The 55,441-nt window shown below is 65.6% G+C and carries 56 protein-coding genes and 2 tRNA genes (1 of these 58 cut by a window edge); 21 read left to right on the top strand and 37 right to left on the bottom strand.

Annotation, left to right across the window (positions count from 1 at the left end; translation table 11 throughout):
* The 15 genes from moaE to EPD82_RS04475 all read right to left on the bottom strand — a co-directional run.
* On the bottom strand, positions 1 to 435 hold the 5' portion of the coding sequence (moaE, locus tag EPD82_RS04545) for a molybdopterin synthase catalytic subunit MoaE (protein ID WP_141055771.1). The gene continues 3 nt to the left of window position 1, outside the view; only the first 435 of its 438 coding nucleotides appear in the window; it begins with the start codon at positions 433 to 435; its stop codon lies beyond the left edge, outside the window.
* A 4-nt stretch (positions 436 to 439) separates the two neighbouring features.
* Entirely contained in the window at positions 440 to 694 is a 255-nt protein-coding gene (gene moaD / locus EPD82_RS04540; RefSeq protein ID WP_141055768.1) for a molybdopterin converting factor subunit 1, read from the bottom strand.
* A 25-nt stretch (positions 695 to 719) separates the two neighbouring features.
* Complete coding sequence (locus tag EPD82_RS04535; protein WP_141055765.1) at positions 720 to 1,925, bottom strand: molybdopterin molybdotransferase MoeA; 1,206 nt, start codon at positions 1,923 to 1,925, stop codon at positions 720 to 722.
* A 49-nt stretch (positions 1,926 to 1,974) separates the two neighbouring features.
* Positions 1,975 to 3,954, bottom strand: a complete 1,980-nt coding sequence (locus EPD82_RS04530) for a DNA repair helicase YoaA (protein WP_055423668.1) — start codon at positions 3,952 to 3,954, stop codon at positions 1,975 to 1,977.
* 11 nt (positions 3,955 to 3,965) lie between these two features.
* Positions 3,966 to 5,123, bottom strand: a complete 1,158-nt coding sequence (zapE, locus tag EPD82_RS04525) for a cell division protein ZapE (RefSeq protein WP_055423667.1) — start codon at positions 5,121 to 5,123, stop codon at positions 3,966 to 3,968.
* The gene (gene lpdA / locus EPD82_RS04520; RefSeq protein ID WP_055423666.1) at positions 5,123 to 6,544 is read right to left on the bottom strand and encodes a dihydrolipoyl dehydrogenase; all 1,422 of its coding nucleotides are present in this window, start codon (positions 6,542 to 6,544) and stop codon (positions 5,123 to 5,125) included. The genes zapE and lpdA overlap by 1 nt, the downstream gene beginning before the upstream one ends.
* Before the next feature lie 54 nt (positions 6,545 to 6,598).
* Entirely contained in the window at positions 6,599 to 7,801 is a 1,203-nt protein-coding gene (gene odhB / locus EPD82_RS04515; protein WP_055423665.1) for a 2-oxoglutarate dehydrogenase complex dihydrolipoyllysine-residue succinyltransferase, read from the bottom strand.
* Positions 7,802 to 7,829: 28 nt separating this feature from the next.
* A complete protein-coding gene (locus EPD82_RS04510) occupies positions 7,830 to 10,664 on the bottom strand; it encodes a 2-oxoglutarate dehydrogenase E1 component (RefSeq protein ID WP_055423664.1) in 2,835 nt (944 codons plus the stop codon).
* 49 nt (positions 10,665 to 10,713) lie between these two features.
* Positions 10,714 to 12,009 carry a citrate synthase gene (gltA, locus tag EPD82_RS04505; RefSeq protein WP_055423663.1) on the bottom strand — a complete coding sequence of 432 codons (1,296 nt, stop codon included), beginning with the start codon at positions 12,007 to 12,009 and terminating at the stop codon, positions 10,714 to 10,716.
* A complete protein-coding gene (locus tag EPD82_RS04500; RefSeq protein ID WP_072247945.1) occupies positions 12,006 to 12,314 on the bottom strand; it encodes a succinate dehydrogenase assembly factor 2 in 309 nt (102 codons plus the stop codon). The genes gltA and EPD82_RS04500 overlap by 4 nt, the downstream gene beginning before the upstream one ends.
* The gene (locus tag EPD82_RS04495; RefSeq protein ID WP_055423662.1) at positions 12,311 to 13,018 is read right to left on the bottom strand and encodes a succinate dehydrogenase iron-sulfur subunit; all 708 of its coding nucleotides are present in this window, start codon (positions 13,016 to 13,018) and stop codon (positions 12,311 to 12,313) included. The genes EPD82_RS04500 and EPD82_RS04495 overlap by 4 nt, the downstream gene beginning before the upstream one ends.
* 18 nt (positions 13,019 to 13,036) lie before the next feature.
* A complete protein-coding gene (gene sdhA, locus EPD82_RS04490) occupies positions 13,037 to 14,830 on the bottom strand; it encodes a succinate dehydrogenase flavoprotein subunit (protein ID WP_055423661.1) in 1,794 nt (597 codons plus the stop codon).
* Positions 14,831 to 14,832: 2 nt separating this feature from the next.
* Positions 14,833 to 15,180: a succinate dehydrogenase, hydrophobic membrane anchor protein gene (sdhD, locus tag EPD82_RS04485; RefSeq protein ID WP_141055762.1), complete on the bottom strand. Its 348-nt coding sequence runs from the start codon at positions 15,178 to 15,180 to the stop codon at positions 14,833 to 14,835.
* Positions 15,174 to 15,566, bottom strand: a complete 393-nt coding sequence (sdhC, locus tag EPD82_RS04480; RefSeq protein WP_055423659.1) for a succinate dehydrogenase, cytochrome b556 subunit — start codon at positions 15,564 to 15,566, stop codon at positions 15,174 to 15,176. Before sdhC ends, sdhD begins: the two co-directional genes overlap by 7 nt.
* Positions 15,567 to 15,647: 81 nt before the next feature.
* Positions 15,648 to 16,376 carry a GntR family transcriptional regulator gene (locus EPD82_RS04475; protein ID WP_028874471.1) on the bottom strand — a complete coding sequence of 243 codons (729 nt, stop codon included), beginning with the start codon at positions 16,374 to 16,376 and terminating at the stop codon, positions 15,648 to 15,650.
* A 134-nt stretch (positions 16,377 to 16,510) separates the two neighbouring features.
* Between EPD82_RS04475 and EPD82_RS04470 the strand changes: the two genes are divergently transcribed.
* From EPD82_RS04470 to EPD82_RS04460, 3 genes are all read left to right on the top strand, one after another.
* Positions 16,511 to 17,503, top strand: a complete 993-nt coding sequence (locus EPD82_RS04470) for a malate dehydrogenase (protein WP_141055760.1) — start codon at positions 16,511 to 16,513, stop codon at positions 17,501 to 17,503.
* A 94-nt stretch (positions 17,504 to 17,597) separates the two neighbouring features.
* Positions 17,598 to 18,599: an HpcH/HpaI aldolase/citrate lyase family protein gene (locus EPD82_RS04465; protein WP_055423756.1), complete on the top strand. Its 1,002-nt coding sequence runs from the start codon at positions 17,598 to 17,600 to the stop codon at positions 18,597 to 18,599.
* A 50-nt stretch (positions 18,600 to 18,649) separates the two neighbouring features.
* Positions 18,650 to 19,894: a lytic murein transglycosylase gene (locus EPD82_RS04460; RefSeq protein ID WP_141055898.1), complete on the top strand. Its 1,245-nt coding sequence runs from the start codon at positions 18,650 to 18,652 to the stop codon at positions 19,892 to 19,894.
* 172 nt (positions 19,895 to 20,066) lie between these two features.
* On the opposite strand, the gene EPD82_RS04455 is transcribed toward EPD82_RS04460, so the two are convergent.
* From EPD82_RS04455 to EPD82_RS04435, 5 genes are all read right to left on the bottom strand, one after another.
* On the bottom strand, positions 20,067 to 20,270 hold the full coding sequence (locus EPD82_RS04455) for a cold-shock protein (RefSeq protein ID WP_028874475.1): 204 nt from the start codon (positions 20,268 to 20,270) through the stop codon (positions 20,067 to 20,069).
* A gap of 176 nt (positions 20,271 to 20,446) precedes the next feature.
* A complete protein-coding gene (gene crcB / locus EPD82_RS04450) occupies positions 20,447 to 20,842 on the bottom strand; it encodes a fluoride efflux transporter CrcB (RefSeq protein WP_141055895.1) in 396 nt (131 codons plus the stop codon).
* Positions 20,842 to 23,301, bottom strand: coding sequence for a Lon protease family protein (locus tag EPD82_RS04445; RefSeq protein WP_206202187.1), 2,460 nt, complete (start codon positions 23,299 to 23,301; stop codon positions 20,842 to 20,844). The genes crcB and EPD82_RS04445 overlap by 1 nt, the downstream gene beginning before the upstream one ends.
* Positions 23,302 to 23,310: 9 nt before the next feature.
* On the bottom strand, positions 23,311 to 24,618 hold the full coding sequence (locus EPD82_RS04440) for a homoserine dehydrogenase (RefSeq protein ID WP_141055885.1): 1,308 nt from the start codon (positions 24,616 to 24,618) through the stop codon (positions 23,311 to 23,313).
* Positions 24,619 to 24,627: 9 nt separating this feature from the next.
* Complete coding sequence (locus EPD82_RS04435; RefSeq protein WP_276607287.1) at positions 24,628 to 25,974, bottom strand: pyridoxal phosphate-dependent aminotransferase; 1,347 nt, start codon at positions 25,972 to 25,974, stop codon at positions 24,628 to 24,630.
* Positions 25,975 to 26,078: 104 nt separating this feature from the next.
* Here EPD82_RS04435 and EPD82_RS04430 point away from each other — a divergent pair, with 104 nt between their 5' ends.
* From EPD82_RS04430 to EPD82_RS04385, 10 genes are all read left to right on the top strand, one after another.
* Positions 26,079 to 26,447 (top strand): Mth938-like domain-containing protein, encoded by a 369-nt coding sequence (locus EPD82_RS04430; RefSeq protein ID WP_055423844.1) that lies wholly within the window; start codon positions 26,079 to 26,081, stop codon positions 26,445 to 26,447.
* Between the two features lie 17 nt (positions 26,448 to 26,464).
* Entirely contained in the window at positions 26,465 to 26,932 is a 468-nt protein-coding gene (locus EPD82_RS04425) for a peroxiredoxin (protein ID WP_055423843.1), read from the top strand.
* A gap of 21 nt (positions 26,933 to 26,953) precedes the next feature.
* Positions 26,954 to 28,360 carry a PhoH family protein gene (locus EPD82_RS04420; RefSeq protein ID WP_141055756.1) on the top strand — a complete coding sequence of 469 codons (1,407 nt, stop codon included), beginning with the start codon at positions 26,954 to 26,956 and terminating at the stop codon, positions 28,358 to 28,360.
* Positions 28,361 to 28,453: 93 nt separating this feature from the next.
* On the top strand, positions 28,454 to 29,032 hold the full coding sequence (locus EPD82_RS04415) for a GspH/FimT family pseudopilin (protein ID WP_141055753.1): 579 nt from the start codon (positions 28,454 to 28,456) through the stop codon (positions 29,030 to 29,032).
* 11 nt (positions 29,033 to 29,043) lie between these two features.
* Positions 29,044 to 29,565, top strand: a complete 522-nt coding sequence (gene pilV / locus EPD82_RS04410) for a type IV pilus modification protein PilV (RefSeq protein ID WP_141055749.1) — start codon at positions 29,044 to 29,046, stop codon at positions 29,563 to 29,565.
* Positions 29,562 to 30,545, top strand: a complete 984-nt coding sequence (locus tag EPD82_RS04405; RefSeq protein ID WP_141055746.1) for a prepilin-type N-terminal cleavage/methylation domain-containing protein — start codon at positions 29,562 to 29,564, stop codon at positions 30,543 to 30,545. Before pilV ends, EPD82_RS04405 begins: the two co-directional genes overlap by 4 nt.
* A gap of 10 nt (positions 30,546 to 30,555) precedes the next feature.
* Positions 30,556 to 31,119 (top strand): pilus assembly PilX family protein, encoded by a 564-nt coding sequence (locus EPD82_RS04400; RefSeq protein ID WP_055423838.1) that lies wholly within the window; start codon positions 30,556 to 30,558, stop codon positions 31,117 to 31,119.
* Positions 31,120 to 31,139: 20 nt separating this feature from the next.
* Positions 31,140 to 34,424, top strand: coding sequence for a pilus assembly protein (locus tag EPD82_RS04395; protein ID WP_170210785.1), 3,285 nt, complete (start codon positions 31,140 to 31,142; stop codon positions 34,422 to 34,424).
* A gap of 6 nt (positions 34,425 to 34,430) precedes the next feature.
* Positions 34,431 to 34,829: a type IV pilin protein gene (locus tag EPD82_RS12250; protein WP_141055739.1), complete on the top strand. Its 399-nt coding sequence runs from the start codon at positions 34,431 to 34,433 to the stop codon at positions 34,827 to 34,829.
* 96 nt (positions 34,830 to 34,925) lie between these two features.
* Positions 34,926 to 35,417, top strand: coding sequence for a disulfide bond formation protein B (locus EPD82_RS04385; RefSeq protein WP_141055736.1), 492 nt, complete (start codon positions 34,926 to 34,928; stop codon positions 35,415 to 35,417).
* 1 nt (position 35,418) lies between these two features.
* On the opposite strand, the gene EPD82_RS04380 is transcribed toward EPD82_RS04385, so the two are convergent.
* Complete coding sequence (locus tag EPD82_RS04380) at positions 35,419 to 35,739, bottom strand: PilZ domain-containing protein (RefSeq protein WP_141055733.1); 321 nt, start codon at positions 35,737 to 35,739, stop codon at positions 35,419 to 35,421.
* A gap of 113 nt (positions 35,740 to 35,852) precedes the next feature.
* Positions 35,853 to 35,929 (bottom strand) — tRNA-Pro (locus tag EPD82_RS04375).
* A 140-nt stretch (positions 35,930 to 36,069) separates the two neighbouring features.
* On the opposite strand from EPD82_RS04375, the gene EPD82_RS04370 reads away from it, so the two are divergent.
* Positions 36,070 to 36,594 carry a gamma carbonic anhydrase family protein gene (locus tag EPD82_RS04370; protein WP_141055882.1) on the top strand — a complete coding sequence of 175 codons (525 nt, stop codon included), beginning with the start codon at positions 36,070 to 36,072 and terminating at the stop codon, positions 36,592 to 36,594.
* Positions 36,595 to 36,598: 4 nt separating this feature from the next.
* Here the strand turns inward: EPD82_RS04370 and EPD82_RS04365 are convergent, their stop codons facing one another.
* From EPD82_RS04365 to EPD82_RS04330, 8 genes are all read right to left on the bottom strand, one after another.
* Positions 36,599 to 36,886 carry an FtsB family cell division protein gene (locus EPD82_RS04365; protein ID WP_055423832.1) on the bottom strand — a complete coding sequence of 96 codons (288 nt, stop codon included), beginning with the start codon at positions 36,884 to 36,886 and terminating at the stop codon, positions 36,599 to 36,601.
* A gap of 7 nt (positions 36,887 to 36,893) precedes the next feature.
* The gene (eno, locus tag EPD82_RS04360) at positions 36,894 to 38,183 is read right to left on the bottom strand and encodes a phosphopyruvate hydratase (protein WP_141055730.1); all 1,290 of its coding nucleotides are present in this window, start codon (positions 38,181 to 38,183) and stop codon (positions 36,894 to 36,896) included.
* Positions 38,184 to 38,213: 30 nt separating this feature from the next.
* Positions 38,214 to 38,516 (bottom strand): DUF1330 domain-containing protein, encoded by a 303-nt coding sequence (locus tag EPD82_RS04355; protein ID WP_082438416.1) that lies wholly within the window; start codon positions 38,514 to 38,516, stop codon positions 38,214 to 38,216.
* Positions 38,513 to 39,358: a 3-deoxy-8-phosphooctulonate synthase gene (kdsA, locus tag EPD82_RS04350; RefSeq protein WP_055423830.1), complete on the bottom strand. Its 846-nt coding sequence runs from the start codon at positions 39,356 to 39,358 to the stop codon at positions 38,513 to 38,515. The genes EPD82_RS04355 and kdsA overlap by 4 nt, the downstream gene beginning before the upstream one ends.
* Positions 39,355 to 41,028, bottom strand: coding sequence for a CTP synthase (locus EPD82_RS04345; protein WP_141055727.1), 1,674 nt, complete (start codon positions 41,026 to 41,028; stop codon positions 39,355 to 39,357). The genes kdsA and EPD82_RS04345 overlap by 4 nt, the downstream gene beginning before the upstream one ends.
* A gap of 67 nt (positions 41,029 to 41,095) precedes the next feature.
* Positions 41,096 to 41,641, bottom strand: a complete 546-nt coding sequence (locus EPD82_RS04340) for an isochorismatase family protein (protein WP_141055724.1) — start codon at positions 41,639 to 41,641, stop codon at positions 41,096 to 41,098.
* A 10-nt stretch (positions 41,642 to 41,651) separates the two neighbouring features.
* Positions 41,652 to 43,610 carry an acetoacetate--CoA ligase gene (locus EPD82_RS04335; RefSeq protein WP_141055721.1) on the bottom strand — a complete coding sequence of 653 codons (1,959 nt, stop codon included), beginning with the start codon at positions 43,608 to 43,610 and terminating at the stop codon, positions 41,652 to 41,654.
* 66 nt (positions 43,611 to 43,676) lie between these two features.
* A complete protein-coding gene (locus EPD82_RS04330; protein WP_141055718.1) occupies positions 43,677 to 44,105 on the bottom strand; it encodes an acyl-CoA thioesterase in 429 nt (142 codons plus the stop codon).
* 102 nt (positions 44,106 to 44,207) lie between these two features.
* On the opposite strand from EPD82_RS04330, the gene EPD82_RS04325 reads away from it, so the two are divergent.
* Positions 44,208 to 45,851, top strand: a complete 1,644-nt coding sequence (locus EPD82_RS04325; protein ID WP_141055715.1) for an electron transfer flavoprotein-ubiquinone oxidoreductase — start codon at positions 44,208 to 44,210, stop codon at positions 45,849 to 45,851.
* Positions 45,852 to 45,887: 36 nt separating this feature from the next.
* Here the strand turns inward: EPD82_RS04325 and EPD82_RS04320 are convergent, their stop codons facing one another.
* Positions 45,888 to 46,766 carry a carbonic anhydrase gene (locus EPD82_RS04320; protein ID WP_141055712.1) on the bottom strand — a complete coding sequence of 293 codons (879 nt, stop codon included), beginning with the start codon at positions 46,764 to 46,766 and terminating at the stop codon, positions 45,888 to 45,890.
* Between the two features lie 153 nt (positions 46,767 to 46,919).
* Here EPD82_RS04320 and EPD82_RS04315 point away from each other — a divergent pair, with 153 nt between their 5' ends.
* From EPD82_RS04315 to EPD82_RS04305, 3 genes are all read left to right on the top strand, one after another.
* Positions 46,920 to 47,594 carry a phosphatidylserine decarboxylase gene (locus tag EPD82_RS04315; protein WP_141055709.1) on the top strand — a complete coding sequence of 225 codons (675 nt, stop codon included), beginning with the start codon at positions 46,920 to 46,922 and terminating at the stop codon, positions 47,592 to 47,594.
* Positions 47,591 to 48,352, top strand: coding sequence for a CDP-diacylglycerol--serine O-phosphatidyltransferase (gene pssA / locus EPD82_RS04310; RefSeq protein WP_141055706.1), 762 nt, complete (start codon positions 47,591 to 47,593; stop codon positions 48,350 to 48,352). Before EPD82_RS04315 ends, pssA begins: the two co-directional genes overlap by 4 nt.
* A 240-nt stretch (positions 48,353 to 48,592) precedes the next feature.
* Positions 48,593 to 50,128, top strand: coding sequence for a 2-isopropylmalate synthase (locus EPD82_RS04305; RefSeq protein ID WP_141055701.1), 1,536 nt, complete (start codon positions 48,593 to 48,595; stop codon positions 50,126 to 50,128).
* A 3-nt stretch (positions 50,129 to 50,131) separates the two neighbouring features.
* On the opposite strand, the gene EPD82_RS04300 is transcribed toward EPD82_RS04305, so the two are convergent.
* Positions 50,132 to 50,455: a DUF2069 domain-containing protein gene (locus tag EPD82_RS04300; protein WP_206202184.1), complete on the bottom strand. Its 324-nt coding sequence runs from the start codon at positions 50,453 to 50,455 to the stop codon at positions 50,132 to 50,134.
* 83 nt (positions 50,456 to 50,538) lie between these two features.
* Between EPD82_RS04300 and EPD82_RS04295 the strand changes: the two genes are divergently transcribed.
* Positions 50,539 to 51,393, top strand: a complete 855-nt coding sequence (locus tag EPD82_RS04295; protein ID WP_055423818.1) for a YihY family inner membrane protein — start codon at positions 50,539 to 50,541, stop codon at positions 51,391 to 51,393.
* Here EPD82_RS04295 and EPD82_RS04290 read toward each other — a convergent pair.
* Complete coding sequence (locus EPD82_RS04290) at positions 51,360 to 52,700, bottom strand: hypothetical protein (protein ID WP_141055696.1); 1,341 nt, start codon at positions 52,698 to 52,700, stop codon at positions 51,360 to 51,362. The two genes, EPD82_RS04295 and EPD82_RS04290, sit on opposite strands and share 34 nt — an antisense overlap.
* Before the next feature lie 76 nt (positions 52,701 to 52,776).
* On the opposite strand from EPD82_RS04290, the gene EPD82_RS04285 reads away from it, so the two are divergent.
* A tRNA-Leu gene (locus EPD82_RS04285) sits at positions 52,777 to 52,861 on the top strand.
* Between the two features lie 5 nt (positions 52,862 to 52,866).
* Here EPD82_RS04285 and EPD82_RS04280 read toward each other — a convergent pair.
* Positions 52,867 to 53,298, bottom strand: a complete 432-nt coding sequence (locus tag EPD82_RS04280) for a DUF192 domain-containing protein (protein ID WP_141055693.1) — start codon at positions 53,296 to 53,298, stop codon at positions 52,867 to 52,869.
* Positions 53,299 to 53,403: 105 nt separating this feature from the next.
* Between EPD82_RS04280 and trxC the strand changes: the two genes are divergently transcribed.
* Positions 53,404 to 53,838, top strand: coding sequence for a thioredoxin TrxC (gene trxC / locus EPD82_RS04275; protein WP_055423815.1), 435 nt, complete (start codon positions 53,404 to 53,406; stop codon positions 53,836 to 53,838).
* 24 nt (positions 53,839 to 53,862) lie between these two features.
* Here the strand turns inward: trxC and gloA are convergent, their stop codons facing one another.
* Genes gloA through EPD82_RS04260 form a run of 3 tightly spaced genes read right to left on the bottom strand, consistent with a single transcriptional unit; the run spans position 53,863 to position 55,316 of the window.
* Complete coding sequence (gloA, locus tag EPD82_RS04270; RefSeq protein WP_055423814.1) at positions 53,863 to 54,249, bottom strand: lactoylglutathione lyase; 387 nt, start codon at positions 54,247 to 54,249, stop codon at positions 53,863 to 53,865.
* Between the two features lie 33 nt (positions 54,250 to 54,282).
* Complete coding sequence (locus EPD82_RS04265) at positions 54,283 to 55,041, bottom strand: competence/damage-inducible protein A (protein WP_141055690.1); 759 nt, start codon at positions 55,039 to 55,041, stop codon at positions 54,283 to 54,285.
* A complete protein-coding gene (locus tag EPD82_RS04260) occupies positions 55,038 to 55,316 on the bottom strand; it encodes an EI24 domain-containing protein (RefSeq protein ID WP_141055687.1) in 279 nt (92 codons plus the stop codon). The genes EPD82_RS04265 and EPD82_RS04260 overlap by 4 nt, the downstream gene beginning before the upstream one ends.
* Positions 55,317 to 55,441: the final 125 nt, after the last annotated feature.

The raw sequence follows: 55,441 nt of genomic DNA, 5'->3' as shown, positions 1-55,441 counted from the left end.
CCAGCGGCGTGCCCGTTTTTCGTCCGACTCCCTCGCCTCGACCCAACGGGCGACCCCTTCCGTTTCTTCCTTCTTCCAGAAGGGCGCCTCGGTCTTGAGGCGATCGATCAAAAATTCACACGCCGCAAACGCATCTGCGCGATGGCGACTCGCCACGCCCACGAACACGATGCGCTCGCCCGGCATCAATCGCCCCACGCGGTGGATCACCGTCACTGCGATCAAAGACCAACGGCGGCGCGCCTCCTCGACCAGAGCCTCGAGCGACTTCTCGGTCATGCCAGGATAATGCTCCAGAGTCATCGACCGCACTTCGCCGCCGCGCACGGTGCCGACGAAGCTCACCACGGCGCCCACCTCGGGCGAAGCCCCCTGTAGCCGTTCGTCTTCGGCCCCCACGTCGAAGTCTTCGATCTGCACCCGGACGGTCCACATCGTCTCACCCCCCCGTCACTGGTGGGAAAAACGCCACCTCGTCGCCGTCCCGCACCGGTTCGTCCCAGGCGCAGAGCGCCTGGTTGCGGGCACAGCGCAGCGTCTTCCACGTCACGAGCGGCGCCCACGCCTCTCCCCTGGCACCGAGCCAGGCGCGCAGCGCCGCCATCGTCTCGACCCCCGCCGGCAGCGCCACCGATTCCTCGGCGAGCGGCAAGGCATCGCGCAGCGCCGCGAAATAGAGCACTCTCACCGCCATCTCTGCCCCTCCTTCCCTTCGATCCTCATCCCAGCAAACGCGCAAAAGGACGGTAGCGGACCAGGTCCCCTTCGCGGATAGGGGTGGCCGGCGGCACCTCGACCAGGCCGTCGGCCCAGACGAGGGAAGCGAGCATCGCCGATCCCTGATCGGGATGGAGCACCGCCCGACCCCGGGCATCGAGCCGGGCCCGCAGGAATTCCCGCCGTGGATCGGCCTTCAGGCGGGTGAAGCCCGCCTCCACCCACAGGGGCGGATCCAGCACTTCCCGCACCCCTTGCAGGCGCAACAGGAACGGACGGACGAAGAGGACGAAGGTGACGAAAGCGGAGACCGGATTCCCCGGCAGCCCCAGGAAGTGCGCCGCCCCGAGGCGCCCGTAGGCAAGCGGCTTGCCCGGCTTGATCGCCAGTTTCCACAGGTCCAGCCGCCCTTCCTGCCGCACGGCGGCCACGACGTGATCCTCCTCCCCTACGGAGACCCCGCCACTCGTCAGGACGACGTCCGCCCCGTCGGCCGTCCGCCGCAGCGCCGCCCGGGTTTCTTCGAAACGATCCGGCACCACGCCGTAATCCTCGACCAGGCAGCCGAGCTCTTTGAGCAAGGCGCGCAGCAGATAGCGGTTCGAATTGTAGATCTGGCCTGGACCGAGCGGCTGTCCCGGCATCACCAGCTCGTCGCCCGTCGAAAAGAGCGCCACGCGGACGCGGCGGCGCACCGGCAGGGTAGCATACCCCACGGCGGCCGCAAGGCCCAGCGCCTGCGGACTCAGGCGGGTGCCCGCCGTCAGGATCTCGCATCCCAGGGCGATTTCACTGCCCGCCCGCCGCACCGATTCCCACGGATACGGAACGTGGTGGAAGATGACTTCGTCTCCTTCCACCTCCACCCGCTCCTGCATCACGACCGCATCGGCCCCCTCGGGCAAGGGCGCACCGGTGAAGATGCGCGCGGCGCTGCCCGGCTCGAGCGGCACGCCGACCGAGCCCGCCGGAATTCGCTGGCGTACCGGCAGACGCGCGCCAAGGTGCGCGACGTCGGCGCAGCGCACGGCATAGCCATCCATCGCCGCCGTGTCCTGGCGGGGCAAGGCGATCGGAGAATAGAGGGTCTCCGACAAGACGCGCCGCTCCGCCTCCAGCGTCTCGATCAGTTCTTCTTCGAGCACCGGCTCCGCGGCCGTGAGCAAGCGGGACAAGCCCTCTTCGAACGACATCAGGCTTTGCGCCATTTCCTTTTCCTCTCTTGGGGATTCATTGTGCCCCGCCTTCCTGAGGACTTTAGGGCGAAGGGCATTCTCCGCGCGCCTCGCAGGCAAGCGTCGCCAGGAAGGACTCTGCCCGTGCCACTTCGCGCGACCGCGCCATGGGCGGCAGACTGGACCACAGAATCTTACCGTAACCGCGCGTCGCCATGCGCGGATCGCAGATACACAGCACGCCGCGGTCGCGCTCGCTGCGGATGAGCCGTCCCGCACCCTGTTTGAGTTGGATCGTAGCACGCGGCAACTGCAACAAGGCAAAGGGCGACTCCCCCTGCGCTTCGAGCCGGGCCATGCGCGCGGCGAGCACGGGATCGTCTGGCGGGGCGAACGGCAGCTTGTCGATGATGACGAGCGAGAGCGCCTCGCCGGCGACGTCCACTCCTTCCCAGAAACTCTGGCTGCCGACGAGTACGGCCCGCGGCGTGGCGCGAAAGCGCTCGAGCAGGGCATGGCGCGATCCTTCGCCCTGCACCATCACCGTGTACTCTACCCCCAAGCGCGCTCGCAGACCCTCACCCAGGCGCTGCATCGCCTTGAGCGAGGTACAAAGCACGAAAGCCCGCCCTTCGGCGGCACGGATCAGCCGCTCGGCCAATTCCTCCACCGCCGGCAGATGCTGCGGCGAACCCGGCTCCGGCATCCCTTGGGGCACCAGCAGCAAAGCCTGGCGGCGATAGTCGAACGGGCTCGCCCAGATTCCTTCCCGCACCGGCAGTTCCTCGTCGAACAGGCCAAGGTCACGGCGAAAATGCGCGAACGAACCGGCCACTGCGAGCGTCGCCGAAGTCATCACCCAGGCCCGCTCCCCGCCGCCGATGAGCCGGGAAAAAGCCGGCCCCGCTTCGATCGGCGTACGGTGCAGGGTGAGCCGCGTGCCGACCGCCTCCACCCAATGCACGAAGCGCTCCTCCCCTTCGCCCCACTGGGTGAGCAGGCGCTCCAAGGCCTCGGCCCTGGCCGCGAGCCGCGGCAGGTTCTCGCTGCGTTCCTGCTGGCTTGCCAGCGCCTCACGCAAGGCCGCCGCACTCGCCGTCAAGGTCTGCAGGGCCGATTCGAACCCGACGGCCTGCTCCAGCGCCTGCTGCCGCGGCCAGCGCAGCGTCTCGGCCGGCAGGCTCAGCCGCAGGTCCTTCACCGCCTTGTCGAAGGCGTCGATCGCCTCGCGTAGCGGCCGGAAATCCGGCGCCGCCACCAGCGCCTCCACCCGGGCATCGCGCACGAGCTCCAAGCACTGGCTCGACGCCAGGCTCTCACCGAAGAAAACCGCCGCGAGCTCGGGCAGCTGATGCGCCTCGTCGAACACCACCAGGTCCGCCTCGGGCAAGAGACCGCCCACCCCCTCGTCGCGCAGCACCAGATCGGAGAAAAAGAGGTGGTGGTTCACCACCACGCACTCGGCCTCCTGCGCCGCGCGCCGCGCCTTCATGAGGAAGCACTCCTGCCAATGAGGACAGTCCTGACCGAGACAGTTGTCGCGCGAGGACGTGGCGAAGACCCAGGCGAAGGCATCCTCGGGCACTTCGGGACATTCCGCCTTGTCGCCGGACGTCGTGTGCTGGGCGAAGCGCGCGATGCGACGCAAGAGCGCCGCATCTTCGGCGGTGGTGAAGCGGCCGTGGGCAAGATTGCGTTCGAGGTGGTAGTGGCAAACGTAGTTCTGGCGCCCCTTGAGGAGCGCCGTTCGCACCGGAATCTTCAACGCCTCCTTCAGACGCGGCAGGTCACGGTGAAAGAGCTGATCCTGCAAGGTCTTCGTGCCGGTCGACACGATCACCTTGCGCCCGGAGAGCAAGGCCGGCAGCAGATAGGCAAAGGTCTTGCCGGTGCCGGTGCCGGCCTCGGCGAGCAGCACCGCTTTCTCCTCGATGGCGCGGACCACCGCGAGCGCCATCTCGTGCTGCTGCGGCCGATGGACGAAACCGGGAATCGCCGCGGCGAGCCGTCCGCCCGGGCCGAGCTCCTCTTCGATGCGCGCCTCGAGCGTCTCCCCGTCCATTGCCGCTTCCGTCAGCCGGGCCGATGGGCTTCGGCCAGATAATCGCGCGTGCGCATCTCGATCAGGCGGCTCGCGGTACGGGCGAACTCGTGCGCGTTCAAGCCCTCACGGTAGAGCTCCTGCGGTTCGGCTGCGGCGGTGGCGATCAGTTTCACCCGATGATCGTAGAGCACGTCGATGAGCCAGGTGAAGCGCCGCGCCTGCGAGGACTGCGCCGGCCCCATGCGGGGAATGCCGCTCAGGAGCACCGTGTCGTGTTCGCGCGCGATTTCCAGGTAGTCGTTCTGCGAGCGCGGCCCGTCGCACAGCGCCGCGAAGGTGAACCAGATCACGTCTTGGTGCCGGCCGAGATAGGGAATCTCGCGCTCGAAGAGCTCGAGCATGCCTGGCACGGGATCTTGGCCCGTCAGGCGCCGAAAGTCCTCTCGCAATTTCGCCTCGTTCTCCGGCGAAGGCGGCACGAGGTAGAGCTCGACGTTCTCCAGGGTACGCAGGCGGTAGTCGGTGCCGGAATCGACCTCCAGCACGTCGAAGGTGCGTTCGATGAGCGCGATGGTGGGCAGAAAATTCACCCGCATGAGCCCATTGGGATAGAGCCCGTGCGGGGGATAGTTCGAGGTGAGCACGAAGGCCACGCCGCGCGCGAGCAGCGCTTCCAGCAGCCGCCCCAGGATCATGGCATCGGCGATGTCCGAGACGTGGAATTCGTCGAAACACAGCAGCCGCACCTCGGCGGCGATGTCCTCGGCCACCTTCGCCAAGGGATCGGGCACTTCGCGGTGCCGCCGCAGGTCTTCATGCACGCGCTGCATGAAGGCATGGAAATGCACCCGGCGCTTGGCGGCAAAGGGACAAGCGGCAAAGAACACGTCCATCACGAAGCTCTTGCCGCGCCCCACCCCGCCCCAGAGGTAGACGCTGCGCACCGCCGGCTCGGGCGGCGCCGTCTCCTTGGCCGCGAAGACGCGGCGCAGCAAGCCCAGCGGCGAGCGCGACGATCCTTCGGTGCGCGACCGGGCCCCTGCGCCGCGGCACAGGTCCTCGCACAGCCGCTGGAGGCGCTCGACGGCGCGGCGCTGCGCCGGATCAGGACGATAGCCCCGCTCGGCGAGCGCCGCCTCATAGGCCGCGACGATGTCGCCCGCCGCAGCCGCAACCTGCTCGGCCATCAGAAATGCAGAGGCCGGCGATCGACCGCCAGCGCCGCCTCGTGCATCACCTCGGACAGCGTCGGGTGGGCATGGCAGATGCGCGCAATGTCCTCGGCAGCGGCGCCGAACTCCAGCGCTACCACCGCCTCGGCGATGAGCTCGGAGGCGTTCGCCCCGATGATGTGCACGCCCAGGATACGGTCGGTCTTGGCACAGGCGATCATCTTGATGAAACCCTGCGGCGCCCCCATGCCCAACGCCCGACCGTTGGCAAGGAAGGGGATCTTGCCGACGCGATACTCCGCGCCCTCGGCCTTGAGCTGGGCTTCGGTCTTGCCCACCCAGGCGATCTCGGGCGCCGTGTAGATCACCCACGGGATGGCGTCGTAATTCACGTGCCCCGCCTGCCCGGCGATGCGCTCGGCCACCATCACCCCTTCTTCCATCGCCTTGTGCGCGAGCATGGGACCGCGCACCACGTCGCCCACCGCCCAGACGTTGGGCAGGTTGGTGCGGCAGTGCTCATCGACCGCGATCTGGCCGCGCTCATTGACCTGCAACCCGACTTCCTCGGCGCCGAGCCCTTCGGTATTGGGCACACGCCCCACCGAGACGATGACTCGGTCGGCCTCCAGCGTCTGCTCCTTGCCCTCCTGGTCGCGGTAGCGCAAAACCGCCCCGTCACCCTTCAGCTCGGCCCCCTCGATGGTGACGCCGAACTGGAACTTCAAGCCCTGCTTGGTGAAGAGCGACAGTGCCTCCTTGGCCACGTCCGCGTCGGCGGCGGCAAGGAAGTCGGGCAGCGCTTCGAGGATGGTCACTTCCGACCCCAGACGGCGCCACACCGACCCCATCTCGAGCCCGATCACGCCCGCACCGACGATGACGAGCCGCTCGGGCACGACCTGCAGCTCGAGCGCTCCCACGTTGTCGCACACGATGCGGTTGTCTACCGGCAGGTTCGGCAGGTGACGCGCCTTGGAGCCAGTGGCCACGATCACGTGCTTGGCGAGCACCGTCTCCTCGCCCACGCGGATTTGCCAGGATTCCCCCTCGCGGCCGAGAAACCGCCCGTGGCCCGGCAGCAAGCTCACCTTGTTCTTGCGAAAGAGCCCCTTGATCCCCTGGGTGAGCTGGGTGACGATGCCAGCCTTGCGCTGCATCATCGCCGGCACGTCGATCGCGAGCCCCTGGACACGAATGCCTTGACCGGCAAACGTATGCGCCGCCTCTTCATAGAGGTGCGACGTGTGCAGCAGCGCCTTCGACGGAATGCAGCCCACGTTGAGGCAGGTGCCGCCCAGGCGCGGTTCGCCCTTGGGGTCGGCATACGGGTTGGATTCACAACAAGCAGTCTTGAAGCCGAGCTGTGCGGCGCGGATGGCCGCGACGTAACCGCCGGGCCCGCCGCCGATCACCAGTACGTCGAAACTTTGCATCGATCCTTCCTCCTCGTGACGAAAAAGGGGCGGCCCGCGCCGCCCCCGCGGCACTCACACGCCAAAGAGCAGGCGCGCCGGATCTTCCAGAGCCTCTTTGATCGTCACGAGTCCCAGCACCGCCTCGCGCCCGTCGATGATTCGATGGTCGTACGAAAGCGCCAGGTAGTTGATCGGACGGATCACGATCTGGCCGTTCTCGACCACCGGACGGTCTTTGGTGGCGTGGATGCCGAGGATGGCCGATTGCGGCGGGTTGATGATCGGCGTGGAGAGCATGGAGCCGAACACCCCGCCGTTGGAGATGGAGAAGGTACCTCCAGTGAGATCTTCGAGCGACAGACGTCCATCCTTGGCCTTGGCACCGAACTCGGCGATCTTCTGCTCGATCTCGGCCATGGAGAGCTGGTCGGCGTCGCGCAGGATGGGCACCACCAGACCGCGCGGCGAACCCACGGCGATGCCGATGTCGATGTAGCCGTGGTAGATGATGTCGTCGCCATCGACCGAGGCGTTGAGGATGGGAAACTTCTTCAAGGCGGCGCAGGCGGCCTTGACGAAGAAGCTCATGAAGCCAAGGCGCACGCCGTGTTCCTTCTCGAACTTCTCACCGTACTTCTTGCGCAGCTCAATGACCGCGGCCATGTTGACCTCGTTGAAGGTGGTCAGCATGGCGTTTTCGTTCTTCGACTGCAGCAGGCGTTCGGCGATGCGCTTGCGCAGCTTGGTCATGGGCACGCGCTGCTCGGGACGCTCCCCGCTCACGGCGACGGGCGGCACGGCGGGCGCAGCGGCCACGACCGGCTTGGCAGCCGCCGGCTGAGCCGCGAGCGCGTCTTCCTTGGTGATGCGTCCGCCGCGCCCGCTACCGGCGACGCTCTCGGGCGCCACCCCTTTTTCTTCCAGGATCTTGCGCGCGGCAGGGCTCGCCACGGCAGCCGTCGCTGCGGCTTGGGCCGCGGGCTGGGCCGTCGGTGCAGGCGCCGCAGCCGCCGCCGGCTCACCGGCAGACGGTTTGGCCTCGGTATCGATCTGGGCGATCACCTCGCCCGAGGTGACGGGAGCCCCATCCCCCTTGAGGATCTTCACCAGCACCCCATCGGCGGGGGCGGGCGTCTCGAGCACCACTTTGTCGGTCTCGATATCGACGAGGTTCTCGTCGCGACGGACGAATTCCCCTTCCTTCTTGTGCCAGGCCACCAGCGAGGCTTCGGCCACCGATTCGGACAGCTGCGGCACTTTCACTTCGATCAACATATCATTCTCCTGACGGTCTGGTAGGCGCTCAATCGGCCAGGATCGGGCCAAACGCCCCCTCGATCACGGCTTTCTGCTGTGCCACGTGCTTGGCGAGATAGCCCACGGCGGGCGAGGAACTGGCTGGGCGAGACACGAGCAACAGCCGACGACCGCGCCCGAGCTCGTTCTTCAGGTGCTGGCGCGACAGCAGCCAGTACCACACGCCCTGGTTGCGCGGCTCTTCCTGTACCCAGACAAGCTCTTTGGCCTGGGCGAAAGGCTTGAGGGCGGCGTTGAGCGCCTCGGCCGGGAAGGGATAGAGCTGCTCCAACCGGATGATGGCCGTATCGTCGATCCCTTTCTCGCGCCGGTAGGCGAGCAGCTCGTAATAGATCTTGCCCTGGCACAGCAGCACGCGCTTGACCTTCTTCGGCGCGAGCTCTTCGACTTCGCCGATCACGGTCCGATAGCCGCCGCGCAGGAAGTCCTCCATGGGGGAAGCGGCCTCTTTCAGGCGCAGCAGCGACTTGGGCGTGAACACCACCAGGGGCTTGCGCACGCGCCGCAGCATCTGGCGGCGCAGCAGATGGAAGATCTGCGCTGCGTTGGTAGGCACGCACACCTGCCAGTTGCGCTCGGCCGACAGCTGCAGATAACGCTCGATGCGCGCCGAAGAGTGCTCGGGCCCTTGCCCCTCATAGCCGTGCGGCAGCAGCAAGGTGAGCCCGCACAAGCGCCCCCACTTGGCTTCGCCCGAGGCGATGAACTGGTCGATCACCACCTGCGCGCCGTTGGCGAAATCGCCGAACTGTGCCTCCCAGATGGTGAGCTGGTTCGGCTCGGTGATGGCATAGCCGTAGTCGAAGCCCAGCGTCCCTTCTTCCGAGAGGGTGGAATCGTAGACGTAGAACGGCGCCTGCCCTTCCTGGATGTTCTGCAGCGGAACGTAGGTGCCTTCGTCGCGCCGCTCGCGCTTCTGGTCGTGCAGCACCGCGTGGCGGTGGAAGAAGGTACCGCGGCCCACGTCCTCGCCCGAGAGCCGCACGCCGAACCCTTGCGCGACCAAGGAAGCATAAGCGAGATTCTCGCCAAAGCCCCAGTCGGCCGGCATCTCGCCACGCCCCATCGCCCGCCGGTCCTCGATGATCTTCTGCACCCGCGGATGCAGCTCGAAACCTTCGGGGATCGTGGTGAGCCGCTCGGCCAGGCGCCGGTATTCGGCCGCCGGAATGGACGTGTCGCACTCGTCGGTGTATTCCTGCCGGATGAACGGGGTCCAGTCGATGGCGTGCTTGCGCACGACGTTGGCCACTACCGGGTTGTAGAGGAGCTCGCCCCGGTCGAGATGTTCGCGGTATTCCTGGATGTAGCGCTCGGGGTCGTCCGGGGCGATCACGCCGCTCTGCACGAGGTGATCGGCATAGAGTTTGCGCGTACCCGGATGCTGCCGGACACGGCGATACATCAGCGGCTGGGTCACCGCCGGCTCGTCCTGTTCGTTGTGCCCGAGCTTGCGGAAGCACACGATGTCCACCACCACGTCTTTCTTGAACTCCTTGCGGAATTCCATGGCGAGCTGCATCACGAAGGCCACCGCCTCGGGATCGTCGCCATTGACGTGGAAGATGGGCGCCTCCGCCATCTTGAAGATGTCGGTGCAGTAGGTCGAGGAGCGCAGGTCGCGCGGATCGGACGTGGTAAAGCCGATCTGGTTGTTGATGACGATATGCACCGCGCCGCCCACGCCATAGCCGCGCGTCTGGGCAAAGTTGAGCACCTCCTGGTTCACCCCCTGCCCGGCCACCGCCGCGTCGCCGTGGATGATGATCGGCACGACCTGATCCTTGGCTTCCGCCGGGTCGCGGCGCTGCTGGCGGGCGTAGGCCGAGCCGAGCACGACGGGGTTGACGATCTCGAGGTGCGAGGGGTTGAACATGAGCGAGAGGTGCACCGGCCCGCCCGGGGTGAGCACGTCGCTCGAAAAGCCCATGTGGTACTTCACGTCGCCGGCGGTGAGCTCTTCGGCCTTCTTGCCTTCGAATTCGGCAAAGAGCATGGCCGGCGGCTTGCCAAGGACATTGACCAGCACGTTGAGACGCCCGCGGTGCGCCATGCCGATGACGACCTCCTGCGCCCCGTGCCGGCCGGCCACGCGGATCGCCTCGTCGAGCGCAACGATGGCCGACTCGCCCCCTTCGAGCGAGAAGCGTTTCTGGCCTACGTAGCGGGTGTGCAGGTAGCGCTCCAGGGTTTCGGCCGCGGTGAGCCGCTCGAGGATGCGCTTCTGCTGATCGACCGTGAGTCTCGCCTTGCCATGCACCGGCTCGAAGCGCGCCTGCAGCCAGCGTTTCTGCGCCGTGTCGGTGAGGTACATGTACTCGACGCCCACGGTGCGGCAATACGTCTGACGCAGCGCCTCGAGGATCTCGCGCAACGTGGCCGTCTGCTTCTCCAGCCCGCGGAAGGAGCCGACGTTGAACTCGCGGTTGAGGTCGGCTTCCGTGAGCCCGTACGTGGCCGGTTCGAGCTCCTCGACGCGCGGCTTCTCGTGCATCTTCAGGGGGTCGATGTCGGCCACACGGTGCCCGAGGAAGCGGTGCGCGTTGATGAGCTGCAGCACGCCCACCTGGCGCTGGCCATCGTCGGTACCGGCCTTGACGAAACGCACCGGCCCCATCTTGGCCATCTGCTCGAACGCAGCGCGGATCGGGGCGTGCGGCACCTCCTGCTCTGGCCCTGGCCCCTGGCGCAGAGCGTCGAAATAATGCCGCCACTCTTCGGGGACCGAATCCGGATCGGCGAGATAGTGCTCGTAGAGCTCCTCGACGAACGGGGCGTTGGCCCCGAAGAGGACGGTCGTGTCCTGGAATTCCTTGTACATGGGGATTCTCTCTTTCAGGCTCGAGCCTGTATTCCGATCATACGGCGCTTCAGCCCCGAGCTTCCAGCGGCACGACGTCGCGGCGCGGAGCACCGACATAGAGCTGACGCGGACGGCCGATCTTGTATTCGGGATCGGTGATCATCTCTTCCCACTGCGAGAACCAGCCCACGGTGCGCGCGAGCGCGAAGATGCAGGTGAACATCGAGGTCGGGATACCGATGGCACGCTGCACGATGCCGGAGTAGAAGTCCACGTTGGGGTAGAGCTTCTTCTCGACGAAGTATTCGTCTTCCAGCGCGATCTTCTCCAGCGCCATGGCCAGCTTGAAGAGCCGGTCGTTTTCCAGCCCCAGCTCCTGCAGCACCTCGTAGCAGATCTTGCGCATGAGCTTGGCGCGCGGATCGTAGTTCTTGTAGACGCGATGGCCGAAGCCCATGAGCTTGAAGGGATCGTTCTTGTCCTTGGCCCGCTTGATGTACTCGCCCACTCGCGAGACGTCGCCGATCTCCTCGAGCATGCGCAGACAGGCCTCGTTGGCGCCGCCGTGCGCCGGCCCCCACAGGCAGGCGATGCCGGCGGAAATACAGGCGAAGGGGTTCGCGCCGGAGGAACCGGCCAGGCGCACGGTGGAAGTGGAAGCGTTCTGCTCGTGATCGGCGTGCAGCGTGAAGATCACGTCCATGGCGCGCACCAGCACCGGGTTGGGCTCGTACTTCTCGCAGGGCGTGCCAAACATCATGTGCAGGAAGTTCGCGGCGTACGAGAGGTCGTTGCGCGGATACATGAAGGGCTGGCCCACGTTGTACTTGTAAGCCATGGCCACGATGGTGGGCATCTTGGCCACCAGACGGATGAAGGAGATCGTGCGGTGCTCGGCGTCGCCGAAATCGAGCACGTCGTGGTAGAAAGCCGAAAGAGCCCCCACCACCCCGACCATCACCGCCATGGGATGCGCGTCGCGGCGAAAGCCGGTGAAGAAACGGTTCATCTGGTCGTGCAGCATGTTGTGACGCCGCACGCGGTTGTCGAAGTCTTCCAGTTCGGCCTTGGAGGGAAGCTCGCCGTTGCGCAGCAGATAGGCCACCTCGATGAAGGAGCACTGCTCGGCCAGCTGCTCGATGGGATAGCCGCGGTAGAGGAGCTCCCCTTTGTCTCCGTCGATGTAGGTGATGGAAGAGCGGCAGCTCGCGGTGGAGAGAAAACCGGGGTCGTAGGTGAAATGCCCCGTCTCGGCCCCGAGCTTGCGGATGTCGATCACGTCGTTGCCGAGCGTGCCCGAGAGGATGGGATAGTGATATTCCTTGCCGTCGATGACGAGCGTCGCCTTGCGTTCCGTGCTCATGCGTTTTCTCCTTGATTTTCGAGGGATCCCCGTCCCTCTTCACCCATCAGGCGCGTGCGTCGATGCCTTCTCACGCCGCGCAGTTTCTCGACCATCCCGACCCAGCGTGGCGACGGAATGGGTCGGGTACCGTTGACGAGGGCCCAGAGTTCATGGTCTTCCAGTGCCAGCAGCTCTTCCAGAATTGCGAGTTCCTCGTCGTCGAGCCGCTCGAACTCGACCGCCAGGAAATCCTGGAAGATCAGGTCGAGTTCGAGCAGGGCCCGCCGGCAGTGCCAGCGGATCCGTCCCTTGGGGCTCGTCATACCGCACGCGAGACCATCAGCTCCTTGATCTTGCCGATGGCCTTGGTGGGGTTGAGATGCTTGGGACAGACGTCGACGCAGTTCATGATCGTATGGCAGCGGAAGAGCCGATACGGATCGTTGAGATCGTCGAGCCGCTGGCTGGTGGCCGTGTCGCGCGTATCGGCGATGAAACGGTAGGCGTTCAACAACCCGGCCGGGCCGACGAACTTGTCCGGGTTCCACCAGAAGGACGGACAGGAAGTCGAGCAGCACGCGCACAGGATGCACTCATAGACGCCGTTCAGCTCCTCGCGCTCCTCGGGCGTCTGCAGGCGCTCGCGCTCGGGTGGAGGATCGTCGTTGATGAGATACGGCGTGATCGAATGGTACTGCTTGAAGAACTGCGTCATGTCGACGATGAGGTCGCGGATCACCGGCAGGCCCGGCAGCGGCCGCAGCACGATGGGCTGTGTCAGGCTGTCGATGTCGGTGAGGCAGGCCAGACCGTTCTTGCCGTTGATGTTCATCGCATCCGACCCGCACACCCCTTCGCGACAGGAGCGGCGGAACGACAGCGAATCATCCTTGGCCTTGAGGCGCACCAGCGCCTGCAGCAGCTTTTTGTCGGTCGGCTCGAGCTCGACCGAAATGTCTTGCATGTAGGGTTTCTGATCCTTGTCGGGATCGTAGCGATAGATGCGGAACTGCACCACTCGGGTCATGGTCGGTTCTCCCGCCGGTCAGTACGTGCGCTTGGCAAGCGCGATGGGTTGGGTGTCGGGGTTGAGCGGCTTGAGATTCACCGGCTTGTACACGAGCCGGTTGCCGTCACGGAACCACAGGGTATGCTTGAGCCACTCCTTGTCGTTGCGCCCGTTGGGGAATTCGGGGGTGTCGGGACAATCGTCGCGCACGTGCGCCCCGCGGGATTCCTTGCGCGCCGCCGCCGAGATCATCGTCGCCTTGGCCACCTCGATGAGATTTTCGAGCTCGAGCGCCTCCATGCGCGCCGTATTCCACACTTTGGAATGGTCGCGGATGGCCGTACGACGTACGCGTTCCTCGACCTCGAGGATCTTCTGCACGCCTTCCTCGAGCATGTCCTTGAAGCGAAATACGCCGGCGTGTTTCTGCATCGTGCGCTGCAGCTCGAGCAGCACGTCGGCCACCGGCTCGCCTTCTTTCTGGTTCTCGAGACGCGCCAGGCGCGCGAGGCTCGGCTCGGCCGCATCCTTGGGCAGCTCACGCAGCGTGAGGTTGCCGCTCTTGATGTCGGCCACGGCAGTCTCGGCCGAAGCCTTGCCGAAGACGAGCAGGTCGAGCAGGGAGTTGGTCCCCAGACGGTTGGCGCCATGCACCGACGCACAGGCGCACTCGCCGGCGGCATAGAAGCCGGGGACCGGCGCGTTCGGGTCGCCATCCTGGGGCATCACCACCTGGCCCTTGTAGTTGGTCGGAATGCCACCCATCATGTAGTGGCAGGTGGGCACGACCGGAATCGGCTCCTTGATCGGGTCGACCCCGGCGAACTGGATGGAGATCTCGCGGATGCCCGGCAGCCGCTTCATGATGATCTCGGGCGAGAGGTGCGTGATGTCGAGCAGCACGTAGTCCTTGTTCGGCCCGCAGCCGCGCCCTTCGTTGATCTCGGTGACCATGGCGCGGGCGACGACGTCGCGCGACGCGAGATCCTTGAGGTTGGGCGCGTAGCGCTCCATGAAGCGCTCGCCGTTGCAGTTGCGCAGGATGCCGCCTTCGCCGCGCACGCCCTCGGTGATGAGCACGCCGGCGCCGGCAACACCCGTGGGGTGGAACTGCCAGAACTCCATGTCCTCGAGCGGGATGCCTGCGCGCGCGGCCATTCCCAGGCCGTCACCGGTATTGATGAAGGCGTTGGTCGAAGAGTGGTAGATGCGCCCCGCCCCGCCGGTGGCGAAGATGGTGGCCTTGGCGTGAAAGATCGCCACTTCGCCCGTCTCGAGCTCGAGCGCCGTGACGCCGAGCACGTGCCCTTGGCTGTCGCGGATGAGATCGAGCGCCATCCATTCGACGAAGAAGTGCGTGCGCGCACGCACGTTGCGCTGGTAGAGCGCGTGCAGCATCGCGTGCCCGGTGCGGTCGGCCGCGGCGCAGGAGCGCATCACCGGCGCCTCGCCGTAGTTCATCGAATGCCCGCCGAAGGGACGCTGATAGATCTTGCCTTCGTCGGTGCGGTCGAACGGCATGCCGAAGTGCTCGAGCTCGATGACCACCTCGTTGGCCTTGCGGCACATGAATTCGATCGCATCCTGGTCACCCAGCCAGTCGGAACCCTTGACGGTATCGTACATGTGCCAGTGCCAGTGATCCGGCGTGGAGTTGCCCAGCGAGGCGGCCACCCCGCCCTGCGCCGCCACGGTGTGCGAGCGCGTGGGGAAGACCTTGGTGAGTACCGCCGTGCGCAGCCCCGCTTCGGCCAGTTGCAGCGCCGCGCGCAGGCCGGCGCCGCCGGCACCGACGATCACGGCATCGAACGTATGCTTCGCGACTTTCACGGTCAGAGTCTCCACAGGATTTTGGCCGCCCAGCCGGCGTAGCCGACGAGCAGGAAGAGCGTGATGAGGTGCAGCGCCAGGCGCAGCCCCAGCGGCTTGACGTAGTCCATCCAGATGTCGCGCACGCCGACCCAGGCATGATAGGCAAGCGACATGAAGAAGAGGAAGGTGAGGAAGCGCATCAGCCCGCCCGAGAAGAGCGCCGACCAATGCTCGTAATCCATCTTGGGCAGCGTGAGCGCCGCGAAGGCGAACACGATGGTATAGAGCACCATGTACGTGGCGGTGGCACGCTGGGCGAGCCAGTCGCGCAGGCCGTAGTGGGCGCCGACGACGAGACGTTTTACCATAGCCAGACTCCCAGGATCACGGTGAGCGTGAGGCTGACGATCAGCACCAGCCGCGCACTCTGGCGCGCGGGCTCGAGCTCGATGCCCTTGTGCAGATCGAGCAGCAGGAAGCGGATGCCGGCGCAGAAGTGGTGCAGGTAGGCCCACAGCAGGCCGAAGAGGATCAGCTTCACCAGCGGATGGCCGACGATTGCCTTATAGGTGGCAAAGGTCTCGGGTGAAGACACGCTCAGGTCGAACAGATACAACAGGAACGGCAACAGCAGGAACAATCCGGCCCCGCTAATCCGATGCAGGATCGAGACGATCCCCGGCAACGGCAGCCGAATTTCCCGTAGGTCGAGAAACTTGGGCCGCGCCTTTCGTGCCACGCTTGCTTCGCTCATCGCGCTTGCTCCCTTGGTCACACACACGCGTCCGCCGTCGCGGACGCACCCTCGAAAAAACGGTGCTCGCCGACCCGGTGCTCAGGTCAGCTCGTTGTGGTAGTGGTATTGCGTGGTGAGATAGCGCCCGCGGCGCCATTCCACCGGCCGATCGTTGTAAGTATACGTCACGCGCTCCACCGACAGAAGCGGCGTTCCCTCCTTCACGCCCAGCGTCTCGGCCGCCATGCGGTCGGCGGCCACGGCGCGGATGCGCTCCTCGGCCCGCAGCATGCGCACCCCGAAGCGCGTCTCGAAGAAACTGTAGAGCGAGCCTTTCCACTCCTTGAGCGTGTCGAGCGTGAGCCCCTCGAACACCTCCCCGGGAAGGTAGATCTCGTCGAGCACCACGGGCTTGCCGGAAAACTTGAGCACGCGCCTCAGGATGATGATAGGATCGCCCACGGGAATTTGCAGCACACGCGCCGCCTCCTGCCCCGCCTTGGCGCGCCAGCAGTCGAGCGGCACGCTCTGCGGCTGGGTCAGGCTGCCGTCGTCGGGCACGAGCCGCAGAAAACGGAAGAACTGGCGCGGATCGTGGTGCGAGACCACAAAAGTGCCTTTGCCCTGCTTGCGCACGAGCACGTTCTCGGCGGCCAGCTCATCGACGGCCTTGCGCACGGTGCCTTGCGAAACGCCGAAACGGGCCGCCAGCTCCTGCTCGCTGGGAATGGCCTCGCCCGGTCGCCATTCGCCGGATTCCAGCGCCTGGACGATCAACGATTTGATCTGCCGATACAACGGACTGAAGGTGGGTGCATTCGAGGCCATGTTCGTTATTTCAGCACAAAAAGGATAGGACGTCTACCATGTCCACCGTCTTATATAAGATATAAGACATGGATTGACAAGCCCCGGCCGCCGGACTAGGATTCTAAGATTATCGTCCACCACGGAGAGCACCGATGAGCAAAGCCCCCGTTCGCGTCGCCGTCACCGGCGCCGCCGGTCAGATCGGCTACAGCCTGCTGTTCCGCATCGCCAGCGGAGAAATGCTGGGTAAAGATCAACCCGTCATTCTGCAGCTGCTCGACCTGCCCCAGGCCCAGAAAGCCGTCAAGGGCGTGATGATGGAACTCGAAGACTGCGCCTTCCCGCTGCTCGCCGGCATGATCGCCACCGACGACCCCAACGTCGCCTTCAAGGATGCGCAGATCGCCCTGCTGGTGGGCGCGCGCCCGCGCGGCCCCGGCATGGAGCGCAAGGACCTGCTCTCGGAAAATGCCAAGATCTTCACCGTGCAGGGCAAGGCGATCGCCGAACACGCCAACCCCGACTGCAAGGTGCTGGTGGTGGGCAACCCCTGCAACACCAACGCCTACATCGCGATGAAAACCGCCGAAAAAGTCGGCCGCGTCCCCTCCAAGAACTTCACCGCCATGCTGCGGCTCGATCACAACCGGGCACTCGCCCAGCTGGCGATCAAGACCGGCCGGCCGGTGTCGAGCTTCGAGCACATCGTCGTCTGGGGCAACCACTCCCCCACCATGTACCCCGACTATCGCTTCTGCACCTCCAACGGCGAGTCGGTCAAAGATCTCATCAACGACGAAACCTGGTACCGCGAAGTCTTCATTCCCACCGTGGGCAAACGCGGCGCGGCCATCATCGAGGCGCGCGGCCTCTCTTCGGCCGCCTCCGCTGCCAACGCCGCCATCGACCACATCCGCGACTGGTGGCTGGGCACGAACGGCCGCTGGGTGACCATGGGTGTGCCTTCCGACGGTTCCTACGGCATCCCCGAAGGGATCGTCTTCGGCTTCCCCTGTGTGTGCGAGAACGGCGAATACCGCATCGTCCAGGGGCTGCCCATCGACGACTTCTCCCGCGAGCGCATCCTCGCCACGCTCAACGAACTCATGGAAGAGCGCGAAGGGGTCAAGGATCTCCTCGGCTGAGGCAAACCCCGAACAAAGCGTGTATCATGAAGGCACGTCGCCGCGCATTGCGGCCGCGTGCCTTTTTCTCGTCCTTCGCAGTCTCGATGCCGCCATGACCGAATCCAAGTTGCTGCGCCCGGCCCAAGTCCTCTTCGAACGCGAACGCCAGCTGCCCGACATCCCCGCCGTCGACCACTACGCCGGCAGCGAGAAGTTCATGCGCCGGGCGCTGGCCTTGCAGGCCGAGATGGGGCCCGTGTTCGACGTCACGCTCGATTGCGAAGACGGCGCACCGGCCGGCAATGAAAAGGCACACGCAAAGATGTGCGCCGAGCTCGCCGTCTCGAGCGAAAACCGCCACGGCCGCGTCGGCGTGCGCATCCACGATCTCACCCACCCGCACTGGCTGCGCGATCTGGAAACCATCCTGCCGATCGCCGCAGGCCGCCTTGCCTACCTCACCGTGCCCAAGGTGCGCTCGGCGCGCGACGTGCGCACCGTGCGCGAAGCGATGCGCCCGCTGTTGCCGCCCGGCACTCGGCCCCCGCCGCTGCACGTGCTCATCGAAACGCCGGAGGCGCTCGCCGAAGTCGCGCGCATCGCCCATGAACCGGGCGTGGAATGCCTCGATTTCGGTCTGATGGATTTCGTCTCTTCGCACCGCGGCGCGATCGGGGCAGAGGCGATGCGCTCGCCCTTGCAGTTCGAACACCCCCTGATCCGCCGCGCCAAGGCCGAGATCGCCGCCGCCGCGCACGCCGCGACCATCGTGCCGGCGCACAACGTCTGCACCGAGCTCGAGGATGCCTCCCTCGTCTATGCCGACGCACATCGCGCCCGCACCGAGTTCGCCTTCCTGCGCATGTGGAGCATCCATCCCAACCAGATCCGCCCCATCCTCGAAGCGATGCAACCCAGCGCGGCAGAGATCGAAGACGCGGTGCGCATCCTCACCGCAGCCCAAGACGCCGCCTGGGGTCCGATCCGCGACGCGGGCCACCTTCACGACCGCGCCTCCTACCGCTATTATTGGGCCGTGCTGCAGCAGGCGCGGCGCACCGGCATCGCGCTCGCCGACGAAATCCTGCATCGATTCTTCGGATCCGAATCGTGAACCGCCCGCCCTTCTTCGCGCCACGGCGCTTTCCCCGCTGGCTCGTCCCCTTGCTTCTGGCGCTGCCGGTGGCCGGGGCCAACGGGCAATCCTATCCTTCGCTTTCCGCGGAGGAATTCCGCGCCTGCCTCGAGCGCCTCGCCCCCGAAGCCGAGCGGCGCGGCATCCCGGCCGAGCGCTTTTCCGCCCTCACGGCCAGCCTCAGCCCCGACCCGAGCGTGATCGCCCGGCTGGATCGTCAGCCCGAATTCGTCATCCCCATCTGGCAGTATCTCGCCAACCTCGTCGATACGCGCCGCATCCAGACGGCGCAGGAGAAGCTGCACGAGAATGAAGGCTTGCTGCGCTACGTCGAGGCCACCTACGACGTTGATGCCGAGCTCGTCGTCGCCTTCTGGGCGGTGGAGAGCAATTTCGGACAGAATCTCGGGCGCGACGACCTGCTGCAATCGCTCGCCACCCTGTCGTGCTTCGGCCGGCGGCAGAGCTATTTCCGCCCCGAATTCCTCACGGCGGTCGACATCCTCGAACGTGGAGAAACCGGCGCCGAGCGCCTGCGGGGTTCCTGGGCCGGCGCCTTCGGACAGACCCAGTTCATGCCCAGCACCTTCGCGCGCTACGCCGTCGACTTCGACGGCGACGGCAAGCGCGACCTCTATCATTCCCTGCCCGACGTTTTCGCTTCCACCGCCAACTTCCTGAAGCAAGCCGGCTGGCGGCGCGGCGAACCCTGGGCGATCGAAGTCGTACTGCCGCCCTCGTTCGATGTCCAGCTCGCAGGGCGCACGAAAAAACGCCCGACGAACGAATGGCTCGCCATGGGTCTTCCCCGCGCCGACGGCAAACCCTGGCCGCGCACCCTACCGGAAAAAGCCGCCCTGCTCTTGCCGGCCGGCCGCCAAGGCCCGGCGCTTCTGGCCTTTCCCAACTACGACGCGATCTTTCGCTACAACGCGGCCGAATCCTATGCCCTGGCGATCGGGCTCCTCTACGATGCGCTGAAAGATCCCCTGAAAGCCGCCCGCTTCGATCCCAAGCAGCCTTTCGTGCAAGCCTGGCCCACCGACGACCCGCCGCTCACCCGTTCGGAAACGCTGGAGTTGCAAGAACGTCTCTCCACCCTGGGCTACGATCCGGGCACCATCGACGGCGTGGCCGGCGCCCAGACGCGGGAGGCACTGAGCCGTTTCCAGCAGGAATGCGGCGGCCAGGCACTCGAAGCCGATGGCTGGCCCGGCACGAAGGCGCTGGAGCAGCTGCGGCGCTTCGAAGGTGGCTGCAACAAAACGCACTGAAACCAAAGCAGGCCCATTGCGCTTCGCTTCGTTCGCCGTGATCAACTCATGGAAGTGTTTTCACCTCTAAGAGTGCGCCCGTGCCGGGCGCACGCATAAAAAAAGAAGCCACCCAATCGGGTGGCTTCTCTGCTGCCAGGCGGTCCAACGTCCCGCCGCGGCGGGGCAGACGTCAGGCCTTCTGAATGTTCGACGCTTGCTTGCCTTTCGGCCCTTGCGTGACTTCGAAGCTGACTTTCTCGCCTTCCTTCAGGGTTTTGAAGCCCGGCATGTTGATCGCGGAGAAATGCGCGAACAGATCCTCACCGCCGTCATCGGGGGTGATGAAGCCGAACCCTTTGGAATCGTTGAACCACTTGACAGTACCAGTTGCCATGATGAAGCTTCCTTCGTTACTACTTTATTGAAACGGGCCATTCGACCCACGGTGTGCCGAGCAGGAATCGCGAATCTCCGCAAGCGGTGAAGACGATGCGCGCTTCGAACACTGTCGCTACGATACGCGCCTTTTACGCCGGCGTCAATACATTTTTCCCTGCGTGCAGATTTTTTTTACGCCAGCGCCCGCAGCATCCTCACGATGGCGAAACCGCCTGCCGTCGCCAGGAGCGATCCGCCCACGTGCAGCGCCAGCGCGACGAGCGCGAGCGCGAGGCGCCCGTGCTCCAGTAAGGCGAAGACTTCGGCGCTGAAGGTGGAAAAAGTCGTCAGCCCCCCGCAAAACCCTGTGGTGACGAAAAGGCGCCACCCCGCCGGCATCCCCGGCCAAGCCGAGAACACCGCGATCGCCGCGCCGATCACGAATCCGCCGATCAGGTTCGCCGCGAGCGTCCCCGGCGGCAGTTCGGGAAACCAGGCATTGAGCCGCACGCCCAGCTGCCAGCGCAGCAAAGCCCCCAGCGCCGCGCCCAGAGCGATCGCTGCGGCTTGAGCGGCAGAGGCTCCGATCAATCCCCGCCCTCCTTCTCCCGCCGGCGCCAACGCCTGCGCAGCGGCGTTCCCTCGCCGGCGGCGGCATGGATCTCGGCCATGCGGCGCAGCTGCGCCGCGACTGCCTCGTTCACCGTGCGTGCTCGCCCGGTGGGAATGCGCCCGTCGGGTGCACCGGCGGGGAGGCCGGTGAGCAGGGCCATCGCCTCGTCCACCGTCTCCACCGTCCAGATCGAGAAACGGCCCGCCCGGACGGCCTCGACCACTTCCTCGCGCAGCATCAGATGGCGCACGTTGCCCCGGGGGATGATCACCCCCTGCTCGCCGGTGAGTCTCCGGCGGGCGCACAGGGCGAAGAACCCTTCGATCTTCTCGTTCACGCCGCCGATCACCTGCACCTCGCCAAACTGATTGACCGAGCCGGTCACCGCGATTCCCTGGGCGAGCGGCAGGCCGGAGATGGCCGACAGCAGGGCGCACAGCTCCGCGAGCGAAGCCGAATCGCCCTCGACGAAGGCGTAGGATTGCTCCATCACCAGGCTCGCCGACAGCGACAGCGGCTGATGGCGGCCGAAGCGCCCGGCAAGGAAAGACGCGAGGATCATCACCCCCTTGGAGTGGATGGCCCCGCCGAGCTCGGTCTCGCGTTCGATGTCGACGACCTCGCCCTCGCCGCCCAGGCGCACCGTGGCGGTGATGCGCACCGGATAGCCGTAGCTCTGATGCGCGACGTCGACCACCACCAGGCCATTGATCTGCCCGGCGCGCGCGCCCTCGGTAGAAATGAGGAGCTCCCCCTCGAGCATCGCCTCGATCGTCTCCTCGGCATGACGGGCAAGGCGCCGCTCACGCGCCGCCACTGCCGCACGCACGGCTTCCACTGTGATCTCCTGCGCTGCATCGGCATGCGTCAGGGCGTCCGCCTCTCGCAGCAGATCCACCAGCGTTCGCGTGCGCAAGGTCAGCCGATGGGCATGTTCGGCCTCGCGAGCGGCCTGATCGAGCACTGCTGCCAGCGCCTCGGCCGACAGCGGTCGCAAGGCGTTCTCGCGTGCCAGATGCACCAACAATCGCGCCAGACCCGCCTCGGTTTCGGGCGTGCGCGGCACGTCGTCGGCCGCCTCGGCCGGAATCTTGAAGAGATCCTGGAAATCATCATCCAGATCGAACAACGCATGGAAAGTGTCGGCCGTACCGATGAGTACCACCTTGAGCGGGCAGTCGATCGGCTCGGGTTCCAGCATGCGCACGCTGCCCCAGCCGGCCGCCTCGGGCGGCGGCTCGATGCGCACCTCGCGCCGCTGCAGGGCTCGTTTCAAGGCGTCCCAGGCCGCCGGCTGGGCGAGCAGACGCTCGGCATCGAGCAGGAGGAACCCGCCGCGCGCCCGCGCGAGCGCCCCGGCGCGGATCAGCTGGAAATGCGTGATGCGCTCGCCGAGCTGCTGCAGCGTCTCGACCCAGCCCACGAGGTTGGCATAGCTCGGGTTGTCTTCGAACACCACCGGCGCACCCTCACCGGCCTCGTGCGCCACCAGCACGTGGATCTGGTAGCGGATGAGCGGAGAAAACGCCGGATTGCGTCCGCCCTCTTCCTCGTCCTCCAGCCACTCGCGCTCACCGTCGAGGATGTCCTGCTCGATCTCGTCGAGCAGGCCGATCACCGCGGACAAACCGGCGTATTTCTCCCGCAAAGGGGTGAGCAGGTGCCGCACCACCGGTTCGAGCGCCTCGCGCTCGGCGCGCCGGATCGCGGCATAGAGCGCTTCGCGCCAGGCGGGGAATTCGTCGAGCACTTCCACGAGGCGCTGGCGCCAGCGCTCCACTGCCTGTTCGATGCGCGCCTTCTCCTTGGCCGGCAGGGCTTCGTAGCGCTCCGGTTCGAGCGGCTCGCCCGCCTCGTCCACGGGGACGAAGGCCCAACCATCGCCGGTCTGCAGCAACTTGAGCCGATCCTCGGCGCACGCCTGCACGATCGCCTCGATCGCCCGGCTCTCGCGCTCCTTGTGCGCCGACTCCAGCGCCTCGATCCGTTCCTGATGGGCTTTCGCCTCGAAGGCCGCGTTCACCGCCGGTTCGAGCTGGCGCGTGAAATTCTGCAAGTCGTCGGAGAGCACGCGCGCCGTGCCCGCGGGCAACTTGAGCAGGCGCGGGCGCTGCGGGTCGGAGAAATCATAGCGGTAGGCGAGGTCTTCCGGCGCCGGTAGGCGGCGGGCCGTCTCCCCGATGTGATGCAGCGCGATCGCGTGTCGCCCCGTGCCCGGCAGACCGAAGAGGAACACGTGATAGCCACCCACGTGATTCATCGCCAGAGCGAAGCGCAGCGCTTCCTCGGCCCGCTCTTGCCCCAGCCCCACGGGCACCGTCTCGCCCGGCTCGGCCAGCACCGCCGCGATCGCGGCCGGATCCGTGACCCGGCGCAAAGACTCGGCCGGCAGGCGATGGCGCGCCCGCGGCATTTCCCCGTCGAATTCGTCCATCGCGCGCCGTCAGTCCGCGAGCGGTTCGATGCGCAGCCGCGTGACGGCCCCCTGCACCGCCGGCAGCGTTTCGATCGCCGCGATCGCCCGGTTCATCGCCGCTTCGCTCGCCTCGTGCGTGGTCATCACGATCTCCGCCCGGCCGCAGGCCGGCGCCTTCTGGATCATGGCCGCGATGGAGATCTCCTCGGCAGCGAGCACGCGGGTGATCTCCGCGAGCACCCCGGGCCGGTCGGCCACCGCGAGCCGCAGATAGGAAGCGGTACGGCACTCCTCGATGGGCAGCGCCGCCACTTCGCGCACCTGATCGGGCTGGAAGGCGAGGTGCGGCACCCGGTGTTCGGGATCGGCCGTGTGCAGCCGCGTGACGTCGACCAGATCGGCGATCACCGCACTCGCGGTGGGCTCCGCCCCTGCCCCTTTGCCGTAGAACATCGTCTGCCCCACCGCGTCGCCCTTGACCAGGACCGCGTTCATGGCGCCGTTGACGTTGGCGAGAAGGTGATCGGCCGGCACCAGGGTGGGATGCACCCTCAGCTCGAATCCGCCTTCGCGGCGCTTGGCGATCCCCAGCAGTTTCAGACGATAGCCGAGCTCCTCGGCATAGGCCACGTCGCGCGGCTCGATCCGGGTGATCCCCTCCACGTAGGCGCGCTCGAACTGGATCGGCACGCCGAAGGCGATCGAGGCCATGAGCGTGGCCTTGTGCGCCGCGTCGATTCCTTCCACGTCGAAGGTCGGATCGGCCTCGGCGTAGCCGAGCTGCTGCGCCTCGGTGAGCGCCTGGGCAAAGGTCACGCCGCGCTCGCGCATCTGCGTGAGGATGTAATTGGTGGTGCCGTTGATGATACCGGCCACCCACTCGATGCGGTTGGCGGTGAGGCCCTCGCGCAGCGCCTTGATGATGGGGATGCCGCCGGCCACCGCCGCCTCGAACGCCACCATCACGCCCCTCTCCTGGGCCCGGGCGAAGATCTCATTGCCGTGCACGGCGAGCAGCGCCTTATTGGCGGTGACCACGTGCTTGCCCGCCTCGATCGCCGCGAGCACGAGATCCTTGGCGAGGGTGTAGCCGCCGATGAGTTCGACCACGATGTCGATGTCCGGTGCGCGCACCACGGCGAAGGCATCGTCCGTCACCTCCGCCGCCCCGGCGGTGAGCGCCCGGGCGCGCTCCACGTCGCGGTCGGCCACCCGCGTGATGCGGATCGGCCGCCCGGCACGGCGCGTGATCTCCTCGGCGTTGCGCTGCAGCACGCGCCACGTCCCGCCACCGACGGTCCCGATCCCCAACAGCCCCACCTGCATCGCCTTCATCGTCATTTGTCATTTATCCTTTTTCGCTGAACCCATCACCACCTGATGCCGTCGCCGGTAGCGCTCCAGAAAGCGCTCGATGCGCCCGATCGACTCGTGCAGATCGTCGACGTGCGGCAGAAACACCATGCGGAAATGATCCGGTTGCGGCCAGTTGAACCCCGTGCCCTGCACCAGCAGCACCTTTTCCTCCTCCAGCAACTGGAGGATGAACTCCTGATCGTCGGCGATCGGATACACCTTCGGATCCAGCCGCGGGAACATATAGAGCGTCGCCTTGGCCTTGACCACAGACACGCCGGGAATCCGGCTCAAGAGCGCATGCGCCGTGTCGCGCTGGCGCGTGAGCCGCCCCTGCGGCGCCACCAGATCCTGGATGCTCTGATACCCGCCCAAGGCGGTCTGGATCGCCATCTGCCCCGGCACGTTGGAGCACAGGCGCATCGAAGCGAGCATGTTGAGCCCCTCGATGTAGTCGGCCGCGTGCCGCTTCTCGCCCGAAATCACCATCCAGCCGGCGCGATAGCCGCAGGCGCGGTAATTCTTGGACAGCCCGTTCATCGTGATGAAGAGCACGTCGTCGGCCAACGACGCGATCGAGGTATGCGTGTTGCCGTCGTAGAGCATCTTGTCGTAGATCTCGTCGGCGAACACGATCAGCTGGTGCTCGCGCGCGATCTGCACGATGCCTTCCAGGATCTCGCGCGGATAGAGCGCCCCCGTGGGGTTGTTCGGATTGATGACCACGATCGCCTTGGTGCGCAGCGAGACCTTCTTGCGGATGTCGGCCAGATCCGGCAACCAGTCGGACGCCTCGTCGCACAAGTAATGCCGCGGCTTGCCGCCCGCCAGGCTCACCGCCGCCGTCCACAGCGGATAATCGGGCGAGGGCACCAGCACCTCGTCGCCGTGCTCGAGCAGCGCCTGCAGGCTCATCACGATGAGCTCGGAGACGCCGTTGCCCAGGATCACGTCCTCCACGTCCACCCCGGCGATCCCCTTCTGCTGCGTGTAGTGCACCACCGCCTTGCGCGCCGAGAAGAGCCCCTTGGAATCGGAATAGCCCCCTGCCTCGCGCAGGTTGCGGATCACGTCGACCACGATCTCCTCGGGCGGCTCGAAACCGAAGGGCGCGAGGTTGCCGATGTTGAGCTTGATGATCTTGTGGCCGTCTTCCTCCATCTGCTTGGCGCGCGCCAGCACCGGCCCGCGGATGTCATAGCAGACGTCGTCGAGCTTGGACGATTTCAGGATACGGCGCAAAGACGGCGGCGCGGCCTCGACCACCGCCTCCGGCGCTTCTTTCTCCGTCTGCCCCTGCCGTACCGGCACCACGTTTCCGCTGCGCATTCCCATGTTTGCGTCCTCGCACGAAAGCGCCCGCCTTGCCCGGCCGGGCGCGAAACGGTAATCTTAGCCAAAAATTACCGCCTTGCGGCAATTTCCCCGGGAAGAAGATCATGGAATTTCGCCTCGAGCAGCCCCGCGACATCCGCCTCGTCACCGCCCACGGCCCCGGCTGGGTCGAGATCGACCGCCAACGCCACGAAACCAACCTCATCCTCACCCCCGAAACCGTCGCCCCCTGGTTCGAGGGCGGGTTCGATGCGCTCGACGAACCGGCGCTCGAACCCCTCCTCGCCCTGCGCCCCGAGCTCGTGCTGATCGCCACCGGCGCCACCCTGCGCCGCCCCCCCGTGCCGCTGCTGCGCCGGCTCGCCGCCGCCGGCCAAGGTTTCGAATTCATGACACTCGCGGCCGCCTGCCGCACCTATAATGTCACCGCCAGCGAAGGCCGCCGCGTCGTCGCTGGCCTCATCCTCACCTGATACGGCAGGAGACGATCATGCTCGAACCCGGCACCCTTGCCCCCGATTTCACCTTGCCCGCCACCGGCGGCCAGGAAATCACCCTCTCGGCCCTGCGCGGCCGCCCCGTCGTCCTCTACTTCTACCCCAAGGACAACACCCCCGGCTGCACCAACGAAGCCATCGCCTTTCGCGACCTCACCCCCGAATTCTCCGCCCTCGGCGCCGTGATCCTGGGCGTGTCGCGCGACAGCGTCAAATCCCACGAGAACTTCAAGGCCAAGTACCAGCTCCCCTTCGAGCTCGTCTCCGATCCCGACGAGATCGCCTGCTCCGCCTACGGCGTGATCAAGGACAAGACGATGTACGGCAAGCCCGTGCGCGGCATCGAGCGCTCCACCTTCCTCATCGGCCCCGATGGGCGCATCCTGCACCTGTGGCGCGGCGTCAAGGTCGACGGCCACGCCCAGGAAGTGCTCGCCGCCCTGCAAAAAGCCCTCGCCTGAACATCCGCCAAAGGACCGTCGATGCCCCGCCGCCGCCCGAACGCCGCCGAACGCAAGCTCTACGTCATCGACACCAACGTGCTCATGCACGACCCCACGGCGCTCTTTCGTTTCGAGGAACACGACCTCTTCCTGCCCATGGTGGCGCTCGAAGAGCTCGACACGCACAAGAAAGGGCTCTCGGAGGTGGCGCGCAACGCCCGCCAGGCGAGCCGCGCGCTCGAAGCCATCGTCAGCGGCCGCGAAGCCTCGCTCGCCGAAGGGTTCGACCTCTCCGGCCCCTCCGGCGGCCAGGCCACGGGCCGGCTCTACCTGCAGACCGAAGCGCTGGAAGCGGAACTCCCCACGAGCCTGCCGCTGTCGCGCGCCGACAACCAGATCCTCGCCGTGGTCAAGGCCATGGCGCAGCGCCTCGCCCCACGCCCGGTGATCCTCGTCTCCAAGGACATCAACCTGCGCATCAAGGCCCGCGCGCTGGGGCTTGCCGCGCAAGATTACCGCAACGACAAAATCCTCGAAGACACCGACCTCGTCTATCCCGGCGTGCGGGCGCTGCCGCCCGACTTCTGGGAGACCCACGCCAAAGGGCTGGAATCCTGGCGCGACGCCGGCCACGACTGGTACCGCATCCAGGGACCGATCGTGCCCGAGCTCCTCCTCAACGAATTCGTCTATCTCGAAGGGCCGCAGCCGCTGGAAGCGCGCGTCGTCGCCCTGGAGGGCAAGCGCGCCGTGCTGCGCACCCTCACCGACCGCCGCCACGAGAAAAACGCCGTCTGGGGCATCACCGCGCGCAACCGCGAGCAAAACTTCGCCCTCGACCTGCTGCTCGACCCCGAAATCGACTTCGTCACCCTGCTCGGGCAGGCCGGCACCGGCAAGACGCTCCTCACGCTCGCCGCCGCGCTCGCGCAAACCTTCGAGCAGAAACGCTACACCGAAGTCATCTTCACCCGCACCACCGTACCGATTGGCGAAGACATCGGCTTTCTTCCCGGCAGCGAAGAAGAAAAGATGACCCCCTGGATGGGCGCCCTCGAAGACAACCTCGAAGTGCTCCTGGGCGGCGCCCACGAAGGCGGCGACTGGGGCCGCGCCACCACCGGGGACCTGGTGCGCAGCAAGGTCAAGGTGAAGAGCCTCAACTTCATGCGCGGACGCACCTTCGTGCGCAAGTTCCTCGTGCTCGACGAAGCGCAAAACCTCACGCCCAAGCAGATGCGCACGCTCATCACCCGCGCCGGCCCTGGCAGCAAGGTGGTATGCATGGGCAACCTCGCCCAGATCGACACCCCCTACCTCACCGAAGGCAGCTCCGGGCTCACCTACGTGGTGGAGCGCATGAAAGGCTGGCCCCACGGCGGCCACGTGCTGCTGTCGCGCGGCGAACGCTCCCGGCTCGCGGACTATGCGGCGGAGGTGCTGTAACAGTCCCACATCGCAATCAGGCCGGATCTCTTCGTCTTGCATTCTCGCTCAGACAGCGTCATAATAAATTACAATGTCGGCAAGGAGCAGGGAATGCACCAGCCATCCTGCCACGCAGCGGGGTTCACCCTCGTCGAACTGATGGTCGCGATCGCCATGCTCGCGATCCTGCTCGCCATCGGCATCCCGGCGTTCGCCCCCCTCATCGCCTCGAACCGCCTCACCTCCGCCACCAACGAACTCGTCGCGGCCCTGCAAACGGCGCGCACCGAAGCCATCCGCCGCAACGTCCGCGTCACCGTCTGCCCCGCCGCCCCCACCGCCACCGCGTGCTCCGGCGCCTGGCGTGACGGCTGGATCGCCTTCGTCGACCAAACGCCCGGAAATACGCCCGCCCCCGAGAGCGCCAACGACATCCTCTTTCGCGGCGGTCCACTGCCGGCCGGCATCGTGGCGGTCGCCAACGCCCCCCTTTCCTCCTACGCCTCCTTCACTGCCGACGGCGCGAGCAAACAACTCAACGGCGCCTTTCTCGCCGGCACCCTGCGCGTGTGCTCCATCAGCACCGCGCTCACCAACGATCGCCGCGCGCGCGATCTGGTGCTGATCGCCTCCGGGCGCATCGTCCTCACCACCCCGACGGGCGTTGCTTCAACCTGCCCGTCGCCTTGAGACTCCATGCCATGCCTTTCCGCGCTCACCCATTCCGACAACGCGGCTTCAGCCTCCTCGAAGTGCTGATCGCCGCCCTCATTTTCGCCATCGGCCTGCTGGGCCTGGCGGGACTGCAGGCTCGCACGCTCGCCGCGGCCAACTCCAGCTACGAACGCTCCGCCGCCGTCATGTCCGCCTACACCATCCTCGACGCCATGCGCGCGGCGGTGATGAGCACGACGGACCCAGGAACCCGCTCTACCCTCGCTGCTGCCTACGTCTCATCGGATTGGCGCTGCAGCGCTCCCAGCGGATCGACGCTCCCCCTCTCCGACCTCAAAACCTGGATCGACAGCATGCGCGGCACGTCGAGCAATCCCCCTTTGGTGCACCCCTCCGCCTGTGGTCGCGTCACCGCCATCGACGCCGACACCTTCACCTATCGCGTCGAAGTCTGCTGGGACGACAGCGCCGGCGGCGACAACACCGACAGTGGAAACTGCCTCGGCGGCAAGCCCGCAACCCTCATCTCGGTCACGAGTCGTCTATGAAAAACCGCCCTTCCTCCCCCCTGCGCCAGCGCGGCCTCACCCTGGTCGAACTGATGGTCGCCCTCGTGCTCGGCCTCGTCGTCATCGGCGCGGTCGTCAACCTCTTCCTCACCAACCGGCAGACCTACCGCACCACCGAAAACCTCGCGCGCATGCAGGAGAACCTGCGCTTCGCCTTCGAGCTCATGGCGCGCGACGTACGCGAGGCCGGCGCCACGGCCTGCGGCGCCACGAATTTCGCCAACGTTCTCAATGGAACCCCCGCCACATGGAGCTGGCAAGGAGAATCCCTCACCGCCTACGCCCCCGGCGAGACGCTCCCCTCACCCGCCCCCTCCAACGTCGCCGCCGGCAGCCCCGTGCTCTCCATCGTCAAGGGGAGCGACCCTTCCAATGAAATCCACGTCACCGATCACAATCCCGCTGCCGCCACCCTCACCCTCTCCTCCACCACTGGCCTCGATGTAGGAGACATCCTTTTTCTATGCGAAGGGCCTGATGCCGCCATCTTCCAAGCGACCAAGGTGAACAGCAGCAGCCTGACGGTCGTCCACAACGACGGCAACAGCATCGCCCCCGGCAACTGCACCAAATGCCTCAGTACCCCCGTCATCTGCGGCAGCGGCGGCGCGGCCCCCCAACCCGCCTCTTGCCGCAATTTCACCGGCGGCACCCTCTTGAAGTTCCAGCACGTCCTCTGGTACGTCGGCACCAACGACCGCGGCGGCACCTCTCTCTACCGCAAGGTCGGCAACGACGCCGCCGTAGAAATGGTCCCTGACATCGATCAACTCTCCCTGAGTTTTCTCTCCGTTGGCGGCACGACCTACCAACCCATCGCCAGCGTCACCGACTGGACCAAGGTCCGGGCCGTGCGCATCATGGTACGCAGCGTTTCCACGGACAGAATCGGCACCGACGGCCAACCCCTGCGCCGTGAATACCCCTTCACCATTGCCTTGCGCAACCGCCTGAGCTGAGGTTTCCGCCATGGCACCCCTTCCCCTCCGCCTTCCTTCGCCCTCCGTACCCCTCGGCCAACGCGGGGCTGCGCTCGCCACCACCCTCATCCTACTGGTGATCGTCACCCTCATCGCGCTCGGTGCCACCCGTTTCGTCGCCCAGGAAGAGAAGATGGCCAGCGGCATCTTCGATCGCGCCATCGCCTTCCAATCGGCCGAAGCTGGATTGCGCCGCGCCGAAGCGCTTGCCCTACAAAGCACCCCGCCCACTGCACAACCGAACAATACCGATGGCGTATGTAATCAAACCTCCTGCAGTGGTGGCCTATGCGCCCCTCCCGACGCCGATTGCACACCCCGTTGGAAAGACTCTTCCTTCACCGGCTGGATTTCCATTCTCAGCCCACCGGACGTTCCCCTGCCTGTCGAAGGCTTCTACGAATACCTGGGCACTTACCCCAACTGGTACCTCTGCGACCGGGAAAATCCCGTGCCTCCCAATTGTCTTGGTCGCCGCTACCGCGTCACCGTTCGCGCCGTCCGCACGCCAGGCGCTACCGTCATCCTCGAAAGCCAGTACCAAGGCTCCTGACCCAGAACCTGGAGACGGACATGTCCCGCATCCACCGCCTCGTCTTCGCCACCACCCTAGTCATCCTGTCCACGGTCGCAGCTGGCAGCCCGTTAGACATCCCCAACGTGCCGCTCAACACAGGGGTAGGCGTCGACCCAAACATCATGCTCATACTCGACGATTCGGGATCGATGCAGTTCGAAATCCTCCCCGATACTTTGACTTCATCGGGCACCTACTTCCTTTTTCCCCAGCCTTCCAATCCCTATGGGGGAAATACTTACAACAACGCCTACCTCGGCTTGGACGACACCCAAAACCCTAACGTTACCTTGCGTTCCTCCACTCAAAACGTACTCTTCTACAATCCTACCGTCACCTACCAGCCCTGGCGCAAAGCGGACGGCAGTTCCTATCCCAATATCGATCCTGCAAGCGCCCCTTACGACCCGGCAGGAAGAAATAATTGCAAAATCAATCTAAAAACGGGGGGCATGACGGGAAGTAACTGTTCGAGAACCACTTTATCTTACCCTATCACATTCTATGTCTATGTCGGCAGCGGCGACGTCACCGCCCGGACGAACTACATCCGCTATCAATACCGCAACGGAACGTTCTATCAATGGCAGGTCGGAACCAGGTCCAATACCGAACAAGCACTCACTACCCTGCCCTGGGGACGCTCCACCGACGAGGAAGTTCAGAACTTCGCCAATTGGTTCAGCTACTATCGCTCGCGTATCCTCGCCGTTCAGGCCGGCGTCACCAACGCTTTTGCCGATTTGAGCGAAAATTTCCGCGTAGGATTTTGTACGATCAATACGTGTAATAACCGCAACGCAACACCCAATATCGCCATCCCAACGACAAGAAAATTTTCAGGGACGAATAAATCGAATTTTTTCGATACTTTTACCAAAGTAACAATCAACGCAGTAGGAACTCCCTTAAGGGAAGGATTGGATTGGGCTGGTAATAATTATAAAAAATCTGACGATAACGGCCCATGGGGACCAAAAGTTACCATCCAAGGTACAGCAAAGCAACTTTCCTGCCGTCAATCATTCACCATTCTTACTACCGACGGGTATTGGGACACGGGCTACGGTCTTTCAGAACTGGGCAATTCCGATGGTACCAATGGTCCAACAATAACTTCGGCCGACGGAAAAACTTCCTACCAATACACCCCGCAAAACCCTTATAAAGACAGTTACTCAAACACACTTGCCGACGTCGCCATGGAGTACTGGAAAAAAGACTTACGATCCGACTTGGACAACAACGTTCCGACGACCATAGCCGACCCCGCTTTCTGGCAACACATGACTACGTTTGCGCTCTCGCTTGGTGTCGCCGGAACACTCACGTATCCTGACGACCTCGCTGCCATTACCGCGGGCACAAAATCTTGGCCCGACCCGACAAAAAACAAAAATGAAACTCGCGTCGACGATCTCTGGCACGCCGCCGTCAATGGCCATGGACAATTCTTTGCCGCCAAGAACCCCGATGAATTTGCTCAAGGGTTGAAAAATGCGCTCGGCGCGATTAGCGACCGTACCTCCTCTGCCAGCAACGTCGCCGTAAACCTCCCCCGTATCACCTCCAACACTTTGGTCTTCCAAGCCCGCTACAAACCAGGAGACTGGACGGGCGAGCTTCTCGCTTACCCTATCACGATAAACGGGGTCGGCACGACGCCGGCATGGTCGGCCAGTATCCCCGGCGTCGGTTCGCGCCAGATCTTCACTTGGAACGGCAGCAACGGTGGCATTGCCTTCGATTGGAACGCTCTCACCCCAGCGCAAAAGACCGCCCTCGGTTCCCAGACCGACACCGTCAAACAGGACATCGTCAACTACCTGCGCGGCGACCAGAGCAAGGAAGTGAAAAACGGCGGCACGCTGCGCAACCGCGCGAGCCTGCTGGGTGACATCATTCACTCCAGCCCCGTATATGTCGACAACCACAAAGACGGGGCCGAACGTGCGCAGACCGTCTTCGTCGGCGCCAACGATGGCATGCTGCACGCCTTCGACGCCACCAACGGGCAGGAGATCTTCGCCTACGTGCCCAATCTCCTCATCGGTTCCAACCTCGCCGCGCTTTCTGATCCGGCCTACACCCACCGCTATTTCGTCGACGGGCCGATCTCCGTCTCCGATTCCACGCTCACGCCCAACAAGCAAATCCTGGTCGCCAGCCTCGGTTACGGCGGCAAAGGGCTCTTCGCTCTCGACGTGACCAATCCAAAGTCCTTCTCCGCCACCAACGTCAAGTGGGAATTCGGCAACGACCCCGATCTTGGGCTCGTGATCGGTGAGATGCTGCTCGCCAAGCTCAACAACGGAAAAACCGCAGTGGTTTTCGGCAACGGCTACAACAGCACCAACGAACACGCCGTGCTCTTCGTCGTCGACCTCGACACGGGGGCACTGATCCAGAAAATCGACACCGGCGCGGGTTCTTCGAATGGGCTTTCTGCCGTCCGCGGTTGGGATAACGACGGCAATGGAACCATCGACTACGTCTATGCCGGCGACTTGCAGGGCAACTTGTGGAAGTTCGATCTCTCGGACAACAACGCCAGCAAATGGGATGTCGCCCTCAAGCAGGGTAACCAAAAACAGGCGCTTTTCCACGCGCAGGATAAGAACGGCAAGGCCCAGCCCATTACCGCTCGTCCGTCCCTTGGGGCCAATCCAGCCGACGGCAGTCTCTGGGTCTTCTTCGGCACGGGGCGCTACCTGACGACCGGTGACGTCTCCGACACCTCCACCCAAAGTTGGTACGGGATCATCGACGATGGCAAGAATCCCGTAACACGCAGTCAGCTCAAAGAGCGTAAGGTTGTCGCGCGGGGAACGGACTCAAACACGGGCAATCCAGTTCGGGCTTTTGAGCTCGCTACCAGCGGCGATATGAATAACAAGAAAGGCTGGTATGTCGACCTCGACCCTGGCGAGCGCATGATCACCTCATCCCAGTTCTACGGTTCCGTTCTTCTAGCCAGCAGCATCATCCCGAGCGACGATCCCTGTACGCCCGGGGGCACGGGCTACGTCAATGCGATTGATCCTTTCACCGGCGCCGCACTCGGAACACCATTCTTTACCGACTATGGCACCTTGACCTTCAACGGTCAAAAAATCCCCGTCGGTTCCGTCGATCTCGGCATCGGCATGCCCGGCCAGGCGCAGATCGTGGGGGACAAACTCGTGGTGGGGGGCTCCAGCGGCGAAACCGCCTCGACCACCGTCAATCTGCCAAACATACTTCCCCACCGCGTCAACTGGCGCGAACTGATCCGGGAGTAATCCACCATGCACTGCACCCCACGCCGCAGCCGCGGCTTCACCCTGATCGAGCTGATGATCGTGGTGGCCATCATCGCCATCCTGGCCGGAATCGCCTATCCCAGCTACCAGCGCCACGTGCTGCAGACGCGCCGCACGGCGGCGCAGGGCTGCCTGATGGAGCTCGCGCAGTGGATGGAGCGCTACTACACCACCAAGATGACGTACAAGAACGCCGCCCTGCCGGCGCTCTCGTGCACCAACGAGCTGGGCAATTTCTATACCTTCGCCCTCGACGGAACGCCGTCCGAGACGGGCTACAAGCTCAAGGCCACGGCCAAAGGGGCACAGACGCGCGACACCGGCTGCACGCCGCTCACCCTGGACAGCGCCGGCACCAAGGGGCCGGCCGGCTGCTGGCGTTGACGCCGCAGGGGCGAGGATGCCTGCCGGGGGTGGCCGCGACGGCGTCGCTGGCTGCAACCCGGGGTACAATGGCGTGAGCGCCCCGCCGAGCCGAGCATGATTTCCCTGCCCCTGCGTGCCCTTTTCCTTGCCGCCGCCCTCACCGTGGCGGCGCTCCTTGCCTTCGGCCTCTACCTGCAGCACGGCCTGGGGCTGGAGCCCTGCCCGCTGTGCATCCTGCAGCGCATCGCCTTCTTCGGCGTGGGGCTCTTCGCGCTGCTGGGCACGATGCTCGCGCGTTGGCCGTGGGCGGGGCGCGGCTGCGCGGGGGGAATGCTGCTGTGCGCGCTGGGCGGATTGGGCCTGGCGCTGTGGCAGAGCTGGCTGCAGCAGCACCCGCCCAGCGACCCCTTCGCCTGCGGCCCGGGGCTGGATTATCTGGTGGAGACGCTGCCCCTTTCCGAATGGCTGCCCAAGGTCTTTGCCGGCGAGGGACAGTGCACGGCCATCGACTGGACTTTCCTGGGGCTTACCATCGCCAACTGGTCGGCGCTGTGGTTTGCCGCCTTCGCCCTGCTCGCGGCCTGGCTCGTGCTGCGCCGCGGCTGATTCAAGACAAGACTTCCACGATTCGCCCGCCCACCTCGCAGCGCCAGAGGCCGCCTTCGAGCCCGAGACAGCGGCGCACTTCCAGGCGCACGCGCAAGGGGCGCGCCGGCATGCCGCGCACCCCGCCGGGCTGTTCGACCTGGACGGCGAGGAGCTCGGACGCGGCAGGGACATAGTTGGTACGCAGCGCCATGCCGCCCGCCGAGAGCTCGAAGCAGACGGCCTCATGCACTTCGCCGCGCGGCGAAAGCAGGCGGGCAGGAACGCCGCCGGGCAGAGGAATGCGCCGCTCGCGGCGCCGTTCGACGAAATTGCCGACCATGAAAAGAGCCTCCCAAGCCAACGGGATTCAGTTTAGCTTGGGCTGGATGGGAAGGCAATGCGGGAGAAATGAAAAAAGCCTACGCGAGCGATCGCGTAAGCTTTTGGTGTGATTGGTCGGGGCGGCGGGATTTGAACTCGCGACCCCTTGCACCCCATGCAAGTGCGCTACCAGGCTGCGCTACGCCCCGACGAGTTCGCTATTGTAGCCGATTCCGCAGAAAACGCAAGCCGGACGCGCCGCTTTCGCTCCCTGTTTTTGCTGCATCGCGGAAATCGACGTGTTATGCTTGCCGCCGAAGCGTTGATGAACAACGAAGGAAGGAAGACGATGGCGCTTTATGCCTTGGGTGACAAACGCCCGCAGCTCGGGCCCGATTGCTGGGTGGCCGACAGCGCCGAGGTGATCGGCGACGTGCGGCTCGGGCGCGGGGTCTCGATCTGGTTCAACGCCGTGCTGCGCGGCGACAATGAACCGATCACGATCGGCGCGGGCACCAACGTGCAAGACGGCGTGATCCTGCACGACGACGAAGGAATCCCTCTCACCATCGGCGCGGGCGTGAGCATCGGCCACATGGCCATGCTGCACGGCTGCACCGTGGGGGACGGCTGCCTCATCGGTATCAACGCGGTGATCCTCAACCGCGCGGTGATCGGGGCGCACTGCATCATCGGCGCGAACGCCCTCATTCCCGAAGGCAAGGTGATTCCGGAGCGCAGCCTGGTGGTCGGCTCGCCGGGACGGGTGATCCGTACCCTGACCGACGAAGAAGTGTCGCGGCTGCACGCCAACGCGGCGCACTACCGCGAGGCGGCGCAGCGCTACCGCACGGCGCTCACGCGCATCGGCTGAGGATTCAGGGAGTCGCCGCCCTGGGCGGCAGCGTGAGGAGTACTTCGTCGGGGCGCAGGTAGTTGAGCGAGCCGCGTGCCACCGCTTCGAGCGCCTCGCCGCCATTTTTCAGCTCTTCGATTTCGGCCGCGGCGGCGGCGTTCCGCGCCGCCAGGGCCTCGTTGCGCTGGATGATCTCGTTGAGGCGGGCGTCGAGCCGCTGGCGGTGCAGCAGACCGTCGCGGCCGAGCCACAGTTGGTACTGCAGGAGCGCGAGCAGCACGACGAGGATCAGCCGCACCCACAGGCTCACGCCTGCCTCACTGCGTGCGCAGATTGTAGAACGCCGTCCGGCCCGGATAGCGGGCGGTGTCGCCCAAGTCTTCTTCGATGCGCAGCAGCTGGTTGTACTTGGCCAGACGATCGGAACGCGACAGCGAGCCGGTCTTGATCTGGCCGGTGGAAAGGCCCACGGCGATGTCGGCGATGGTCGAATCTTCCGTCTCGCCCGAGCGGTGCGAGATCACGGCGGTGTAGCCGGCGCGCTTGGCGAGTTCCACGGCGGCGAAGGTTTCGGTGAGCGTGCCGATCTGGTTGATCTTGATGAGGATGGAGTTGGCCACTCCTTCGCGGATGCCGCGCTCGAGGAGCTGCGTGTTGGTGACGAAGAGATCGTCGCCCACGAGCTGCACCTTTTTGCCCAGGCGCTCGGTGAGGATTTTCCACCCCGCCCAGTCGCCTTCGGCCATGCCATCTTCGATCGAGACGATGGGGAATTTGTCGACCAGCGCCGAGAGATAGTCGGCAAAGCCCTCCGCGGAGAGTTTCAGCCCCTCGCCGGCAAGGACGTATTCGCCGTTTTTGTAGAATTCGGAGCTGGCGCAGTCGAGCGCGAGCAGCACGTCGCGCCCCGGCTCGTAGCCGGCGGCGGAGACGGCCTCCAGGATGAGGGAGAGCGCCTCTTCGGTGTTCTTCACGTTGGGAGCGAAGCCGCCTTCGTCGCCCACGGTGGTGGGATGCCCCTTGCGATCGACGAGTTTCTTCAGGTGATGGAAGATCTCGGCGCCGCAGCGCAGCGCCTCGCGGAAGGATTCCATGCCCACCGGCATGATCATGCATTCCTGGATGTCGAGGCTGTTGTTGGCGTGCGCGCCGCCGTTGATGACGTTCATCATCGGCACCGGCATCTGCTTGGGCCCGGAGCCGCCGAAGTAGCGGTACAGCGGCAATCCCGCCTCTTCGGCCGCAGCCTTGGCCACCGCCATCGACACGGCGAGCATCGCGTTCGCCCCAAGGCGGGATTTGTTCTCGGTGCCGTCGAGCTCGATGAGGGTCTGGTCGATGAAGGTCTGATCCTCGGCGTCGAGCCCCAGCAGCGCTTCGCAGATCTCGGTGTTGACGTTCTCCACGGCGCGCAGCACGCCCTTGCCGAGGTAGCGGGCGGGGTCGCCGTCGCGCAGCTCGATGGCCTCGCGCGAACCGGTGGAGGCGCCGGAAGGAACGGCGGCGCGCCCCATCACGCCGGATTCGAGCAGCACGTCCGCTTCCACGGTGGGGTTGCCGCGGGAATCGAGGATCTCCCGCGCGACGATATCGACGATGGCACTCATTTCATGCTCCAGACAGAATGAACAAATCTTTCAGGCGGACGGCAGGCCTTCGACCACCAGCATGTCGAACTCGGCCAGCCCTTCACGCGCCGCCCGCGCTTTGCGATAGGATTCCGAGTCATAAAACGCTTGCGCCGCCTCGAACGAAGGGAATTCGACGACGACCACGCGCTGCGGCTGCCATTGCCCTTCGAGCACGGCAAAGCGCCCGCCGCGCGCGAGATAACGCCCACCGTGCTCGGCCACCGCCGGGGCGGAAAGCTCACGATAACGCGCAAGCGCCTCATGGTCGGCACGACGCGCGACGACGATCACATAGGCTTTCGCATTCATTGCATCATCTCCTGTTCGATGAACCCTCTTTGCTTCGCCACCCGGTCGAGCGCGACGAGCGTGGTGAGGAGCTCGGCCAGACGCGGGATGGGCCAGGCGTTAGGGCCGTCGGAGAGGGCCTTGTCGGGATCGGGGTGCGATTCCATGAAGAGCCCGGCGATGCCGGCAGCCACCGCTGCCCGGGCGAGCACGGGGACGAATTCGCGCTGCCCGCCCGAAGCCTGCCCCTGCCCGCCGGGCAGCTGCACCGAGTGGGTGGCGTCGAACACCACGGGGCAGCCGGTGGCACGCATGATGGCGAGCCCCCGCATGTCGACCACGAGGTTGTGGTAGCCGAAGCTCACGCCGCGCTCGCACACGAGGAGGGTGTCGGCTCCCCCGTTGGCTTCCTTGGCCTTGGCCACCACATTGACCATGTCCTCGGGGGCGAGGAACTGCCCTTTCTTGATATTGACCGGCTTGCCGCTCGCGGCCACCGCCTGGATGAAGTCGGTCTGGCGGCAGAGGAAGGCCGGCGTTTGCAGCACGTCGACCACTTCGGCCACCGGCGCCACTTCGGCTTCGGTGTGCACGTCGGTGAGCACCGGCACGCCCACGCGCTCGCGCACCTCGGCCAGGATCTCCAGCCCTTTGGCCATGCCCAAACCACGGAAAGATTTGCTGGAGGTGCGGTTGGCCTTGTCGTAGCTCGACTTGTAGATGAAGGGCACGCCGAGCGCGGCGGTGATCTCCTTGAGCGCCTGCGCCGATTCGAGCGCCATCTGGCGCGACTCGATCACGCAGGGGCCGGCAATGAGGAAGAAGGGCCGGTCGAGCCCGACTTCGAATCCGCACAGTTTCATGCCGCCTCCTTGCTCGATGCGATCGCCGTGGGACGCCCGGCGCGCCGGCGCGCTTCCAGCGCCGCCTGCACGTAGGCGATGAAGAGCGGATGGCCTTCGCGCGGGTTGGACGTGAATTCGGGGTGGAACTGGCAGCCGACGAACCAGGGGTGCACGTCCTGCGGCAGTTCGATCATTTCGCACAGCTCGGTGCCGGGCGCACGGCCCGAGACCACGAGCCCCTTTTCTTGCAGCAGCGGCAACAGGCGGTTGTTCACCTCGTAGCGGTGGCGGTGGCGTTCGACCACCTGCGGCGCGCCGTAGATCTGCCGCGCGAGCGTGCCCTCGGCGAGCAGGCACACCTGGCCGCCCAGGCGCATCGTGCCGCCCAGGTCAGATTCTTCGCTGCGCCGTTCGATCTTGCCGCTGCGGTCCTGCCATTCGGTAATGAGGCCGACCACGGGGTGAGGCGTCTCGGGGTCGAACTCGGTGGAGTGCGCCCCTTCGAGCCCGGCGACGTGGCGGGCGAATTCGACCACCGCGAGCTGCATGCCGAGGCAGATGCCGAGGAAAGGGATGCGGTGCTCGCGCGCGTACTGGATGGCGAGGATCTTGCCTTCGGTGCCGCGCCGCCCGAACCCGCCGGGCACGAGGATGGCATCCATGCCGGCGAGCGCGGCGCAGCCTTCGTCTTCCAGCGTTTCGGAATCGATGTAGTGGATGTTCACCCGGCAGCGGGTGTGCAGCCCGGCGTGGGTGAGCGCTTCGACCAGCGACTTGTACGATTCGGTGAGATCGACGTACTTGCCGACGAAGGCGATGTCGACTTCGGCGCGCGGGTGTTCCCAGGCGTCGACGATGCGCCGCCACACGGAGAGATCGGCCGGACGGGCGAGGAGGTCGAGCTTGTGGCAGACGATCTCGTCGAGCATCTGCTCGTGCAGCAGCAGCGGGATGCGGTAGATGGTGTCGGCGTCGCGCGACTCGATCACCGCCTGCGGGCGCACGTTGCAGAAGAGGGCGATCTTGCGCCGCTCTTCTTCCGGAATGGCCCGGTCGGCGCGGCACAGCAGGATGTCGGGCTGGATGCCGATCTCGCGCAGTTCTTTCACCGAGTGCTGCGTGGGCTTGGTCTTGAGTTCGCCCGCCGCGGCGATGTAGGGCAAAAGCGTGAGGTGGATATAGCACACGCCCTGCGGGCCTAGCTCGATGCCCATCTGGCGGATGGCTTCGAGGAAGGGCAGCGACTCGATGTCGCCCACCGTGCCGCCCACTTCAACGATGGCCACGTCCGCCCCTTCGGCGCCGCGCTCGATGAAGCGCTTGATCTCGTCGGTGATGTGCGGAATCACCTGCACCGTCTTGCCGAGGTATTCGCCGCGGCGCTCCTTGCGGATGACGGATTCGTAGATCTGACCGGTGGTGAAGTTGTTGCGCCGGCTCATCTTGGCACGAGTGAAGCGCTCGTAGTGGCCGAGGTCGAGGTCGGTCTCGGCGCCGTCTTCGGTAACGAAGACTTCGCCGTGCTGGAACGGGCTCATGGTGCCCGGATCGACGTTGATGTAGGGGTCGAGCTTGAGGTGGGTGATGCGGATGCCGCGCGATTCGAGGATGGCCCCGAGCGAGGCGGCGGCGATCCCCTTGCCGAGCGAGGAGACCACGCCGCCGGTCACGAACACGTACTTGGTCATGGGAACGTGGATTGGCTGGAAAAGCGAATGATAGCCGATCCCGGCCGCTTCGCGAACGCCGTGCGCTTCAGCGGATCAGGGTGCGCAGCACGTCGCGGAAGAGGTCCGTGCCGCCGCGTTCGAGCCACTCGAAGGCCACCATCTCGCGGCAGACCACCACGGCCCCAGCCTGGCGCATCCGCTCGAGGGCGAGCAGCCGATCCTCGGCACGGCGCGAGCCGACCGCCTCGGCCACCACGAACACCTGCTTGCCCGCCTCGAGCAGATCGAGCACCGTCTGCAGCACACATACGTGCGCCTCGGTGCCGGCCACCACCACCTGTTCGGCGCGCCCTACGGCGGTGCCCTCGAGCACGCCGTCGCGTACCGCCGAGAAAGCGGTCTTGCGCACCCGCTCGGCCGCGGGCGGCAGCACTTCGAGCAATTCCGGCACCGTCTCGCCGATCTTCTCGGGGAAGTGCTCGCTCACCACCACCGGCACCTGCAGCTTGCCGGCGAGCCGCAGCAGCCAGGCGGCGGATTCCCGTACCTGCTCCTTGTGCTCGATCACCGGCAGCAGGCCGCTTTGGATGTCGACCACGAGCAGGGCGCTCTCCCTGACATGCATCTTCATCCTCGCCCCCTCAATCGCGCAGTTCGGGACGATCGCGGAAGTGCTCGAGCGCCTCGGGGTTGGCGAGCGCCTCGACGTTTTTCACCGGCTGGCCGTGCACCACCTGGCGCACCGCGAGCTCGACGATCTTGCCGCTCTTGGTGCGCGGGATGTCGGGCACCTGCACGATCTTGGCCGGAACGTGGCGCGGCGTGGTGTTGTCGCGGATCACGCGGCGGATCTTTTCCTCCAGCGCCGCATCGAGCGCGAGCCCCTCGCGCAGGCGCACGAAGAGCACCACGCGCACGTCGCCCTGCCAGTCCTGACCGATGACGATGGATTCCTCCACCTCGGGCAGTTTCTCCACCTGGCGGTAGATCTCGGCCGTGCCGATGCGCACCCCGCCGGGGTTGAGCGTGGCGTCCGAGCGGCCGTAGATGATGAAGCCGCCGTGGATCGTTTCCTCGCAGTAATCGCCGTGGCACCACACGCCGGGGAAGCGCTCGAAGTAGGCGGCGCGGTACTTGCTGCCGTCCGGGTCGTTCCAGAATCCCAGAGGCATCACCGGGAAGGGACGGGTGCACACGAGCTCGCCTTTCTGCCCGACGACGGGGTTGCCGTTCTCGTCGAACACCTGCACCGCCATCCCCAGCCCCTTGCACTGGATCTCGCCGCGCCACACGGGCAGCGTCGGGTTGCCCAGCACGAAACAGGAAACGATGTCGGTGCCGCCGGAGATCGACGACAGGCAGAGGTCGCGCTTGATGCGGGTGTAGACGTAATCGAAGCCCTCGGGCATGAGGGGGCTGCCGGTGCTGAACATCGTGCGCACCGTGTCGAGCCGGTGCGTTTCGATGGGTGCGAGCCCTTTCTTCGCCGCCGCATCGAGGAATTTCGCCGACGTACCGAAATGCGTCATGCGCTCGGCGTCGGCGTAGTCGAAAAGGATGGTGCCGTCCTTGACGAAGGGCGAGCCGTCGTAGAGGAGCAGCGTCGCCTCCGAGGCCAGGCCCGAGACGAGCCAGTTCCACATCATCCAGCCGCAGGTGGTGAAGTAGAAGAGCCGGTCGTCGGGCTTGACGTCGCCGTGCAGCTTGTGCTCCTTGAGATGCTGCAGCAGCACCCCGCCGGCGCAGTGCACGATGCACTTGGGCAGCCCCGTGGTGCCGGAGGAATAGAGGATGTAGAGGGGATGATCGAACGGCAGGCGCACGAAGTCTATCTCGGTCGCGTCGCGGTGCGGCGCGGTGAACTCGGCCCAGCCCTGCGCGCGGTCGATCATCGAGAGATCGGGCAGCGCCTCCAGATACGGCGTGACCACCACCCGGCGCACCGACGGAAGGCCGGCCACCACTTCGGCCACCTTGCCGCGGATATCGACCGCCTTGCCGTTGTACCAGTAGCCGTCGACGGTGAAGAGCACCTTGGGCTCGGTCTGGCCGAAACGATCGAGCACTCCTTGCACGCCGAAATCGGGGGAAGCCGAAGTGAAGATCGCTCCCAGGCTCGCCGTGGCGAGCATGGCGATGACCGTGTGCGGCATGTTGGGCATGTAGGCCGCGACCCGGTCGCCGCGCGTCACCCCCGCTTCGGCCAGGGCCCGGGCCACACGGGCCACTTCGAGATACAGCTCTTCCCAGCTCCAGCGCTGCTTGACCCGGTCCTCGCCCCAGAACACCATCGCCTCGCGCCCGTCGCGCCGGCGCAGCAGGTTCTCGGCGAAATTGAGCCGCGCCTGCGCAAACCAGCGCGCCCCAGGCATCTTGTGGCCATCGACGAGCACCACCTCGCCGCGCTCGCCGATCACCCCGCCTTCGTCCCACACCGAAACCCAGAATTCCTCGGGATGCTCGATGCTCCAGCGGTGCAAGGCCGCGTAGTCGGGGAAATTCCGGCTCCAGCGCGCTTCGACGTGGCGGGTAAACGCCGTGATCGTGGCGCTCGCCACCCGTTCGGCCGAAGGTACCCAGATGGGGTTCGTCTCGCTCATGTCCTTCCTCCTTTTGGTTGATTTTTTTATGAATATTTTCCGTAAGCCGCCGCAGCGGTTCCCGGCTCAGCCGGGAGAACCCGCCAGCGCCCGACGCAGATCATCGGGCAAGGGCGTAGAACGGCCGGTGGCGGCGTCCACCCACACCATCTTACCGGAACCGGTGGCGTAGAGGGTCTCGTCGCCCACCAGGCGCAGCTCGTACCAGCTCGTCACGCTCGAGCGCCCCGGCTCGCCGGCATATACCGTGACCTCGCACACGGCCGGATAGGTCACCGGCTTGAGGAAATTGCAGTCCGCATGCACCAGCACCGGCGAGGGCGACACACCGGCCACCCCCCGATAGTCCAGCGCTTCGAGCCATTCCACTCGTGCCTGTTCGAAATAGCGAAAATAGATCGTATTATTGACATGGCCGAAGGCATCCATGTCGCCCCAGCGCACGGGGATTTTGGTCGTGAGTACTTTCCGGGCATGGGCCGGGCGTTGTGTCATGATCGCGTCTCCTCGAAAGCGTGATTGATCGTCGGCCCGTTTTCTGCCAACATACGGCAGCGTATGGCCTCTCATCCTATTGTAGCGCGAGGACTCCCGAAGATGGAACGAGAAGCGATGGAATTCGACGTAGTGATCGTCGGCGGCGGCCCGGCCGGGCTCGCGGCAGCGATCCGCCTCAAGCAGCTCTGCGCCGAGAAGGGGCAGGATTTCTCCGTGTGCGTGATCGAGAAAGGCGCGGAGCTGGGCGCGCACACCATGTCGGGCGCCGTGCTCGATCCGCGCTCGCTCACCGAGCTCATTCCCGACTGGAAGGAACGCGGCGCGCCGGTCAAGACCGAGGTGCGCGAAGACCGCTTCCTCTTCCTCAAGGAAGGCGGGGCGATGAAGGTGCCCAACGCCCTGCTGCCGCAATGTTTCCAGAACCATGGCAACTACATCGTCCGCGCCGGCTTCCTCGTCAAGTGGCTGGGCGAGCAGGCCGAAGCCATGGGAATCGACGTCTACCCCGGCTTTGCCGCCGCCGACGTGCTCTACGACGAAGAAGGCCGCGTGCTCGGCGTCGTCACCGGCGACATGGGGCTGCAGAAAGACGGCACTCCTGGCCCCAACTACCAGCCGGGCATGGAGCTGCGGGCGCGCTACACGCTCTTCGCCGAAGGCTGCCGCGGGCACCTGGGCAAGCGGCTCGAACAGCGCTTCAAGCTGCGCGAAGGGCGCGATCCGCAAGCCTACGGCATCGGCATCAAGGAGCTGTGGGAGATCGATCCGGCCAAGCACGAACCGGGACTGGTGATGCACACCGCCGGCTGGCCGCTCGACCCTGACACCTACGGCGGCTCCTTCTGCTACCACCTCGACGAGGGCCCTCTGGTGGCGATCGGCTTTGTCGTCGGGCTCGACTACCGCAATCCCTATCTCTCGCCCTTCGAGGAATTCCAGCGGCTCAAGACCCACCCTGCCATCCGCTCCATGCTCGAAGGCGGCAAACGCATCGCCTATGGCGCACGGGCGCTAGTGGCCGGCGGCCTGCAAGCGCTGCCCAAGACAGTCTTTCCCGGCGGCGCGCTCATCGGCGACGATGCGGGTTACCTCAACGCCTCGCGCATCAAGGGCATCCACGCGGCCATCAAGTCCGGCATGCTCGCGGCGGAAGCCGCCTTCGCTGCGCTTGCCGCCGGTCGCGCGCACGACGAGCTCTCCGACTACCCGCAGGCCTTCGAGCGCAGCTGGCTGCACGAGGAGCTCTACCGCGCCCGCAACTTCAAGCCGCTCATGAAGAAGGGTCTATGGGCCGGGTCGCTGCTCTTTGGCATCGACCAGATGGTGTTCCGCGGCAAGGCACCCTGGACGCTGCACCGCGACACGCCCGACCACGCCCTGCTCAAACCCGCGGCCGAATGCAAACCGATCGCCTATCCCAAGCCCGACGGCGTGCTCACTTTCGACCGGCTCTCCTCGGTCTTCCTCTCCAACACCAACCACGACGAGGACCAGCCCTGCCACCTCGTGCTGCGCGATCCCAAGGTGGCGATCGACGTCAATCTCAAGATCTACGATGCCCCCGAGCAGCGCTACTGCCCGGCCGGCGTCTATGAGATCGTGAGAGAAGACGGCACGCCGCGCCTGCAGATCAACGCGCAGAACTGCGTGCACTGCAAGACCTGCGACATCAAGGATCCGACGCAGAACATCGACTGGGTCCCCCCGCAGGGCGGCGAAGGGCCGATCTACGTCGGCATGTGAGTCCGGGCGCCGCAGGGCTGCGGCGCCTTCACGGCCTCATTCGAACACGCGGCGCGCGTTCAGCGGCTGCACCGGGCGGTTGTTGCGGCCGGTGAGCGACAAGAAGGCGCGCAGCTGCTCCTCGCTCGCCTCGGCGACTTCCGACATCACGTACCAGCGCACGCCCTCGATGCAGGGCGGCGTGGTGAGCGAGCCGTTGTAGCGATAGAAATCGGTCGTGGGCGGCAGCAGCTTGCCCGGATCGAGCGACACGCTCGCCCCGCCCTTTTTCTGCGCGGCGGCGAGGATCTCGCCGAGCGCCGGATTGTCCTCGCCACGCCGGAACCACACCGCCACCACCGCGACGTTGCCGTCCTTGTCTTTATGCACCAGCTGGACCTCCAGCGGATAATGGTTGCCGCCGTCGGTATGCTCGCTGGGGGAATGGAACTGGATCGCCGTCAGCGCGAAGCGGTGCTGTTCGTCCGTGATCGCCGCCTTGCCGGAGACGACCTGCAGCGTCAGCACGCCGTTGTCGCGCCGCAGCCGGCCATTCACCGGCCCGTAGGCGAACTCGATCGCCCGCAGATCGGTGGTGAGCACATCCTCGCGCCGGATATCGATCGGCGACTGGTTCTTGCCGATGCCGCACCAGAAATAATCCCGCGACAGCTTCGCCCATTGGGACGGACCGTTCGTCTGACCATATCCCCAAGCGCCAGGAGAGCGAACCGAGCGTTTGGTCGACGAAGCCCCCGCAGCCGCGGGCTGCTGCACCGGCGGCGGGGATTTTTCCCCTTCGGCCGCCGGCGCCTCGGTCTTGGGCTCGCCGGCGGACGCCTCGGGCGCTGCCTCCTGGGCCTGCAGCGGCAAGGCTGCCGCAAGGCACACGATCCCCCACATCCATCGCTTCGCACGGGAAACCCGCAATGCCATGAGAAATTCTCCTGATCCAATGCACCGGCCGCGGGAGCATCCCACGCCGCTTCGTCCAGTGGCGAATTATCGCCCATCCCGCCCTGGATTGCACCTCCCGCCCCCCAAAGCGGCCGTTCCGGTAAAATAGGACGAAACCTTCAGAGAGCAACGATGACCTCCCACCCTTATCCCCACCCCCTCATCGCCCGCGAGGGCTGGCCCTTCCTCACCGGAGCGGTCCTGCTCGCCCTCGCCGTCCAGGTCATGGCCGGCTTCTGCTGGGCCTGGCCCCTGTGGCTGCTCGCGCTCTTCGTGCTGCAGTTCTTCCGCGACCCGCCGCGCCCCATCCCCACCGAGCCGCTGGCGGTGCTCTCTCCCGCCGACGGGCGCATCGTGGCCATCGAGCCGGCGCACGACCCCTGGCGCGACTGCGACGCGCTCAAGATCAGCGTCTTCATGAACGTGTTCAACGTGCATTCCAACCGTAGTCCGGTCGACGGCACGGTGCTCGCGCGCTGGTACCACCCCGGCAAGTTCCTCAACGCGGCGCTCGACAAGGCATCCTGCGAAAACGAGCGCAATGCGCTGCACCTGCGCAGCGACACCGGGCACGAGCTCAGCTGCGTGCAGGTGGCCGGGCTCGTGGCACGCCGCATCCTCTGTTACGTCGAACCGGGCGATCGGCTCACTCGCGGGCAGCGCTACGGCTTCATCCGTTTCGGCTCGCGCGTCGACCTCTACCTGCCGCCGGACAGCCGCCCGCGAGTCGTCTTCGGGGAAAAAGTCAAGGCGACGAGCACGATCCTCGCCGAATTTCCGGCGGCAGAACGCGAGGCCGCCCGATGAGCGAAGAACACGAATACACCACGCCGCCCAAGCGCCGCGGCATCTACCTTCTGCCCAACCTCTTCACCACGGCGGCGCTCTTTGCCGGTTTCTATGCCGTGGTGCAGGCGCTCGACGGGCAGTTCCAGACGGCGGCGGTAGCGATCTTCGCCGCCATCGTGCTCGACGGGCTCGACGGGCGCATCGCGCGCCTCACCCACACCCAGAGCGAGTTCGGCGCGCAATACGATTCGCTGGCCGACATGGTCTCTTTCGGCGTCGCCCCCGCCGTGCTGAGCTACACCTGGGCGCTGCAGCCGCTGGGCAAGATCGGCTGGATCGTCGCCTTCCTGTACTGCGCCGGCGCCGCGCTGCGCCTGGCGCGCTTCAACACCAACCTCGGCGTGATCGACAAGCGCTACTTTCAGGGCCTGCCCAGCCCGGCCGCCGCCGCCCTCGTAGCCGGCTTCGCCTGGGTGGCGCACGATCTGGGCTGGACCGGAGCCGAACTGCGCTGGCCCGCCGCTCTCCTCACGGCCTTTGCCGGCATCAGCATGGTCACCAACATCCTCTACTGGAGCGGCAAGAGCATCGACCTGCGCCGCTCCTTTCCCTTCGTTGCCGCCGCAAGCGTGGTGCTCTCTTTCGCCCTCGTGTCGATCTACCCGGGGCTGCTCTTCCTTCTCTTTCTCGGCTACGCGCTCTCCGGCTACGTGCTCGCCTTCTGGCGCTGGCGCCACAAACGCCGCCACAGCGCCGACGCCTCACCCCAGCCATAGCTTTTTTCGATGGCAAAAACGCTTGCTTCGATGCGAATTTCCGTGTAGATTTTGCCGCATGAAGACGCAAAGCCCTCTTCTTCGCTCCTTCCTTCTCACGGCCGGCCTGCTGCTGGGCCCGCTGCTGCGCCTCGCGCGCTAAATACACACTCCCCTCTCCCCTGCCGTTTGCCTTCCCTGCCCCGACCCGCCGGTCGCGGCAAAGGCCGGATTTCGTCCTTTTATCTCAGGAGCCGCACGATGAAAGACCCATTGATCATTTTCGACACCACCTTGCGCGATGGCGAACAAAGCCCCGGCGCCTCCATGACCAAGGAAGAAAAGTTGCGCATCGCCCGCCAGCTCGAGCGCATGCGCGTCGACGTCATCGAAGCCGGTTTCGCCGCCGCCTCGCCTGGCGACTTCGAAGCGGTACGGGCCGTGGCCGAAGCGATCAAGGAATCCACCGTCTGCTCGCTTGCCCGCGCCAACGCGGCCGACATCGAGCGCGCCGCCGAGGCCATCCGCCCGGCCAAGCGCCAGCGCATCCACACCTTCATCGCCACCAGCCCCATCCACATGGAGAAAAAGCTGCGCATGACGCCCGACGAGGTCGTCGCGCAGGCGGTCGAGGCGGTCCGTTTGGCCCGACGATTCACCGACGACGTCGAATTCTCGGCCGAAGACGCCGGCCGCTCCGAACTCGACTTCCTGTGCCGCATCTTCGAGGCAGTGATCGAAGCCGGCGCCACCACCCTCAACGTCCCCGACACCGTCGGCTACACCCTGCCGCACGAATATGCCGAGAAAATCCGCCGCCTCATCGAGCGCGTGCCCAACTCCGACAAGGTGATCTGGTCGGTGCACTGCCACAACGACCTGGGGCTGGCGGTGGCGAACTCGCTCGCGGCGGTGCTCGCCGGAGCGCGTCAGGTGGAGTGCACCATCAACGGCCTGGGCGAGCGCGCCGGCAACGCCGCGCTCGAAGAGATCGTCATGGCAGTACGCACGCGCCAGGACGCCTTCCCCTGCGACACGCGCATCGACACCACGCAGATCGTGCCCACCTCCAAGCTCGTGTCCACCATCACCGGGTTTCCGGTGCAGCCGAACAAGGCCATCGTCGGGGCGAACGCCTTCGCGCACGAATCGGGCATCCACCAGGACGGCGTGCTCAAGCACCGTGAGACCTACGAGATCATGCGCGCCGAAGACGTGGGCTGGACGGCCAACAAGATCGTACTCGGCAAACACTCCGGCCGCCGCGCCTTCCGCGCCCGCCTGGAAGAACTGGGTATCGAGATCGGATCGGAAGAGCAGCTCAACCAGGCCTTCGCCCGCTTCAAGGAGCTCGCCGACAAGAAGCACGAGATCTTCGACGAAGACCTCTTCGCCCTCATGGCCGAAGAACCGGCGCCCAGCGAAGCAGAGCGCATCCGGCTCGTCTCGGCCGTGATCCACTCCGAGACGGGTGAAGCGCCGCACGCCAAGCTCACGCTCGCGATCGACGGCAAGGAATACGTCATCGAATCCGACGGCTCCGGGCCGGTGGATGCCGCCTTCAAGGCGATCGAAGCCCTGGTGCACAGCGGCGCCGAGCTGGTCCTCTATTCGGTCAATGCCATCACGCAAGGGACCGATGCCCAGGGCGAAGTCACGGTGCGGCTGAGCAAGGGCGGGCGCATCGTCAATGGCCTGGGAGCCGACACCGACATCATCGTCGCCTCCATCAAGGCCTACCTCAACGCCCTCAACAAGCTGAGCCACGACGCCGTGCGCATCAACCCGCAGCTGTGAGCCTCATGCCGGCTCGTCTTCTCCCTGCCGCCCCGCGCGGCGGGCGAAGACGAGCAGCGCCGCGAAGAGTGCCAAGGCAAGGAACGTCTCCCCTTTGGCGAAGAAGCCCACCCCCTGCGGATCGCCCCAGCGCAGCACGCCCTCGGCGACGTAGAAAATCGTCACGAGCGAGGCCCACTGCGCCGTGTAGCGCCGGCCGCGCCACAATCCCGGCAAGGCGGCAGCGATCGGCAGCGCCTTGAGCGTGAGCCAGGAGCCACCGGGGCGCAGCGGCGCGAGCCACCCTTCCCACAGCACGCACCACAGCGCCAGCGCCAAGGCGAGCACAAAGGCCGCTCGCGCCCAGCATCGGGTTTTTCCCCTACAATGGCCGTCCATTCCGTCCTCTTTTTCAGTCCGCCGGAGCGGATGTGCCGATACCGTCCCTCTCCCTGCCCTCGCCCCGCCAAGTCGCACGGTTCGCCCGGCGCTTCGTCCTGGGGCTGCGCCGCGCCGACTGCCTGATGGTGGCGGCCGCGCTCACCTATACCACGCTGCTCGCGCTCGTGCCGCTACTCACCATCACGGTGCTCGTCTTTCGCAACTTCCCCGCTTTCGAGGAAATCGGTCTCGCGCTGCGCGACTTCCTCAGCGCCAACCTGCTGCCCGAAGCCGCCGCCAAACTGGTGACGTTCTACACCCGCGAATTCGTCGACAACGCCGCCCGGCTTTCGGTGATCGGCACGCTGATGCTCATCGTCACGGCGCTGCTGCTGCTCGCGACCATCGAATCGGCCTTCGACCGCATCTGGCGCCTGCGCCGCCCGCGTCCGATCGCAGCACGGCTGGTCACCTACTGGTTCGTCCTCACCGCCGGGCCCCTTCTCTTCGGCTCCGGAGTCTATCTCACGACCCGGCTCGCGCGCGAATCGCTGCGCATGGCTGGGCTCGGGGCGCTTGCCACGCCGCTCGTCTCTTTCGTGTTGATCTGGGCCTTCCTCTGGGCACTCTACCAGCTCGTGCCGCGCCACCCCGTGCGTTCCCGCCACGCCGGCACCGCCGCCTTTCTCGCCACCCTCGCCTTCCTGCTGGTACAGCGCGGATTCACCGCCTTCATCTCCCGTTTCGCCACCTATGATCTCGTCTATGGCGCCTTTGCCGCCATTCCCATCTTTCTCGTGTGGATTTACGTCCTGTGGGCCGTCATTCTCGCAGGCGCCGTCTTCGGCGCCACGCTCGCCCGGCTGCCGGCTCAATCTTCCGGAAACGGATCGACCTCGTACTGAAGCACCTCGACGCAGCGCGTCTGCGCCTCGAAGCGGATGAAACGCACCTGGCTCAGAAGCCACTGCCCCACCGCCGGCTCGCTCGCCATCGCCAGCCGCGAGCCGGCAATCGTCCCCGTGGGGCAGATCAAGGCCGGCTGCACCCGCAGCGGCGGCGTCTTGCGCACCGCCAGGGCCATCTGGGCAGGAAAGCCCGGAGGAGCGGGTTTCCCGTGGCTGAGCGCCACCACTTCCGGCTCGAACCCCACCGCCTGGATCCCCATCTGCAGCCCGTGGGGATGCTGCCTGAGCCAGCGCACCAGCGCTAGGATCCAACGCAGATCACCGCCGGCGCGGATCGCCACCACCTGGCCGGGGAAGAACAGGGCCTGCTCACGATCGGTCCAGCGCAGTTCATAGCCACTGATGCTCACGTCGGTCACGCGCACGGGCCGGATGTGGGTTGGCAAACCCATGCGCTGCCGCAGCACATCTTCCCAGCCGACCAGCAGTTCGGCCATCGCGTCGAACGGTTTGCGCGGCAGACGCTGCTGCCAGCCGTAGCGCCAGCGATCGAGCAACTCGCGCAGCAGCGCCACCCGGCCGTCGGCCGTCACTCCGCCTTCCACGCGGCGGCGCATCGTCCAGTCTATGCCGTCGAGCTGCCGGATCTCCTCTTCCGCCCGCTTGGCGAGCTCCTCGAGCGAGAAGGAGAGGCTCGGCTCGGGGCTATCCGCGCGCTTGAAAAACCATGCTTTCGGCTCGGGCGGCTCGTCGAGCTGCAGTGACATCACGAAGCCGTCCTCTTCTGCCGCATCGGGGCGATGCAAGACGATGACCGGATCGTTCGACTGCACCCAGCGCAAGGCCCACAGCAGCTCGCGCGCGTCCATGAAGCGGGGATCGGCCGCCGCGAGCGCGAGCAGCCAGGCGAGCTCGCCCCGGATGGCCGCATTTCCTTCATGCAGAAGGGAGAGGCAGAGCCCCGTCAAGGTACGCCAGAAACCGGCGGGCAAACCGACGCGGCTCACCAGCGCGAGCAGATAGGTGCGCAATGCGAACGCGGCGAAGATGTTCGCCACCCGCGGGTTGCGGCGCGCCTCCTCCACCCCGTTCTCCAGGCGGTCCATGGCCGTGGAGAGCACGCGCTGCAGCGCCACCACGAGGTCGGAAGGCAGGGGAAAGGCCAAATCCCCTGCCTGCTGCAGCGTCTCGTCGATGGAAGCGAGCAAGGGGCGCGCTTCTTCGGCCATCCAGGCGGGATCATCCCGGATCACGACGCGCGCCATCCGCGCCCGCAATTCCTCGACCTGCTGTTCGTCGATCATGAAAAAACCACACTGCGTAGTATGGAAACGATTCTACACCGGCCGAGATTTTTCGCTACAATCGTCGGACTCGCGGGCCAGGGTGGTGAAATCGGTAAACACAGCGGACTTAAAATCCGCCGCCGCGAGGCTTGGGGGTTCGACTCCCCTCCCTGGCACCAACGAATCACTTCAGCGCCTCGAGCCCCTCGATGCGCGTACCGGGACCGATGCCGCGCTCGCGGAACCACCCTCCAGGCATCTCCAGCGCGTAGCGCGCCGGCGCTGCAGCGCAGTGCGAATCCAAGGTGCGCGGTGCCATCTCCTCCACGTTGAGGATGCGCCCTGCTTCGTCGAGAAAGGCCACCGACAACGCGATGGGGGTATTTTTCATCCACATGCACTGACGCCCCGCCGCAGGGAAGACGAACACCATCCCCTCGTTCGCCCCCAGGTGCTGGCGAAACATCAGGCCGCGTTCGCGCGAGGGCTCGTCGGCCGCCACCTCGGCCACGATCCGGTACATGCCGATCGTCAGCTCCGCGCGCGGCTGCGCCCAAACCGTCAGCGGTAGCGCCATCCCAACCAGCACGGCCAAAACGCAGGACTTCAGCGACATCGTTCCGTTCCTCCAGGCACTCCGGGTAGATGCGGCGCACGCCCTCTTGACCATCGCTCTCTTTGCCCCCATAGTTTCATCGGATTTCCTTGTGGAGCACTCCCCATGAACGACACCGTGCACGTCGTCTGCCCGCACTGCTTCGCCGTCAATCGCGTCCCCACCGACCGTCTGCACCAAGGGCCCAACTGCGGCAAATGCCACCAGCCGCTCTTTCCCGGCCACCCCGTCGAGCTCGACGAAGCGCGCTTCGACGCCTATCTGACGAAGAACGACCTTCCCGTGCTGGTCGATTTCTGGGCCCCCTGGTGCGGTCCCTGCCGCATGATGGCTCCGGCCTTTGCCCATGCCGCCAGCCAGCTCGCCCCGCGCGTGCTGCTCGCCAAGCTCAACACCGACGAGGCCCAGGAAACGGCCGCGCGCTACGGCATCCGCAGCATTCCGACGATGATCCTCTTTCACCAGGGACGGGAAGTCGCGCGGCACTCCGGCGCCGTGGGCACGGCCGAGATCGTGCGCTGGACACAAAGCCATCTCTGACGATCCCGGCCTTGGGATGCCGGCTCAAGGCCGTTCGATGAGCTCGATCTTGTAGCCGTCCGGATCCTCGACAAAGGCGATCACGGTGGTGCCATGCTTCATCGGCCCGGCGTCGCGCACCACCTTCCCGCCGCGGGCGCGGATCTCGTCGCAGGCCGCCTTGGCGTCGGGCACGGCAATGGCGATGTGCCCGAACGCGTTGCCCATTTCATAATGATCGACTCCCCAGTTGTAGGTGAGCTCGATCACCGCCCCCTCGCTCTCGTCCTGATAGCCGACGAAGGCCAGGGTGAATTTCCCCTCGGGGTACTCTTCGCGGCGCAGCAGCCGCATGCCGAGCACCTTGGTATAGAACTCGATCGAACGGTCGAGATTGCCGACGCGGATCATGGTATGCAGGATACGGGGCATGGTGTCTCTCCTTCTTCTGGTTAGGTTAGGGAATCAACTCCGAGGGCGCTCCCACGACAAACCTCGGGCTTCGAGCGCGGCGACGATGTCGCGCATCGCCGCCTCGACCACCGCTCTGGGACCCTTGAAACCGAGCTCGAGCCGGCGCCGTCCTCCCGTTTCTTCGGGCACCGACGGCAGCGAAAAGAGCGTGCCTTCAGGATAGCGCACGGTGAGCGCCTGCATCAGATCGACCAGATCCCCCTCATGCGCGTCCCACACGTAGACGGAATCCTCGACGTAGTCCTCGCGATGAAAGAGGTGCGCGTATTGGGTGTCGAGCACCCATTCGACCATCGGCCAGGCCATCACCGGAAAGCCTGGCACGAAATGGTGATCGGCAACGGAAAAACCCGGGATCTGGTTGTAGGGGTTGGGGATGATGCGCGCGCCGCGGGGAAAGCGCCCCATTTCCAGACGCTGCGGCGTGGTGCGCTCGCCAAAGCGCGCGCGGATCAGCGCCTCGGCCTCGGGATGCAGCTCGAGCGGCACGCCCAGGGCGTGCGCCACACACTGCCGCGTATGATCGTCCGGCGTGGCACCGATGCCGCCGAAACTGAAGACGATGTCTTCGCTCGCAAGGCTGCGGCGAAACGCCTCGGTGAGCCGCTGCGGATCGTCTCCCAGGTAGTGCACCCAGGCAAGGCGCAGCCCCCGCGCGTGCAGCAGCTCGCGCAGCTTGGCGAAGTGCTTGTCCTCGCGACGGCCCGAGAGAATCTCGTCGCCGATGATGTAGGCCCCGAATGCGCTCATCTTTTCCCCTTGGGCAAGTCCATCTCCACGATCCAGGCACCTCGCTCGAGCCGCAGCCGCCGCAGCGCCTCCAGCCCGGCATGCACGAAGAGCAGCCCCGTGAGCGCCGGCGCGAAGAGATTGAGCAGCGGCACATAGGCAAGTGCCGCACCGATCGCCCCGAGCCAGAAGAAGGTTCCCCCTTCGCGCGCCTCCAGCGCCCGCAGCTCTTCGGCGTCGGCGTGCTCCATCAGGCAATCATAGCTAAAGGTGCGCTTGTTGAGCCAGGCCGTCAAGAGCCAAGTGTAGCGAACAAATAAACTGTCCGGACTTGTAGCACGAGGTTTGTCCGGTTTTCATTAGGTATGGAAGGAGGTGCCTAATGAGACGGACGCAGTTGCTACAGGAGGTACGGAAGATG

It is taken from the genome of Tepidiphilus succinatimandens, assembly GCF_006503695.1.
GTDB lineage: Bacteria > Pseudomonadota > Gammaproteobacteria > Burkholderiales > Rhodocyclaceae > Tepidiphilus > Tepidiphilus succinatimandens.
The sequence above is the reverse complement of the archived record's forward strand: the minus strand, read 5'-3'. Positions and strand labels throughout refer to the sequence as shown.

Bases quoted from the DNA above. Each gene is read 5' to 3' on its own strand.
- moaD (WP_141055768.1), bottom strand. From the start codon at position 694: ATGGCGGTGAGAGTGCTCTATTTCGCGGCGCTGCGCGATGCCTTGCCG.
- EPD82_RS04535 (WP_141055765.1), bottom strand. From the start codon at position 1,925: ATGGCGCAAAGCCTGATGTCGTTCGAAGAGGGCTTGTCCCGCTTGCTC.
- EPD82_RS04530 (WP_055423668.1), bottom strand. From the start codon at position 3,954: ATGGACGGGGAGACGCTCGAGGCGCGCATCGAAGAGGAGCTCGGCCCG.
- zapE (WP_055423667.1), bottom strand. From the start codon at position 5,123: ATGGCCGAGCAGGTTGCGGCTGCGGCGGGCGACATCGTCGCGGCCTAT.
- lpdA (WP_055423666.1), bottom strand. From the start codon at position 6,544: ATGCAAAGTTTCGACGTACTGGTGATCGGCGGCGGGCCCGGCGGTTAC.
- odhB (WP_055423665.1), bottom strand. From the start codon at position 7,801: ATGTTGATCGAAGTGAAAGTGCCGCAGCTGTCCGAATCGGTGGCCGAA.
- EPD82_RS04510 (WP_055423664.1), bottom strand. From the start codon at position 10,664: ATGTACAAGGAATTCCAGGACACGACCGTCCTCTTCGGGGCCAACGCC.
- gltA (WP_055423663.1), bottom strand. From the start codon at position 12,009: ATGAGCACGGAACGCAAGGCGACGCTCGTCATCGACGGCAAGGAATAT.
- EPD82_RS04500 (WP_072247945.1), bottom strand. From the start codon at position 12,314: ATGACGAGCCCCAAGGGACGGATCCGCTGGCACTGCCGGCGGGCCCTG.
- EPD82_RS04495 (WP_055423662.1), bottom strand. From the start codon at position 13,018: ATGACCCGAGTGGTGCAGTTCCGCATCTATCGCTACGATCCCGACAAG.
- sdhD (WP_141055762.1), bottom strand. From the start codon at position 15,180: ATGGTAAAACGTCTCGTCGTCGGCGCCCACTACGGCCTGCGCGACTGG.
- sdhC (WP_055423659.1), bottom strand. From the start codon at position 15,566: ATGAGCGAAGCAAGCGTGGCACGAAAGGCGCGGCCCAAGTTTCTCGAC.
- EPD82_RS04475 (WP_028874471.1), bottom strand. From the start codon at position 16,376: ATGGCCTCGAATGCACCCACCTTCAGTCCGTTGTATCGGCAGATCAAA.
- EPD82_RS04470 (WP_141055760.1), top strand. From the start codon at position 16,511: ATGAGCAAAGCCCCCGTTCGCGTCGCCGTCACCGGCGCCGCCGGTCAG.
- EPD82_RS04465 (WP_055423756.1), top strand. From the start codon at position 17,598: ATGACCGAATCCAAGTTGCTGCGCCCGGCCCAAGTCCTCTTCGAACGC.
- EPD82_RS04455 (WP_028874475.1), bottom strand. From the start codon at position 20,270: ATGGCAACTGGTACTGTCAAGTGGTTCAACGATTCCAAAGGGTTCGGC.
- EPD82_RS04445 (WP_206202187.1), bottom strand. From the start codon at position 23,301: ATGGACGAATTCGACGGGGAAATGCCGCGGGCGCGCCATCGCCTGCCG.
- EPD82_RS04440 (WP_141055885.1), bottom strand. From the start codon at position 24,618: ATGAAGGCGATGCAGGTGGGGCTGTTGGGGATCGGGACCGTCGGTGGC.
- EPD82_RS04435 (WP_276607287.1), bottom strand. From the start codon at position 25,974: ATGGGAATGCGCAGCGGAAACGTGGTGCCGGTACGGCAGGGGCAGACG.
- EPD82_RS04430 (WP_055423844.1), top strand. From the start codon at position 26,079: ATGGAATTTCGCCTCGAGCAGCCCCGCGACATCCGCCTCGTCACCGCC.
- EPD82_RS04425 (WP_055423843.1), top strand. From the start codon at position 26,465: ATGCTCGAACCCGGCACCCTTGCCCCCGATTTCACCTTGCCCGCCACC.
- EPD82_RS04420 (WP_141055756.1), top strand. From the start codon at position 26,954: ATGCCCCGCCGCCGCCCGAACGCCGCCGAACGCAAGCTCTACGTCATC.
- EPD82_RS04415 (WP_141055753.1), top strand. From the start codon at position 28,454: ATGCACCAGCCATCCTGCCACGCAGCGGGGTTCACCCTCGTCGAACTG.
- pilV (WP_141055749.1), top strand. From the start codon at position 29,044: ATGCCTTTCCGCGCTCACCCATTCCGACAACGCGGCTTCAGCCTCCTC.
- EPD82_RS04405 (WP_141055746.1), top strand. From the start codon at position 29,562: ATGAAAAACCGCCCTTCCTCCCCCCTGCGCCAGCGCGGCCTCACCCTG.
- EPD82_RS04400 (WP_055423838.1), top strand. From the start codon at position 30,556: ATGGCACCCCTTCCCCTCCGCCTTCCTTCGCCCTCCGTACCCCTCGGC.
- EPD82_RS04395 (WP_170210785.1), top strand. From the start codon at position 31,140: ATGTCCCGCATCCACCGCCTCGTCTTCGCCACCACCCTAGTCATCCTG.
- EPD82_RS12250 (WP_141055739.1), top strand. From the start codon at position 34,431: ATGCACTGCACCCCACGCCGCAGCCGCGGCTTCACCCTGATCGAGCTG.
- EPD82_RS04385 (WP_141055736.1), top strand. From the start codon at position 34,926: ATGATTTCCCTGCCCCTGCGTGCCCTTTTCCTTGCCGCCGCCCTCACC.
- EPD82_RS04380 (WP_141055733.1), bottom strand. From the start codon at position 35,739: ATGGTCGGCAATTTCGTCGAACGGCGCCGCGAGCGGCGCATTCCTCTG.
- EPD82_RS04370 (WP_141055882.1), top strand. From the start codon at position 36,070: ATGGCGCTTTATGCCTTGGGTGACAAACGCCCGCAGCTCGGGCCCGAT.
- eno (WP_141055730.1), bottom strand. From the start codon at position 38,183: ATGAGTGCCATCGTCGATATCGTCGCGCGGGAGATCCTCGATTCCCGC.
- EPD82_RS04355 (WP_082438416.1), bottom strand. From the start codon at position 38,516: ATGAATGCGAAAGCCTATGTGATCGTCGTCGCGCGTCGTGCCGACCAT.
- kdsA (WP_055423830.1), bottom strand. From the start codon at position 39,358: ATGAAACTGTGCGGATTCGAAGTCGGGCTCGACCGGCCCTTCTTCCTC.
- EPD82_RS04345 (WP_141055727.1), bottom strand. From the start codon at position 41,028: ATGACCAAGTACGTGTTCGTGACCGGCGGCGTGGTCTCCTCGCTCGGC.
- EPD82_RS04340 (WP_141055724.1), bottom strand. From the start codon at position 41,641: ATGAAGATGCATGTCAGGGAGAGCGCCCTGCTCGTGGTCGACATCCAA.
- EPD82_RS04335 (WP_141055721.1), bottom strand. From the start codon at position 43,610: ATGAGCGAGACGAACCCCATCTGGGTACCTTCGGCCGAACGGGTGGCG.
- EPD82_RS04330 (WP_141055718.1), bottom strand. From the start codon at position 44,105: ATGACACAACGCCCGGCCCATGCCCGGAAAGTACTCACGACCAAAATC.
- EPD82_RS04325 (WP_141055715.1), top strand. From the start codon at position 44,208: ATGGAACGAGAAGCGATGGAATTCGACGTAGTGATCGTCGGCGGCGGC.
- EPD82_RS04320 (WP_141055712.1), bottom strand. From the start codon at position 46,766: ATGGCATTGCGGGTTTCCCGTGCGAAGCGATGGATGTGGGGGATCGTG.
- EPD82_RS04315 (WP_141055709.1), top strand. From the start codon at position 46,920: ATGACCTCCCACCCTTATCCCCACCCCCTCATCGCCCGCGAGGGCTGG.
- pssA (WP_141055706.1), top strand. From the start codon at position 47,591: ATGAGCGAAGAACACGAATACACCACGCCGCCCAAGCGCCGCGGCATC.
- EPD82_RS04305 (WP_141055701.1), top strand. From the start codon at position 48,593: ATGAAAGACCCATTGATCATTTTCGACACCACCTTGCGCGATGGCGAA.
- EPD82_RS04290 (WP_141055696.1), bottom strand. From the start codon at position 52,700: ATGATCGACGAACAGCAGGTCGAGGAATTGCGGGCGCGGATGGCGCGC.
- EPD82_RS04280 (WP_141055693.1), bottom strand. From the start codon at position 53,298: ATGTCGCTGAAGTCCTGCGTTTTGGCCGTGCTGGTTGGGATGGCGCTA.
- trxC (WP_055423815.1), top strand. From the start codon at position 53,404: ATGAACGACACCGTGCACGTCGTCTGCCCGCACTGCTTCGCCGTCAAT.
- gloA (WP_055423814.1), bottom strand. From the start codon at position 54,249: ATGCCCCGTATCCTGCATACCATGATCCGCGTCGGCAATCTCGACCGT.
- EPD82_RS04265 (WP_141055690.1), bottom strand. From the start codon at position 55,041: ATGAGCGCATTCGGGGCCTACATCATCGGCGACGAGATTCTCTCGGGC.